This window comes from Reyranella aquatilis, assembly GCF_020880995.1.
GTDB classification, from domain to species: domain Bacteria; phylum Pseudomonadota; class Alphaproteobacteria; order Reyranellales; family Reyranellaceae; genus Reyranella; species Reyranella aquatilis.
The window spans coordinates 1-57,671 of record NZ_JAJISD010000007.1 but is presented as its reverse complement, the minus strand read 5'-3'; the positions used below and the strand labels follow the sequence as shown (position 1 = coordinate 57,671).

Annotated in this window: 48 protein-coding genes and 5 pseudogenes (1 of these 53 running past the window's edge); 41 read left to right on the top strand and 12 right to left on the bottom strand. The window is 61.4% G+C overall.

All coding sequences use genetic code 11. The features are described 5' to 3' along the window. A protein-coding gene (locus tag LJ725_RS16580; protein WP_230551755.1) for an efflux RND transporter periplasmic adaptor subunit crosses the window boundary here: on the bottom strand, positions 1 to 764 show its 5' portion. The gene continues 499 nt to the left of window position 1, outside the view; 764 of the gene's 1,263 nt are visible here — the first part of the coding sequence; it begins with the start codon at positions 762 to 764; its stop codon lies off the left edge, out of view. 727 nt (positions 765 to 1,491) lie between these two features. Here LJ725_RS16580 and LJ725_RS16575 point away from each other — a divergent pair. Beyond that, the gene (locus LJ725_RS16575) at positions 1,492 to 4,554 is read left to right on the top strand and encodes a heavy metal translocating P-type ATPase (RefSeq protein WP_230551754.1); all 3,063 of its coding nucleotides are present in this window, start codon (positions 1,492 to 1,494) and stop codon (positions 4,552 to 4,554) included. A gap of 281 nt (positions 4,555 to 4,835) precedes the next feature. On the opposite strand, the gene LJ725_RS29350 is transcribed toward LJ725_RS16575, so the two are convergent. After that, positions 4,836 to 5,003, bottom strand: a complete 168-nt coding sequence (locus tag LJ725_RS29350; RefSeq protein WP_408015747.1) for a signal peptidase II — start codon at positions 5,001 to 5,003, stop codon at positions 4,836 to 4,838. A gap of 429 nt (positions 5,004 to 5,432) precedes the next feature. Here LJ725_RS29350 and LJ725_RS16570 point away from each other — a divergent pair, with 429 nt between their 5' ends. After that, a complete protein-coding gene (locus LJ725_RS16570; protein ID WP_230551753.1) occupies positions 5,433 to 5,828 on the top strand; it encodes a MerR family transcriptional regulator in 396 nt (131 codons plus the stop codon). A gap of 16 nt (positions 5,829 to 5,844) precedes the next feature. Here the strand turns inward: LJ725_RS16570 and LJ725_RS16565 are convergent, their stop codons facing one another. After that, positions 5,845 to 7,218 (bottom strand): TRAP transporter large permease, encoded by a 1,374-nt coding sequence (locus LJ725_RS16565; protein ID WP_230551752.1) that lies wholly within the window; start codon positions 7,216 to 7,218, stop codon positions 5,845 to 5,847. A gap of 1 nt (position 7,219) precedes the next feature. Beyond that, entirely contained in the window at positions 7,220 to 7,774 is a 555-nt protein-coding gene (locus LJ725_RS16560) for a TRAP transporter small permease subunit (protein WP_230551751.1), read from the bottom strand. Positions 7,775 to 8,448: 674 nt separating this feature from the next. Here LJ725_RS16560 and LJ725_RS16555 point away from each other — a divergent pair. The 20 genes and pseudogenes from LJ725_RS16555 to LJ725_RS16465 all read left to right on the top strand — a co-directional run bounded on the left by LJ725_RS16555 (position 8,449) and on the right by LJ725_RS16465 (position 28,968). After that, positions 8,449 to 9,738, top strand: a complete 1,290-nt coding sequence (locus LJ725_RS16555) for a TolC family protein (protein WP_230551750.1) — start codon at positions 8,449 to 8,451, stop codon at positions 9,736 to 9,738. Beyond that, positions 9,735 to 10,715 (top strand): divalent metal ion exporter adaptor subunit IhpB, encoded by a 981-nt coding sequence (ihpB, locus tag LJ725_RS16550; protein ID WP_329958372.1) that lies wholly within the window; start codon positions 9,735 to 9,737, stop codon positions 10,713 to 10,715. The genes LJ725_RS16555 and ihpB overlap by 4 nt, the downstream gene beginning before the upstream one ends. Positions 10,716 to 10,730: 15 nt before the next feature. Beyond that, positions 10,731 to 13,928, top strand: a complete 3,198-nt coding sequence (locus LJ725_RS16545; protein WP_230551749.1) for an efflux RND transporter permease subunit — start codon at positions 10,731 to 10,733, stop codon at positions 13,926 to 13,928. Further along, complete coding sequence (locus LJ725_RS16540; RefSeq protein WP_230551748.1) at positions 13,925 to 14,296, top strand: hypothetical protein; 372 nt, start codon at positions 13,925 to 13,927, stop codon at positions 14,294 to 14,296. Before LJ725_RS16545 ends, LJ725_RS16540 begins: the two co-directional genes overlap by 4 nt. Before the next feature lie 106 nt (positions 14,297 to 14,402). Further along, a complete protein-coding gene (locus LJ725_RS16535) occupies positions 14,403 to 15,710 on the top strand; it encodes an adenylate/guanylate cyclase domain-containing protein (protein ID WP_230551747.1) in 1,308 nt (435 codons plus the stop codon). Then, positions 15,707 to 16,075, top strand: coding sequence for a hypothetical protein (locus LJ725_RS16530; RefSeq protein ID WP_230551746.1), 369 nt, complete (start codon positions 15,707 to 15,709; stop codon positions 16,073 to 16,075). The genes LJ725_RS16535 and LJ725_RS16530 overlap by 4 nt, the downstream gene beginning before the upstream one ends. A gap of 9 nt (positions 16,076 to 16,084) precedes the next feature. Continuing rightward, entirely contained in the window at positions 16,085 to 18,130 is a 2,046-nt protein-coding gene (locus LJ725_RS16525; protein WP_230551745.1) for a heavy metal translocating P-type ATPase, read from the top strand. Next, positions 18,127 to 18,573, top strand: a complete 447-nt coding sequence (locus LJ725_RS16520) for a helix-turn-helix domain-containing protein (RefSeq protein ID WP_329958371.1) — start codon at positions 18,127 to 18,129, stop codon at positions 18,571 to 18,573. Before LJ725_RS16525 ends, LJ725_RS16520 begins: the two co-directional genes overlap by 4 nt. A 474-nt stretch (positions 18,574 to 19,047) precedes the next feature. Then, positions 19,048 to 19,338: a MerR family DNA-binding transcriptional regulator gene (locus tag LJ725_RS29345; protein WP_408015754.1), complete on the top strand. Its 291-nt coding sequence runs from the start codon at positions 19,048 to 19,050 to the stop codon at positions 19,336 to 19,338. Continuing rightward, positions 19,335 to 19,412 carry a hypothetical protein gene (locus LJ725_RS29340; RefSeq protein WP_408015753.1) on the top strand — a complete coding sequence of 26 codons (78 nt, stop codon included), beginning with the start codon at positions 19,335 to 19,337 and terminating at the stop codon, positions 19,410 to 19,412. Before LJ725_RS29345 ends, LJ725_RS29340 begins: the two co-directional genes overlap by 4 nt. 251 nt (positions 19,413 to 19,663) lie before the next feature. Continuing rightward, positions 19,664 to 21,613, top strand: coding sequence for a cytochrome c/FTR1 family iron permease (locus LJ725_RS16510; RefSeq protein WP_230551743.1), 1,950 nt, complete (start codon positions 19,664 to 19,666; stop codon positions 21,611 to 21,613). Positions 21,614 to 21,697: 84 nt separating this feature from the next. Continuing rightward, entirely contained in the window at positions 21,698 to 22,546 is an 849-nt protein-coding gene (locus LJ725_RS16505) for a cation transporter (protein ID WP_230551742.1), read from the top strand. Next, complete coding sequence (lspA, locus tag LJ725_RS16500) at positions 22,543 to 23,001, top strand: signal peptidase II (protein ID WP_230551741.1); 459 nt, start codon at positions 22,543 to 22,545, stop codon at positions 22,999 to 23,001. Before LJ725_RS16505 ends, lspA begins: the two co-directional genes overlap by 4 nt. 457 nt (positions 23,002 to 23,458) lie before the next feature. Continuing rightward, positions 23,459 to 23,896, top strand: a pseudogene (locus LJ725_RS16495) (conjugal transfer protein TrbE); the annotation flags it as partial. Beyond that, entirely contained in the window at positions 23,893 to 24,630 is a 738-nt protein-coding gene (gene trbJ / locus LJ725_RS16490) for a P-type conjugative transfer protein TrbJ (RefSeq protein WP_230551740.1), read from the top strand. The pseudogene LJ725_RS16495 and the gene trbJ, both read left to right, overlap by 4 nt. 40 nt (positions 24,631 to 24,670) lie before the next feature. Further along, positions 24,671 to 25,924, top strand: a complete 1,254-nt coding sequence (trbL, locus tag LJ725_RS16485) for a P-type conjugative transfer protein TrbL (RefSeq protein WP_230551739.1) — start codon at positions 24,671 to 24,673, stop codon at positions 25,922 to 25,924. Then, positions 25,924 to 26,608, top strand: a pseudogene (gene trbF, locus LJ725_RS16480) (conjugal transfer protein TrbF). The gene trbL and the pseudogene trbF overlap by 1 nt, the downstream one beginning before the upstream one ends. An 11-nt stretch (positions 26,609 to 26,619) precedes the next feature. Then, on the top strand, positions 26,620 to 27,546 hold the full coding sequence (gene trbG, locus LJ725_RS16475) for a P-type conjugative transfer protein TrbG (protein WP_230551738.1): 927 nt from the start codon (positions 26,620 to 26,622) through the stop codon (positions 27,544 to 27,546). A 2-nt stretch (positions 27,547 to 27,548) separates the two neighbouring features. Next, the gene (locus LJ725_RS16470) at positions 27,549 to 28,715 is read left to right on the top strand and encodes a TrbI/VirB10 family protein (RefSeq protein ID WP_230551737.1); all 1,167 of its coding nucleotides are present in this window, start codon (positions 27,549 to 27,551) and stop codon (positions 28,713 to 28,715) included. 10 nt (positions 28,716 to 28,725) lie between these two features. Beyond that, positions 28,726 to 28,968 carry a DUF2274 domain-containing protein gene (locus LJ725_RS16465; protein ID WP_230551736.1) on the top strand — a complete coding sequence of 81 codons (243 nt, stop codon included), beginning with the start codon at positions 28,726 to 28,728 and terminating at the stop codon, positions 28,966 to 28,968. On the opposite strand, the gene LJ725_RS16460 is transcribed toward LJ725_RS16465, so the two are convergent. The 4 genes and pseudogenes from LJ725_RS16460 to LJ725_RS16450 all read right to left on the bottom strand — a co-directional run bounded on the left by LJ725_RS16460 (position 28,965) and on the right by LJ725_RS16450 (position 33,754). Next, positions 28,965 to 29,678 carry a LysR family substrate-binding domain-containing protein gene (locus LJ725_RS16460; protein ID WP_230551735.1) on the bottom strand — a complete coding sequence of 238 codons (714 nt, stop codon included), beginning with the start codon at positions 29,676 to 29,678 and terminating at the stop codon, positions 28,965 to 28,967. The two genes, LJ725_RS16465 and LJ725_RS16460, sit on opposite strands and share 4 nt — an antisense overlap. A gap of 18 nt (positions 29,679 to 29,696) precedes the next feature. Beyond that, positions 29,697 to 29,873 (bottom strand): annotated as a pseudogene (locus tag LJ725_RS29335) (LysR family transcriptional regulator); the annotation flags it as partial. Positions 29,874 to 30,111: 238 nt separating this feature from the next. Then, on the bottom strand, positions 30,112 to 31,392 hold the full coding sequence (locus LJ725_RS16455; RefSeq protein ID WP_230551734.1) for an adenylate/guanylate cyclase domain-containing protein: 1,281 nt from the start codon (positions 31,390 to 31,392) through the stop codon (positions 30,112 to 30,114). 10 nt (positions 31,393 to 31,402) lie between these two features. Continuing rightward, positions 31,403 to 33,754 carry a heavy metal translocating P-type ATPase gene (locus LJ725_RS16450; RefSeq protein WP_408015746.1) on the bottom strand — a complete coding sequence of 784 codons (2,352 nt, stop codon included), beginning with the start codon at positions 33,752 to 33,754 and terminating at the stop codon, positions 31,403 to 31,405. Between the two features lie 39 nt (positions 33,755 to 33,793). On the opposite strand from LJ725_RS16450, the gene LJ725_RS16445 reads away from it, so the two are divergent. The 16 genes from LJ725_RS16445 to LJ725_RS16370 all read left to right on the top strand — a co-directional run bounded on the left by LJ725_RS16445 (position 33,794) and on the right by LJ725_RS16370 (position 50,783). After that, the gene (locus LJ725_RS16445) at positions 33,794 to 34,069 is read left to right on the top strand and encodes a metal-sensitive transcriptional regulator (RefSeq protein ID WP_230551733.1); all 276 of its coding nucleotides are present in this window, start codon (positions 33,794 to 33,796) and stop codon (positions 34,067 to 34,069) included. Positions 34,070 to 34,698: 629 nt separating this feature from the next. Next, on the top strand, positions 34,699 to 34,923 hold the full coding sequence (locus LJ725_RS16440) for a hypothetical protein (RefSeq protein WP_230551732.1): 225 nt from the start codon (positions 34,699 to 34,701) through the stop codon (positions 34,921 to 34,923). Then, on the top strand, positions 34,920 to 36,356 hold the full coding sequence (locus LJ725_RS16435; protein ID WP_230551731.1) for a TolC family protein: 1,437 nt from the start codon (positions 34,920 to 34,922) through the stop codon (positions 36,354 to 36,356). The genes LJ725_RS16440 and LJ725_RS16435 overlap by 4 nt, the downstream gene beginning before the upstream one ends. Before the next feature lie 14 nt (positions 36,357 to 36,370). Further along, complete coding sequence (locus LJ725_RS16430; RefSeq protein ID WP_230551730.1) at positions 36,371 to 37,762, top strand: multicopper oxidase family protein; 1,392 nt, start codon at positions 36,371 to 36,373, stop codon at positions 37,760 to 37,762. Between the two features lie 19 nt (positions 37,763 to 37,781). Then, entirely contained in the window at positions 37,782 to 38,273 is a 492-nt protein-coding gene (locus LJ725_RS16425) for a cupredoxin domain-containing protein (RefSeq protein WP_230551729.1), read from the top strand. 25 nt (positions 38,274 to 38,298) lie between these two features. After that, positions 38,299 to 38,586 (top strand): copper-binding protein, encoded by a 288-nt coding sequence (locus LJ725_RS16420; protein WP_230551728.1) that lies wholly within the window; start codon positions 38,299 to 38,301, stop codon positions 38,584 to 38,586. A 296-nt stretch (positions 38,587 to 38,882) separates the two neighbouring features. Continuing rightward, a complete protein-coding gene (locus LJ725_RS16415; protein WP_230551727.1) occupies positions 38,883 to 39,365 on the top strand; it encodes a c-type cytochrome in 483 nt (160 codons plus the stop codon). A gap of 555 nt (positions 39,366 to 39,920) precedes the next feature. Then, entirely contained in the window at positions 39,921 to 40,322 is a 402-nt protein-coding gene (locus LJ725_RS16410; RefSeq protein ID WP_230551726.1) for a FixH family protein, read from the top strand. Next, a complete protein-coding gene (locus LJ725_RS16405; protein WP_230551725.1) occupies positions 40,319 to 41,701 on the top strand; it encodes an efflux RND transporter periplasmic adaptor subunit in 1,383 nt (460 codons plus the stop codon). The genes LJ725_RS16410 and LJ725_RS16405 overlap by 4 nt, the downstream gene beginning before the upstream one ends. Then, positions 41,698 to 44,811 (top strand): efflux RND transporter permease subunit, encoded by a 3,114-nt coding sequence (locus LJ725_RS16400; RefSeq protein ID WP_230551724.1) that lies wholly within the window; start codon positions 41,698 to 41,700, stop codon positions 44,809 to 44,811. Before LJ725_RS16405 ends, LJ725_RS16400 begins: the two co-directional genes overlap by 4 nt. 1,072 nt (positions 44,812 to 45,883) lie before the next feature. Further along, a complete protein-coding gene (locus tag LJ725_RS16395) occupies positions 45,884 to 46,108 on the top strand; it encodes a DUF2933 domain-containing protein (RefSeq protein WP_230551723.1) in 225 nt (74 codons plus the stop codon). Beyond that, entirely contained in the window at positions 46,065 to 46,373 is a 309-nt protein-coding gene (locus LJ725_RS16390; RefSeq protein WP_230552056.1) for a cupredoxin domain-containing protein, read from the top strand. The genes LJ725_RS16395 and LJ725_RS16390 overlap by 44 nt, the downstream gene beginning before the upstream one ends. Further along, positions 46,370 to 46,942: a copper-binding protein gene (locus LJ725_RS29210; protein ID WP_329958369.1), complete on the top strand. Its 573-nt coding sequence runs from the start codon at positions 46,370 to 46,372 to the stop codon at positions 46,940 to 46,942. Before LJ725_RS16390 ends, LJ725_RS29210 begins: the two co-directional genes overlap by 4 nt. Then, positions 46,942 to 48,723 (top strand): copper resistance system multicopper oxidase, encoded by a 1,782-nt coding sequence (locus LJ725_RS16380; protein WP_230551722.1) that lies wholly within the window; start codon positions 46,942 to 46,944, stop codon positions 48,721 to 48,723. The genes LJ725_RS29210 and LJ725_RS16380 overlap by 1 nt, the downstream gene beginning before the upstream one ends. Beyond that, on the top strand, positions 48,720 to 49,466 hold the full coding sequence (locus LJ725_RS16375; protein WP_230551721.1) for a copper resistance protein B: 747 nt from the start codon (positions 48,720 to 48,722) through the stop codon (positions 49,464 to 49,466). Before LJ725_RS16380 ends, LJ725_RS16375 begins: the two co-directional genes overlap by 4 nt. A 537-nt stretch (positions 49,467 to 50,003) precedes the next feature. Then, the gene (locus LJ725_RS16370; RefSeq protein WP_230551720.1) at positions 50,004 to 50,783 is read left to right on the top strand and encodes a Spy/CpxP family protein refolding chaperone; all 780 of its coding nucleotides are present in this window, start codon (positions 50,004 to 50,006) and stop codon (positions 50,781 to 50,783) included. 1,129 nt (positions 50,784 to 51,912) lie between these two features. Here the strand turns inward: LJ725_RS16370 and LJ725_RS16365 are convergent. The 3 genes from LJ725_RS16365 to LJ725_RS16355 all read right to left on the bottom strand — a co-directional run bounded on the left by LJ725_RS16365 (position 51,913) and on the right by LJ725_RS16355 (position 55,593). Further along, complete coding sequence (locus LJ725_RS16365) at positions 51,913 to 52,569, bottom strand: iron reductase (RefSeq protein WP_230551719.1); 657 nt, start codon at positions 52,567 to 52,569, stop codon at positions 51,913 to 51,915. Between the two features lie 26 nt (positions 52,570 to 52,595). Continuing rightward, entirely contained in the window at positions 52,596 to 54,461 is a 1,866-nt protein-coding gene (locus tag LJ725_RS16360) for a 2Fe-2S iron-sulfur cluster-binding protein (protein WP_230551718.1), read from the bottom strand. Positions 54,462 to 54,720: 259 nt separating this feature from the next. Further along, positions 54,721 to 55,593 carry a DMT family transporter gene (locus LJ725_RS16355; RefSeq protein WP_230551717.1) on the bottom strand — a complete coding sequence of 291 codons (873 nt, stop codon included), beginning with the start codon at positions 55,591 to 55,593 and terminating at the stop codon, positions 54,721 to 54,723. 466 nt (positions 55,594 to 56,059) lie between these two features. Between LJ725_RS16355 and LJ725_RS16350 the strand changes: the two genes are divergently transcribed. The 3 genes and pseudogenes from LJ725_RS16350 to LJ725_RS16340 all read left to right on the top strand — a co-directional run. Beyond that, a complete protein-coding gene (locus tag LJ725_RS16350) occupies positions 56,060 to 56,311 on the top strand; it encodes a hypothetical protein (protein ID WP_230551716.1) in 252 nt (83 codons plus the stop codon). 138 nt (positions 56,312 to 56,449) lie between these two features. Further along, complete coding sequence (locus tag LJ725_RS16345) at positions 56,450 to 57,340, top strand: LOG family protein (protein ID WP_230551715.1); 891 nt, start codon at positions 56,450 to 56,452, stop codon at positions 57,338 to 57,340. A 19-nt stretch (positions 57,341 to 57,359) separates the two neighbouring features. Continuing rightward, positions 57,360 to 57,539: pseudogene (locus tag LJ725_RS16340) on the top strand (MBL fold metallo-hydrolase); the annotation flags it as partial. 9 nt (positions 57,540 to 57,548) lie between these two features. Here the strand turns inward: LJ725_RS16340 and LJ725_RS16335 are convergent. Next, a pseudogene (locus LJ725_RS16335) lies at positions 57,549 to 57,671 on the bottom strand (IS5/IS1182 family transposase); the annotation flags it as partial.

Sequence of the window (57,671 nt, the reverse complement as noted above, 5' to 3'; positions counted from 1 at the left end):
ACGATGCGAAATAGCACCTCGCCAGGCTGGTAGCGCATCCCCTTGACCGCCATCTTCTCGACGACCGTGCCGGCTTCCGGCGCTGGTACGCCGATGATGCGTGACGCACGGTCGCCACGGCGCAGCTTCTCAAGCTCGGCCTCGGGATAGTCGAGATTGCGCAGGCGGCCCTCGGCGCCGCTCTGCGTGCCGCGCGACAGCATGAATTCTTGCTGCAAAACGTTGAGCTCGGGGCTGTAGACGTCAAACAGCGTCTGGCCGGCCTTCACGACGTCGCCGGTGGCGTTGACGTAAAGCTTCTCGATCCAACCGCCGAACTTCGGCGCGACCACGGCCTGGCGGCGCTCATCGTACTGCACTGAGGCGAAAGTGCGGATGGTCCGCGCCAGTTGCCGCTCCTCGACCAATTCGCTGCGAACGCCGAGCCGCTGCACACGATCGAGGCTCACCTTGACGATGTCGGAGGCCTGCGGTTCCTCTGCGTCGTCGCAAACCGGTATGTAGTCCATGTTCATCGAATCCTTTTTGGGCACCGGAGAGGTGTCGGGTGCGCCCATGGGATTGCGATAGAGCTTGGCCGGCTTGCCGTTACACGGGCCTGTGGGTGTATGCCCTGCAGCCTCGTCGGATGACATCGGGCTGGTTGAGCCACCGCCTTTCCACATCCACAATACGGCCGCGGCGCCTGCGGCCCCGCCCAGCAACAGCGCGATTAGTGCAATCGCCACGGCATGCGCCCGCTTCGAATGTGGTGTGCTCGACATGCGACTTTCCTTCCAACAACTTCGCGTGCATACGCGCGAGCAGCGCAATGCCATTGGGCATTCGCTTCGCTACAATAAACGCCGGGAAGTTAGGATCGCGGTGGGAAGGGATCGGGTGGCGGAGATCGGCCGTGCAAGGCGGCCAGCGGCGGGGAACTTACCGCTTCAGTAGTTGATACCTCGCCCAAGGAAAAATCCGCCACGCCGAGTGCGGGCGCCGAGGCCACGCAGGTCTGGACGCAACCGGCCATCGCTGGCTCGCACGGCGCCCCTTGGCAATCAGGGCAGTTATCACAAGGCTCGGATGCTGCCGTCTGTGCCGGTACGCTATTGAGCGAAGGTGCCGACCAAAAAGCGGCTGCGGGCAGACTTGCCGCGAGAACGGCAAAGCAGCCTAGCAGGCCAGCAAGGAGGCGCAGACGACGCATGGCTATCATAGTGTGCTAATGGGCCGAACCTGCCAACAGCGCAGTTGTCACGGTAGCGCTATGCAGAGACGCTGCATCGATGACGTGGCGCTCGGTCAAGACCATCAAGCCTTCCGTTCGAATAACACGACTTCTCACTTGGATCGTAGGTATTTAACGAGAGCCGCCGCGCCCAACAGAAGAACGACGAGGGCTAGTGGTGCCCACTTGCTTCTGTAGTGGCTACAGGAGTTATGATCTTCGAAAGAGCAAGAAGAAGCCGGGGGCCGAACTCGAATCGCGACACCACGGAGCCAAAGATGAAAGTTAATGACGCGACGATGAGCCGTTCAAGCTCACTGCGCTTTAAGGTCGACGGCTTGGATTGCCAGAACGAGGTTCGCGCGCTTCGCGCGGCAGTCGGGCCACTTGTTGGTGGTGACGACAAGCTATCCTTCAATACTCAAGCCGGTGTCATGGAGGTGATCTCCGAGAGCGTTCCGATGGTCGACGCCATTCAGCGGGCGGTTGCAACGATCGGCATGCAAGCGCGTCTCCTGGGAGAACTGCAGCAGCAACAGCCTGCACCTGCATTACTGTTCCGGATCGAGGGGCTCGACTGCAAGAATGAAGTCGCCACGCTCAAGCGTGAGGTTGGTCCGCTCGTTGGGAGCGAAGCTTGGCTATCGTTCGATACTGGGAAAGGGCTCATGACGGTCGCGCCGCAAAGGCAGGCGACAGTCGACGATATCGTCGGCCGCGTCGGCCCGACCGGCATGCGTGCTTCCTTTGTTGAGGACGGCACGGCCGAAGCAATGCTGTTACGCGTTCAGGGGCTCGACTGCAAAAACGATGTTGCCGAACTCACGCGTCAACTAGGTCCGCTCGTCGGTGAAGACAAGCTGGCTTTCGACACCGCGCAAGGCATGATGACCGTGGCTCCCCAGAGCCGGGCGGCACTCGACGCGATCCAGGAAGCTGTGGAGCGAACGGGTATGCGCGCCGAGCCCTGGTCGGCGCCGGCAGTTTCCCGCGGCGCGCCCGCGCCCGCCGCAGTACCGGTAGGTCCTGCATCCGGCGGGGCGGCAGAGGCGCTCAACTCGCCGCTTCCAACCCGCTTGGCCGGCCAAGTTGTGTTTCGCATTCACGGCATGGACTGCGCCGACGAGATCGCGGCGTTGAAGCGCGAGGTTGGGCCGCTGGTCGGCGAAGCCAAGCTCGCCTTTGATCTCCTCAACGGCCGCATGTCGATCGACATGACGCCGGATGCGGCACTCGAATCCCGAGTCGAGAAAGCTGTAGCGCGCGCTGGACTGCGTGCCGAGCCTTGGATTGAAGGCGGCACCAGCGAAGCCGCACAGGCCGAAGAGCGCCGCAAGCGTCTGCAGTCATGGCTGACGACCGCGAGCGGCGTGTTCACGGCACTGGGCTTTGCGATTCATGCCTGGCTGGGCGGTAGCATCATAGCGGCTTTCGAGGCGGGTGAACACGGCTCGGGGGCGACCCCGCTGCCCAGCGTGGCGCTGTACACACTCGCGGTACTCGGTGCGGCACGCTACGTCGCGCCCAAGGCTTGGCTCGCCGCCAAGCGGCTGCGTCCCGACATGAATCTGTTGATGATGGTTGCGGTCGCAGGTGCCATTGGCATCGGCGCTTGGTTTGAGGCAGCCACGGTATCGTTCTTCTTCGCGCTGGCGCTGGCGCTAGAAGCTTGGAGCCTGGGTCGCGCGCGCCGCGCGGTTGCTGCCCTCATGGAACTCGCGCCGCCCACAGCACGCCTCAAGCTCGAAGACGGCTCCGAGCACGATGTTCCGGCGGCTGAGGTCCGGGTTGGCATGCATATCATCGTCCGGCCAGGGGACAAGGTACCGCTCGACGGCCGGGTTGCCGCCGGCGAAAGCGAGGTCAATCAGGCGCCGATCACCGGTGAAAGCGTCCCCGTATTGAAGGCAGAGGGCGACGAGGTCTTTGCCGGCACCATAAACGGCGAGGGTGCCCTCGATATTGTGACAACCAAAGCGGCAAACAACACGACACTCGCCCAGATCATCCGGATGGTCGGGTCGGCTCAGAGCCGACGCGCCCCCAGTGAGCAGTGGGTGGAGAAGTTCGCGCGCATCTACACGCCCGTCGTGATGGCGCTTGCCATCGCTATCTTTTTGGCTCCGCCTTTGCTCCTGGGCGGTGCCTGGGACGTCTGGTTCTACCGTGCGTTAGTGCTTCTTGTGATCGCTTGCCCCTGCGCCCTCGTGATTTCAACGCCAGTGACGATCGTGGCTGCACTCGCCGGCGCGGCGAAACAGGGTGTCCTGGTGAAGGGTGGCACTCATCTCGAAACGCCCGCGCACCTCAAGGCCGTTGCCATGGACAAGACCGGCACGCTCACCGAAGGGCGGCCACAGGTCGTCGAGATCGTGCCGCTCGGCGGTCGCAACGAAACGGACATTCTTGGCTTGGCCGCGGCCTTGGAGGCGCGCAGCGGGCATCCAATCGCGCGCGCCATCCTGGCGAAAGCCGAGGAATTCAAGATCGCCGCCGAACCCGCCGAGGCCGTCCAAGCCATCGCCGGCCGAGGCGTCACCGGGCGAGTTGCCGGACGCGAGATATGGCTCGGCTCGCGCCGCTACCTTGCGGAGCGGGGCATCAGCTCGGATACAGTTCTGCAGCAAGCCGATGCACTTTCGAGCGCCGGTCGCACCATCGTCGGGGTTGGCGAGGGTCAGGAAGTCTGGGGCCTCGTTGCCGTTGCCGATGCCGTCAGGCCGGAAGCGAGGGACATCGTAACTGCGCTGCACCGAGCAGGCATCAAACACGTCGTGATGCTCACAGGCGACAATCGGGCGACGGCGGAAGCGATTGCGAAGCAGACGGGCATCGACGAGGTTCGAGCGGAACTTCTACCGGCGGACAAGGTGGTAGCCGTCGAGGATTTGGTGCGGCGCTACGGGACGGTTGCCATGGTCGGCGACGGGGTCAACGATGCTCCCGCGATGGGTCGTGCCAATCTCGGCATCGCCATGGGCGCCATGGGCAGCGACGCCGCCATCGAAACGGCCGATGTGGCGCTGATGTCGGACGATCTGTCCAAGCTTCCTTGGCTCGTGCGCCATTCGCGCGCAACTCTCACCGTAATCAGGCAGAACGTTGCGTTTTCCATTGCCGTGAAGCTTGTGTTCACAGCACTGACGGTGATTGGACTCGCATCGCTCTGGGGGGCCATCGCCGCCGACGTAGGCGCGTCACTTCTGGTCGTTCTCAACGGCCTGCGCCTGCTCAACCGTAATCAGACCAGCATTCAGCAGGGTGGCCCTTCCGGTGGGCTTGGCGTTCCGGCACAGCCGCATCAGGTACCGACGATGACCGGGACGGCGCACGCGCGCTGATCGCAGCTTGTGTCCACGCGAAAGACGGCAAGAGAAACCGAAAACGAGTTGGCGCCGGGTAACGTCGCCGAGATGCAGCTCGATCGGCAGGTAGGCCCCGCTGAAACATCGAAGCCGTGCCAGGCACAAGCGCCCAAGTACAGCAGGACAGCGACACGTCAGACTCCTGCCAGGTGCCTCGTAGATGCCGTTCACGACGCACGGGGTTCTGGCGGTTGCAAAAGGAACAACACCGCACCGCCAACGATTGCAACATCAGCGAAATTGAACGCTCGCTAGTGCTACTGTCCGACGTGCAAGTCGAGAAAGTCTGTGACGGCTCTACTTCGTATTCGATCGGCAGTATTGCCGAGCGCACCGCCGATAATCAGGCCAATTGCGCCGCCGCTCAGTTTCGTGCGGGTGTGCCAGAGCCACACGGATAGTAGCGTGACTGCCGGGAGCCCCAAGGAAGGAGAGTGTCCACCACGGCGGCCCCGTGAAAAGGCCAAAGCTCATGCCTCGATTGCGTGTGAGCACCACATTGAAGATCGGCAGCACCTCGACGCTTTCATGCGACCCGAAAAAAAGGCAATCGCGGCGGCCTTGCTCGCATGATCGACGATGTACGCCGTGATAGCGCACGCTGAGCCAATCCCTTGCGCGGACCACCTCATACGACGTGCTTGGTGCGTCTCAGATCGGCAGCGTGTCGGCAACGCTCGCCCATGCGGATTGCAGGAAAGCCATGACAATGGTGAAAACAGCATCGAGCAAGCCACGTCGGTGACTCGGTGCGTCATGGGAGAATCGGAGGGCGTTGTCGGGGGGTATTGTCCTTGATTCGCATGTCAAAAGTATAGATCCTGTAGCGACTACAGAAGCAAACGAGGTTAGCAATGATGTCCATCGGCACGCTTTCGAAGCAAAGCGGCGTGCACATTGAGACCATCCGCTACTACGAGCGGGCCGGCGTATTGCCGAAGGCACGCCGCGCGCCCAACGGCCGCCGCATATACGGCAAGGAGGATGCCGGCCGACTGGCCTTCGTCCGTCACGCGCGCGAGTTGGGGTTCGAACTTGTTTCCGTACGGGCTCTACTTGCCTTGCAAGAGAAGCCTGAACTGTCTTGCAAGGCGGCGTCGGACTTGGCCTCGGCCCAGCTTTCAGCCGTTGAGAGCCGGCTGAGCCGCCTTACCGTGCTGCGCGATGAACTAAGACGCATGGTGCGTGCCTGCAAGAATGGCCGCGTCGTTGATTGCCGCGTGATCGATGCACTCACCAACATGCGTTGATGCACGGTCGGTTGGCTCAGTTCTCGGCAGGTGGTGGAGGTAGTTCTATATTGATCGTTGCCGGGGCGGCGGCCGGTGCCGGAGTTCGCGTCACGATTTGCGGTACCGCAATGAGAAGCCCAACCATCATGATCTGCAGAACCAGAAACGGCACAGCTCCCCAATAGATCTGCGATGTAGGAACAGAGGACGGCGTTACGCTTCGAAGGTTATAGAGAGCGATCCCAAAGGGCGGATGCATGAAAGAAGTCTGAAGGTTGACGGCGAGCAGCACCGTGAACCACACCATATCGATGCCGAGATGGCGCGCAATCGGCGCGATCAACGGGAGCACGATGAAAGCGATCTCGAAAAAATCCAGAAAGAATGCCAGGAAGAATATCGCCACGTTGATGAATACGATGAAGCCCACTTGGCCTGCGGGCAAGAGCTTGAAGAGCGATTCGATCCAGAGGTGACCTTCAAGGCCACGGAACACCAACATGAAGAAGGACGCTCCGAGCAATAGAAAGATGATGCCGGAACAAAGTATGCCGGTGACATCCATTGCTTGGCGGAGATTGCGCCCGGTCAGCTTTCGCCCTGCCAGTCCCAGGAGCAATATGGCGATGACGCCAATGGCGCCGCCCTCGGTGGGCGTCGCCACGCCGAAATAGATCGCTGCCAGCACGGCAGACACGATACCCAACGGCAGTCCGGCCGCGCGGACAACCTCAAGGGTTACCTGCGACAGGGACTGAACAACCCTGTCGAAACTTGAAGGAGCGCGCTCGGGAGACAGGCGCGTGAGGAGGAAGATGTACGACAGATATAAGGCGACGAGCAGCGCCGCGGGCAAGAGCGCCCCTCGATAGATCTCGAGAAGCGACACTTCGAGCTGCTCTGCCAGAATGATGAGAACGAGGCTTGGCGGAATGACCTGGGCGAGCGTGCCGGCCGCGGCTACTATCCCGGTGGCAAGCTTCGGATCGTACTTTGCCCGCAGCATCACGGGCAGTGATATGAGCCCAATGGCAACCACCGACGCTGAGACAAAGCCTGTGATTGCAGAGAGGGCGGCACCAACAATAATCGTTGCGTAAGCCAGCCCGCCGGAAAGACGCCCGAATATGCGATTCAGGGCAGTGAACATTTCCTCAGCGATGCCGGTGCGCTCCAGCAGCATTCCCATAAAAATCAGGAGCGGCAGCGCCAACAGGTTGTCGTTGTTGAACGTTCCTTGAATGCGGAAGAGCATATTATTCAGGAAGGTAACGTTGAAGTGGCCTGTGGTGACGCCGATGATGCCGAATGCGCCCCCTACCGCCGCCAAGGAGAACGCAACCGGAAACCCGGCGAAGAGTGCCACTACCAGACAAAGGAACATCGCCGGCGCGAGGATGTCCGTCATGTCAACGGTCCTCGATCAGCCTTCGCCGGTGCATCGGTCGCGGCAAAATACCCCTGAGACAGGCAACACAGCGGACAGCTTCGGCGATACCCTGCAAAGCGAGCAGGAGAAAGCCGGCGGGGATGAAGCCCTTTATGATCCACGCCGGAATGTGGCTCGTGCTTTCGCGCGTCGCCCGGCTCTCGCCGGAAAGAAAGGCGATGACGAATTGCGGCAAGCTTACCCATACGAGCGCTGCGCATACCGGCAGAAGAACGAGACAAATTCCAATGAGATCGAGCCACGCTAGGCCTCGTTCGCCCAGCCGGTCAGCCAGGATGTCGATTCGCACATGCTCGTCTCGTTGAAAGGTATAGGCAGCCATCAACAAGACAACGGCGGCGAAAAACTGCCATTGAAGATCGAACGCCGACGCCCACGCCAGCGAGAGGAATTTGCGGCTCAGGGCGTTTGCTGTGATGAGAACGGCGTTCGCGAGCAACCCCCAACGCACGAACTCAGAAACGGTTCTATTCAAACCGTCGATCGCGTGCGCAAAGCGGAGCAATGTTCGCATTCGTCAGCCCATCAGTCTCACGGCAGTGCCCATCGTCCGTCCTGCGACCGATGGTGCATCCTGTACCAACTAAAGGATCAAGACGAATATGCTCCTTTCCAGTCAGTGCACGCTTCACGCACACTGCAACCCTAAGAGGGCGATACTATGATCGTTTGGACCCTCGCCTGTCTCACTGGGGCACAACGCCGCATCATTACTAAGGTGATTGTATAACCGCTTCGCGCTCGTAGATAAGTGAACGTGGTGACTACCATAGGGCATCCGCTGGCATTGGCACTTCGACGGAGTGTAAGCTTCGTCCGGATGTTCTGCGTGCTGGTCTTGGCACTCGCTAGTATCGTCCATGTTATCAGCGATTTTAGCGCGAATAGCGTCGGGATGAGCGCAGGGCAGGCCGTGGTTTCCAGCGCGCCAAACGATCTCGGGAACGAGGGCGGCCAGGCCGCTGAAGCCTGTCATATGTGCTCAGTGTCGCCTTATTTCACCGCAGCATTGGTGCTCTTCGCTGCCGACGCTTCTTTCGAAGTGCCCGAGGGACGCCTTGTGCAGGTGTCCGTTGCCTCTCCGCGCATAGCAGGGCGCCCCCCCAAGAACTGATCCCGCCGTGTTTCGATCGTCGTGCCGAAGTTTCCGGTGCGGCGTGCTGATAAACGCTTTTCTGGGATCAGATCATGTCAATCCGCGTAGTGGGAGCGTTGTGCGTAGCGCTGCTCGTTGTCACGCATGCAAACGGAGCTTTGTCGCAGGCGACGCCTGCGGCTGCGCAGCGCGTGCCGAACGGGGTGCTTACTCTTCGCCAGGCTTTGCAGCAGGCGGTGAACGCCAGCCCGCGCATCGACATAGCTGATCGCAACCTTGGCATGGCCGATGGTCGCCGCCGTCAGGCTGGCGCGATGCCCAATCCAACGATCGGCTTCGAGATCGACAATTTTGCCCCCGGCAATTCTGAGAATGTTGGCGGCGCGGAGACAACACTAATGCTCAGCCAGCTCATCGAGCTTGGCGGCAAGCGCGACGCGCGCGTGTCGGCGGCTCTCGGCGACGCCGATGCCATGCGATGGGAGAAGGACGCAACCCGTCTCGAACTCCTTTCGGAGACGACACTCGCCTTCGTAGAAGCCCTATCGGTGCAGCGCCGCATCCAGATTCTTGAACGGCAAGCTTCGACCCTGGAAAAGCTCGTGCCATTGATGCAACGCCGCGTCGAAGCCGGCGCATCCTCGCCGTCGGAAGTCACGCGAACCCAGACAGCGGTCGGTGTAACGCGCCTAGAACGTGATCGCGCGCGATTGGCCTTTGCCGTAGCTCGGAGGGATCTCACCGGGTTGATGGGCCGCGATCTGCCCGACTTCACGTCCGTTTCCGGAGACTTCACCCGCCTGGTCCGGCCGGCACCGCTCGAAGCCCTGATCAAGGCGATCGACGACAATCCGCAGCTCATGCGCTGGACGGCCATACGCGCTCAACGAGACGGAGAGCTGCTGGTCGCCCGTCTGAAGCCCATCCCAGACGTCACGGCCAGCGTGGGTTGGCGCTACTACTCCGACACCCAGCAGAGCGCCGTGCGGCTGGGCGTCTCGATGCCGTTTCCGGTGTTGGACAGGAATCGCGGCGGTATCCAGGAAGCTCAGGAAAATTCTCGAAAGGCCCACTCCGAACGGGCCTCGAACCGGCTGGCCCTGATCACCGTCGTGGCGAAAGCACACGACACCGCGAACAACCAGCTTGTCCAGCTCGACCTCATCCGCAAGACGATCCTGCCGGCGGCGCGGCAGACCTACGCGACCATCGAAGCGGGGTACGGACAGGGGCGCTTCACGGTTCTGGAGATTTTGGACGCATATCAGACCGTCGCTGATGCGGAACTAAAGGAACACGAAGCGCTGACGAGCTTCCATTCAGCCGTTGCCACAATCGAGGGTCTCACCGCGAGCCCCGTGAACGTTACGAGGGCACGATGATGAACATTATAAAAAAGGTACTTGGCTATCTGACGGTGGCAATCTTTTGCGCGGGCATCCTGGCCGCTGCCGGCTACTACGTCTTCGATGCGCGATTTACCAACCAGTCGAAGGCCGCTGGCGCCAAAGGTGGGCATGCTGAGAAGGAGGGCGACAGTCATGACGAGGGCGTGAAGTTGACAGACGCCCAGGTGGCTGCGGCGGGCATAGAGCTGCTTAAGGCGGGGCCCCATGAACTGCGCGATATTCTGCAACTGAACGGCACGGTGCAGCCAAATCAGGAAACGCTGGTGAAAGTGACCCCGCGCTTCCCCGGCGTGATCCGAAGCATGCGCAAGCGGCTGGGCGACATGGTCAAGAAAGACGATGTTCTCGCGACCGTCGAGAGCAACCAGAGCCTGACCGTCTATGAACTCAAGGCACCGATCAACGGTACCGTGATCGATCGGGATGGAACGCTAGGCGAGTTCGCGTCCGAAGCGCGGCCGATCTTCACCATTGCCGACCTTTCGACCATGTGGGTCGACTTCGCGGTGTTCCGGAAGGATTTCTTGAAGGTCCGGATCGGCAACGCCGTTTCCATCGATGTTGGCGACGGCGGTGCACCTATCGAAGCCAAGATCGACTATCTCTCGCCGATCGGCGCCAGCGATACTCAGTCGGCCATAGCGCGTGCAATCGTTCCGAACAGTGGACGGTTGCGCCCGGGCCTGTTCGTGGACGGAAAGGTCATCCTGTCAGCACGGCCAGTCGATGTAGCCGTCAGTACAAACGCCCTTCAAACACTTGAGGGCAAGAACGTCGTCTTTGTGCGCAACGGCGACTCGTTCGAGGCGAGAGAGATCGAACTGGGCAATCGAGATGCCGACTGGGCCGAAGTCATGTTCGGCCTCGTGGCAGGCGACATCTATGCAGCGAAGAACAGCTTCGTGATCAAGGCGGAGATCGGCAAGGCCGGCGCCGCTCACGAGCACTGACGCGAGAGATCCAACATGATCAACAAGATCCTCGAGTTCTCCATCCAGAACCGGTGGTTCGTGATTATGGCAGCCATCGCAGTTGGCGCGTTGGGTGCGTGGAACTTCACGCGCCTGCCGATCGATGCGGTTCCCGACATCACCAACGTTCAGGTGCAGGTCAACACTGTTGCGCCAGGTTACTCTCCGTTGGAGGTCGAGCAGCGCATTACTTTCCCATTGGAAACCGCAATGGGTGGCCTGCCGAAGCTCGAATACACGCGCTCGCTGTCGCGTTACGGCCTGAGCCAGGTCACTGTCGTGTTCAAGGACGGAACGGACATCTACTTCGCCCGCCAGCTCGTGAACGAGCGCATTCAGCAGGCGAAGGAGCAGCTTCCGCCCGGCACGGAGACCGCGATGGGACCCGTATCTACCGGTCTCGGCGAGATTTACATGTATGCGGTCGAGGCCAAGCCAGGAGCTAAGCGGCCCGACGGCGAACCATATTCAGCGACCGACCTGCGGACGATCCAAGACTGGATCATCAAGCCGCAGCTCCGCACGGTGCCGGGCATCGTCGAGGTCAATACGATCGGCGGATACGAGAAGCAATTCCACGTCCTGCCCGACCCGGCGAAGCTTATGGCTTATCGCCTCGCGTTCCGCGACGTGATGCAGGCGCTGGCGACACACAATGCCAATGTCGGCGCGGGATACATCGAACGCAACGGCGAGCAGTATCTGGTTCGCACGCCGGGGCAGGTGAACACGCTGCCGGAGATCCGCGACATCGTCATCGGGACGCGCGGCGGGGTGCCGATCCGGATTTCGGACGTGGCGGAGGTCAAGGAAGGGACTGACCTGCGGACCGGTGCAGCGACGCTCGATGGCAGGGAAACTGTAATCGGCACCACAATGTTGCTGATCGGCGAGAACAGCCGGACGGCTGCACAGCGCGTGAGCGCAAGGCTGGACGAGATTGCGCGCTCGCTGCCGGACGGCGTCGTCGCGCGAGCGATCTACGACCGGACCAAGCTCGTCGAAGCCACGGTCTGGACGGTCGAAAAGAACCTGCTGGAAGGCGCGCTGCTCGTTGTGGTTGTGCTGTTCCTGATCCTAGGCAATTTTCGCGCGGCCTTCGTCACGGCCTGCGTCATCCCGCTGTCGATGCTCTTCACCATCACAGGAATGGTCGAGAACCATATCAGCGCCAACCTGATGAGCTTGGGCGCCATCGACTTCGGCATCATCGTCGATGGGGCGGTGATCGTCGTAGAGAACTGCCTGCGCCTGCTTGCTGAAGAGCAACACAAGCGCGGCCGTTTGCTGACACGGAACGAGCGCTTCGCGACGATCCTTGCCGGTGCACAGGAGGTGATCAAGCCGAGCCTGTTCGGAACTGTGATCATCGGCGTCGTCTATTTGCCGATTCTCACGCTGACCGGCGTCGAAGGGAAGATGTTCACGCCCATGGCCCTCACAGTGCTAATGGCGCTTCTGGGCGCGGCCATACTGTCGATGACCTTGGTGCCCGCCGCGGTGGCACTGCTGGTTACCGGCAAGGTCTCCGAGAAGGAGAACTTCTTCATGCGCGGCGCACTTCGTCTTTATGCGCCGGCGCTCGAAGGCGCTATCCGGCTGCGCTACGTCGTGGTCGCGATGGCCTTTGTGCTGGTCGGTGTTGCAGGCGTGGCAGCCTCTCGGATGGGCGGGGAGTTCATTCCCTCGCTCGACGAGGGCGACATCGCCATGCATGCGATGCGCATTCCCGGCACCAGCCTGACACAGTCGGTACAGATGCAAGAAGCGCTTGAGAAGGCGATCCTGGAGTTTCCGGAGGTCAAGGAAGTAGCGGCCAAGATCGGTACGGCAGAGGTCGCCACCGATCCCATGCCGCCCAACGTCGCCGACAATTTCATAATGCTGAAGCCGCGTTCTGAATGGCCAGATCCCAACCGCTCCAAGGCCGACTTGGTGGCGGCCATCGAAAAGCGGGTCGAGCAGATCCCCGGCAATAACTACGAGTTCACCCAGCCTATCCAGATGCGCTTCAACGAGCTGATCTCCGGTGTCCGGAGCGATCTCGGCATCAAGATCTTCGGCGACGACCTCGATACGCTTCTGTCAATTGCCAGTAAGGTCCAGTCTGTCGTGCAGGCCGTACCCGGCGCGGCCGACGTGAAGACCGAACAGGTGAGCGGCTTGCCGATGCTCACTGTGAAGCCCAACCGTGCGGCTCTCGCGCGATACGGCATTACGCTGGCGGAACTGCAGGAAGTGGTGGAAATCGCCGTTGGCGGCCGAGAGGCGGGACTGATCTTCGAGGGCGACCGCCGCTTCGATATCGTGATCCGGCTACCAGAGAGAATGCGCGTTGACGTCGACGCCCTGGCGTCTCTGCCAATTCCCATTCCTGCGCAGGTGGCAGGAAAGGAGAATGGAGCGAAGGACAGTCGCGCGATCGTGCAGACGGGCCTAGGGGTGACGGCCCCGTATGTGCCGCTCTCTGCCGTGGCCTCTATCGAAATCGCGCCGGGTCCCAATCAGATCAGCCGAGAGAATGGCAAGCGCCGCATCGTTGTTTCGGCAAATGTACGCGACCGCGATCTTGGTTCCTTTGTCAGCGAGGTGCAGAGCCGCGTCGCCGCACAGGTCAAGCTACCATCGGGCTATTGGATCGGTTGGGGTGGTCAGTTCGAGCAGCTCGTCGGCGCTACAAAGCGCCTGGCGATCGTCGTGCCGGTCGCGCTGCTGCTGATCTTCGTCCTGCTCTGCATGAGCCTTGGTTCGCTCCGCGACGCGCTCCTGGTCTTCAGTGGTGTGCCGCTGGCCCTGACTGGCGGTGTGGCTGCGCTCGTGCTCAGGGATATTCCACTCTCGATCAGTGCTGGCATCGGCTTCATCGCATTGTCTGGCGTGGCAGTGTTGAACGGGCTCGTCATCATCTCCTTTATCCAGGGACTAAGAAGCCAGGGACGCTCGGTGGCAGAAGCCGTGCGCGAGGGAGCCATGAAGAGGCTCCGTCCCGTGCTTATGACTGCGCTGGTGGCGTCGCTGGGCTTCGTGCCCATGGCAATCGCGACCGGTGCAGGCGCCGAAGTGCAGAGGCCGCTTGCCACCGTCGTCATCGGCGGAATCATCTCGTCGACGATCCTGACGCTGGTCGTTCTACCGGCTCTGTACGCTCTGTTTCACCGAGACAAACCCGTTCAAAAAGAGGAGATGGCATGAAGAAGTTCTTGATTGCGGTGGCGTTGATGCTGTGGGCCGGCATGGCCGTCGCGCAGCACAATCACGCCGCCACCAAAGGTCCCAACGGCGGACCGGTCCATGACGTGGCCGGCGTGCATGCCGAGCTGGTCATGTCCGGCAACACGGTGACTATCAATTTGCTCGACGAAGCGAACAAGCCGACATCCGCCAAGGGTTTCAGCGGTTCCGTGCTTATTGTTTCAGGTTCCTCACGTGAAACCGTGCAGCTTGCCGTTTCCAGTGACAATTCGCTGAAGGGCGACGCCAAGGCCGCCATTCCGTCCGGTGCACAGGTAACGCTCGTGCTGAAGAACGCCGCCGGCAAATCCGGCCAGGCCAAATTCTAAGTGGATTAGGAGCGGCCGCCCTGCAGGGCGGCCGCGTCTTGCATCGTGTTTTGGAGCAGTTCCGCTGTCTTTGTCGGTGCCGTCTGCCCGGAATGTGTTCGTCAAAATGCTAGACCTTGCCTCAGAGGAACTCCTGACGAACGCTGAGCGGCGACGCTGGCAGCGTGAGCGTCGATCGGCTTGGCTGCGTCTGGTCGCGCTCGCGATCTTGGTCGTCAACCTCGGCCTTGCCGGTACGCAGGACAGTGAAATCGTCCACGCGAATGTCGTAGTCGCCTACGGCGCTCTGACGATCTTAGCCTTGGTCCTCGCGGAACTTCGTAGAGGTACGAAGTGGCTCTCTTGGCTCTACGTGGTGTTCGACGCCCTGCTGGTCGTCGTTTTGTTCCATGAGCACCTTTTCGCACCCGGCAAGGACCTTGATCACGCGCTAACAGCGCCATCACTCGCTATTGGATTTGTACTCTTAACACACGCCGCGATGCGCCTGCGGCCGATGCTCGTCTTTCTGTTTTCAGGGATCGTCATTCTTGGTTGGCTGGCACTGCTGACAGTCGCCGTCGAAGCTCATCTTGGCAAGGGCGCGCCTCATGCACGGGATTGGTCGGCATTCCTTACAGAGGCCGCTCTCGCAGCGGCGTTCGGCTTCGCAGCCTTGGTATGCGGTCTGCTCACTCACGATCACAATGTTCTCTTGAAGACGGCCGTCCTGGCCGAGCGGCGGCGCGCCAATCTCAGTCGCTTCTTCTCGCCGACCGTCCTCACGGAGCTGCAAGCAACAGGAACATCGTTGGCCCTTGGCCGCCGCGAAGTGGCGGTGATGTTCGTCGATTTGCGGGGGTTCACTAGCCTGAGCGAGTCTATCCCCTTGGAAATGCTGGCCAGGCTCCTAGCTGAATTCCGGGAACTCGTGACGCGCGAAGTGTTCGCGCATGGAGGAATGATCGACAAGTTCATAGGCGATGGTGTGATGGCGGCTTTTGGTCAACCGAAATCAACAGCGGACGACGCCGCGCGAGCTTTGGAATGTGCCGTCCATCTAAGAAGCATGTTGCACGATTGGGCCGCGATGCGGCGACGCCGGGGCGACGTGGACCCTCGCGCTGGCATCGGTCTTCATTTCGGTACCGCGATAGGCGGCGTTCTCCGTAGCGGATCGCATGATGAGTTCACCCTTGTCGGTGACGCGGTCAACGTTGCTCAGCGCCTGGAAAGACTGTGCAAGCCACTGGATGCGTCGATCGTTGTATCATTGGAGGTCGTTGAGGCAGGCAGGGGACAAGGCTTGGTCAACTGGCAGTACGAGAACGGGGTTGAAATCGAAGGGCGGAGCAAGCGAATGCGCATTGCTTACGTCTCCAACGAACAGGGGAGAGCGACGGGGGAATTAATTCAGCAAGGAGTCTGTCGATGAAAGCGCTTGTCTTGATTGCCGCGTTGGCCCTCTTCTCGAACGCCTCGTACGCCCAGCACGGCAGAGACATCGTCACTGGCCCTCATGATGGCAAGATGCAGGACATCGGCGGCGTTGAGGTAGAACTGCTGGTAGGAGAACGGGAAGTAACGCTGTGCCTATATGAGCGGAACGCGCCGATTGATGCCCGCAACTTCAAAGCTGTCGTCACCATTGTTTCGGGATCGAACCGGGAGCGGATCGAGCTTCGGCCAACCCCGACCGGCAGACTGACAGGTAGCAGTACATCGGCGCTGCGGCCGTATTCCGCTTTGTCGCTGGAATTGACACCGCCCAACGGCCCATCCGCCACTATTAAGTTCTAGGAAGACATCATGGTGGCCCAGTCCCCGACGAAGAAAACGCAGAAGCCGCATTCGCATTCTCATGCGAGCGATCGGCATGAAGAGAAGGGGAGCGACCACGCGCATTCACATGCGGGTTTCTTTGGTCAGTATGCCGAGCTGGTATTCTCGCTTGTCTGCGGCCTGCTGCTCGGTGTTGGCTTCGCTGCCGAACAGCTGGGTTGGGCACCTGAAGGGGTGTCGGTGGCGCTCTATGGTGCGGCATATCTAGCGGGCGGCTTCTACACGGTGCGTGAGGCCTTCGCCAACATCCGGCGTGGCAAGTTTGAAATCGACACGCTCATGCTGGTGGCGGCTGCAGGGGCGGCGATCCTTGGCGCATGGGCCGAGGGTGCATTGCTGCTGTTCTTGTTCAGTCTTGGCCATGCGCTCGAGCACTTCGCGATGGGACGCGCTACCCAGGCCATTGAAGCTCTCGCAAAGCTGGCCCCTCAGACAGCCGTCGTAACGCGCGAGGGGAAAGCGCAGGAAGTGCCAGTCGATCAGTTGATTGTCGGAGACGTCATCGTTGTACGGCCGAACGCACGCCTTCCTGCGGATGGCTTCGTGATCCAGGGACAATCGAGTGTCAATCAAGCACCTGTCACGGGCGAAAGCATTCCGGTCGACAAGCAGCCCGTCCCAGACGCTAACGCGGCTCGCACCCGGCCCGAAAGCGTTGCCTCTTCCTCGCGTGTCTTTGCTGGAACTATAAACGGTTCTGGCGCTCTTGAAATCGAGGTCACACGTAAAGCTGGGGACACCGTCTTGGCGAGGGTCGTCAAAATGGTGAGTGAGGCCGAGTCCCGAAAATCACCGACACAGCGCTTCACAGACAGATTCCAGAAGTTCTTTGTTCCGGCCGTCCTTATTCTGGCCGTGGTACTTCTTGGAGCCGGGCTGATCGTCGACGAGCCCTTTGCAGCAAGCTTTTACAGGTCGATGGCAGTTCTGGTCGCCGCCAGTCCCTGCGCGCTGGCCATCGCTACGCCCAGCGCCGTGCTCTCCGGGGTCGCACGTGCTGCACAAGGTGGTGTGCTTATTAAGGGCGGAGCTCCGCTCGAAGCATTGGGGGCGGTCCGCGCCATTGCGTTTGACAAGACGGGCACTCTTACTGAGGGAAGTCCGCGCATCACCGATGTCGAACCACTGGGGGGTACTACTGCCGAGGAACTGCTGGCAGTAGCTGTGGCAGTCGAATCCGTCAGCGACCATCCCTTGGCGTTTGCAATCGTGCGCGATGGACGTCAACGCCTTGGTAATCGGAAACTGGACCCTGCCAGTGATCTTAAGAGCCTCACCGGTCGCGGGGTGCGAGCCAAGATCGGAACAGATCTCGTCTGGATCGGCAAGGCGGAGATGTTCGGTGCCGACGGCGTACCCTCAATCGGTCAGGAAGCTAAGTCTGCGATCTCATCGTTGCGCGCATCGGGGCGCACAACGATGGTTGTCAAAAAGGGGACTATGGACCTCGGCGTGATCGGGTTGATGGACTCACCTCGGGTGGCCGCACGCCAGGTGATTGCTCGTCTGCGCGAATTGGGCGTTGGTCGCATGGTGATGCTCTCCGGAGACAATCAAAAGGTAGCAGATGCGATCGCCAGAGAAGTTGGCCTTGATGACGCCCGCGGTGATCTCATGCCAGAGGACAAGGTCAAAATCATTGGAGGACTTAAGGAAGAAGCACGTCTAATTGCGATGGTCGGCGACGGTGTGAATGACGCTCCGGCTATGGCTTCTTCGACCGTTGGCATTGCGATGGGCGCCGCAGGTTCCGATGTGGCACTGGAGACCGCAGACGTTGCATTGATGGCAGACCGTCTGGAACATCTACCATTCGTCGTCGGTCTTAGCCGGTATACCCGCTCGATCATCCTGCAAAACTTATACGTCAGCCTTGGAGTGGTGGCATTGCTGGTGCCAGCGACAATTTTCGGCCTGGGAATAGGGCCGGCGGTCGCGGTCCACGAAGGATCGACGCTGCTTGTCGTCGTGAATGCGCTGAGAATTCTGGCGTACCGGGAGGATCTCCCGTGAAGAAGGGGGGGCGTCCCGAGCCCGGGTCGTCAGAAACACCGGTCGTCAAGGTTGGCGTCAGGGACCCTCTAGATGTGCATGTGGGGCAGCAGCTCCGTCGGCGGCGCCTCGCCTTGAAAATCCGTTTGAAGAAGTTCAGCAAGGACGCTGGCGTAAGCCAAAAGCAGATCCAGAGATACGAGAGTGGTGAGAACAGGACAATTGCCCGGCGCCTGTTTGACTTCGCTCGTTTGCTTAAGGTTTCTCCCGAATACTTCTTCGAGGGATATGGAGAGCCTTCAAGCAAAAGCACTTACAGGCGCGCGTCACATGAGGAGGCTGCGTTTGCCATGGGACATGCCTCTCGGGAGTCGCTGGCACTCCTGCGCGCGTTCCAAAAAGTGGAGTCCCAGGCTGTTCGCCAGGAGGTCCTCCGCATGATCTTGGACCTTGAGGGCATGTAGATGCCTCAGCCTGCGGGACGGTAGATTTCACACAAGACTTGGTGCTGGAGAACAACATGAGAAAGTCGATATGCTGTATTTTGCTCCTCTCTTTGGTGGGGTGCGCCGGCACGGTGCCGGCATCAGGGAGCACCTCTGACGGAGAACAGTTCACGGGAAGCTTTAGCAAGCGGTCTGATGGGATAGCAGGCGTGGTGAAGCTTAATAGTGACAGGGGCACCGCCTGCGAAGGTCGGTGGCATCTAGACGAGGAGTATACGGGCTCTGCTGTCATGACCTGTAGTGATGGTCGAACCGGCACAGTTGAGCTCTCGGTGCAGCCGGCAAGCGGCACAATGCAGGGGATGCTGGGCGGTACACCCTTCAAGGGAATTTTTCAAGATCCAGTGCGCTAGACCACGAGGTAGACGTTCCTTGCGGGCGATATTTGTCTAATCGCAAAACGCCTCTCGGTAGTCTCAGCCTTCACAATTCATCCAATCCGATATCCTGCACTCTGTAGTCACTACAGAAGCATGCGCTCATGTTCTCCATTGGAGAACTTTCAAACAAACCGACGTAAATTTCGAGACCATTCGCTACTATGAGCGCATTAAGCTCGTGCCCGCACCGTCTCGGACTGAGAGCGGACGTCGGCTTTACAACGATAAAGATGTCCTACGATTGACGTTTCTGCGGCACGCACGGACCTCGGCTTTTAAATCGTCGTCATCAAACGGCTATTGGCGTTGCAAGAGAAGCCGGAAGCATCCTGCAAGGACGTGACCAGAATCGCGAGCGATCAACTCGAAGCAGTTGAGAGCCGAATTAAGCGCCTTGTAAGCTGCGGAAAGAACTGACTCGCTGGTTGCCGATTGCTGCAACAACAAGGTTGCGACGTGCCGCACTATTGAGGTTCCGACTGAATCCCATAGGCCTCGCCGTCTGGCAAAAAGGCCCGGTGCGCGATGGGTATCTCTGTCGGGCAGCAAGAAGGGATACGCGCTCAACGCTAAAGACAGAGGCGCGTCGGCCGCAAAACTAGGCTTGCTCCTGCAGTCGCTACAGGTCGTATAAAGCGAGTGTTTCTGAATTGCATGGACAATTAAAAATGCCTTCGCTGCGATCGGTCTTGGCCTGCGGATATCATTCTTCTTTGGCGCGCTCCGCGATGATGGCGCTTCTCGCCGCGGTCTTAATGTCAAGCCAAGTCCGTGCGCAGGATAGGGATGTTCAGACGATCTGGCGCCTGCTGGATTACATCGCTGTCGATTACACAGGTGCTGTCACCGATGGCCAGGTCGTAAGCCAGGCTGAATATGACGAAATGGTAGAATTCTCCGGGCAAGTCGAGACACGGCTTGGCAGTCTGCCGGACAAGGACGCAAAAGCGGTCCTACTCAGCCTGAGCCGTAGGTTGCGTACTACAATTGAGGGCAAGGCATCTGCAGAGACTGTCGGCACCGAAGCGCGCGCGCTCGCAACCGCCTTGCTTTCCGCCTATCCGGTTCCACTTGCACCCGCAACGCCTCCAAACCTCACGCGAGCATCCGCGCTCTACGGCGAGCATTGCGCTTCTTGTCATGGCGCAAGAGGAGATGGGCGCGGCCCGCTCGCCGCCAATCTTGATCCTCCACCCATCGCGTTTACCGATATCGAACGAGCGCGGCAGCGCTCACTATTTGCGCTTTATCAGGTCATCACGCTCGGTCTCGAGGGCACCTCGATGGCCAGCTTTGATAGTCTGTCGGACGAGGATCGCTGGGGTTTGGCGTTCTATGTCGGCAGCATTGGGTTTCCCTCGAGCCAGGCCAAGCTGGGCGAGAGCATCTGGCGAAGCGATCCAACGGTTCGTCAGCGCATCTCCGACATGACTGCACTGGTCGGCATCGCGCCCGATGCCGCAGCCGCACACAGTGAACAGGCAGACGCCCTGATGGCGTATTTGCGACGGAATCCCGCGGTCGCAGCTGTCGGCGAAGGCAGGCTCACCCTGACGCGCGAGCGCCTGGATGCGAGCCTCAAGGCCTATGCCGACGGAGATCGTGAGGCGGCTGCCGATCTCGCATTGTCAGCCTATCTGGACGGCTTCGAACCCCTTGAGCCCGTGCTCGCGGCGCGTGCGCCCGACCTGGTCGCCGAAATAGAGACGGGTATGATCCAGTTGCGATCGGCAATCGCTAGCGCCAAGTCACTGACCGACGTAACCGCCAGCCAGCAACATATTGTAGAATTGCTCAACAAAGCGGACACCGCGCTCGCTTCTCAATCTGCCAGCGAGCTTTCCAGTTTCCTTGGGGCCTTTGGTATTCTCCTCCGAGAAGGCCTCGAGGCACTCTTGGTCGTCGTGGCTATGGTGGCTTTTCTGCAAAAAACTGATCGAAGAGCGGCTCTGCGCTATGTGCATGCGGGCTGGATAACCGCACTCGCAGCCGGGGGAGCAACCTGGTTCGTCGCGACTTACTTAATCAGCATAAGCGGCGCATCGCGGGAACTGACGGAAGGGTTCGGTTCACTCTTTGCCGCGTTAATTCTCGTAACAGTCGGCATTTGGATGCACGGCAAAAGCAATGCAGAAGTATGGCAGCGCTACATTCGAGAAAAGATGACCACGGCCCTATCGCGTCGATCCGGATGGTTCCTCTTTCTCTTGGCTTTCATCGTTGTCTATCGCGAGGTGTTCGAAACTATCCTCTTCTATACGGCGTTGTGGGCGCAAGGAAATGAGTTGGCGCTTTTCGGGGGGGCCTTCTGCGCAATGATCCTTTTGACAATCATTGCTTGGATCATGCTTCGCTACAGCGCGCGGCTCCCGATCAGCACATTCTTCGCTGTGAGCTCCATTCTTGTCGCAGTGCTTGCCGTCGTTCTTGCCGGAAAAGGCGCAACTGGCCTGCAAGAGGCGGGCCTAATCAATGTGACGCTCGTTCCGGGCGTGCCGCGCGTACCTATTCTTGGGATATTTCCGACGCAGGAATCTCTCTTGGCCCAACTTCTGGCGACGATGCTTCTGTGCGCGGGGCTTTGGCTCAATAAACATCGACGAGTCTCGGTCAAGTAATGAGCAGTCTAACGCGCGTATTGATCCTGTAGTCACTACAGCATGTACGCTGGTCGTCGAGATTCGATACTTCGGAGCCAGATCATGAGTACGAGCGCGATGACTGACGTGCAATACCGTATCACGGGTATGGATTGTTCGGCGTGCGCGGCCAAAATCGAGGCCGCCACGCGCGACGTTGCTGGCGTGACATCCGTGAAGGTGTCGATCGCATCTCAGCTGATGACGCCGGCGGTTGCCAATACGCCCGTCCTGCCGAATGTTGAGCGTACCGTGACAGACCTCGGTTACCAGTTATCCAGGGTCGACGAAGCGGATTCGGATGGCAGTCGGTCGACGCATCTGCAATCCGGCTACAAGCGGGCTTTGTGGACCGTGATTCTGCTTAACGCAGGTTACGGTGCGATCGAAATCGTGGGCGGTTTCATTGCCGGATCACAGGCCGTGAAGGCCGACGCTCTCGATTTCATTGGTGACGGTCTGATCTCGTTTCTGGGCCTGATAGCCATCGCCTGGGGGCTTGCGGCGCGCGCCCGCGCAGCACTACTGCAGGGCGTGTTTCTGGCTGTGCTGGGCATCGCTGTTCTCGCCAACACCGTCTATCGCGTTTTCATTGTCAGCCAACCGGAGGCTGAACTTATGGGGCTTTTTGGCGCGATCGCACTTGTCGTGAACATCGCTGCCGCCGCTGTGCTCATGCCGCATCGGAAGGGCGATGCCAATGTTCGCGCCGTGTGGTTGTTTTCTCGCAACGATGCCATCGGTAATGCAGCGGTTGTCGCCGCGGCCGCTCTTGTGTGGTGGACGCATTCCCCGTGGCCGGATCTGATCGTAGCGATCGTAATCGCTGGTCTTTTCTTGCATTCCGCCTGGTCGATTATTCGCGACGCCACTTCCGACCTGGCCCACGCCCGCAAAGGGCCGCCGCAATGACTCTCTTCCGTTTGGGTCTCATCTATGCCTGCGCTGCGCTACTCATCGATCAGGTGACCAAGTCGTTGGTGCGCATATTTGCGCATCAACTGGAAGCGCCTTGGGCCGTGCTGCCATTCTTCAATATTGTTCTCGGGCATAACACGGGCGTCAGCTTCGGCTTGCTGAAGGGCGTTCCATCCTGGTCACTTATCGTGCTGGCAATAGTTGTTGTTGCTGTGCTGGGTTCCATGCTGTGGCGTAGTGAGACCAAGGGTTCCGCGATGGGCTTGGGACTCGTTATCGGTGGTGCCGTGGGCAATGTGTTGGATCGCATTGCGCATGGCGCAGTTACCGATTGGCTCGATTTTCACGCAATGGGGTTTCACTGGCCTGCATTCAATCTTGCGGATTTTGCGATATTTTGCGGCGTGACGCTTATATTGCTGGGTGCGCGTAGGAGCCAACCAGCATGAGATTGGTAGAGCAAGTAAGACTCGCTACATTTGCATATGCTCTGCGGTGCCGGGTACCAAGCATTACTCGATGCCGGTCCGCATCTGCGCGCTTCCTGCTGGTCGTTGCTATTTCCCCGGTTTAACCACGGTGATGACGGGGAGTGATCTCTCCTCTACGCCCTCGGCGATTTCTAGGTGGGGCGAATCCACCGGGCGCTTAGGTGCCCGCTGCAATCGAGTACCGCGAATGTTCGAATGGCTGCTAAGCGCTGGGTACATTGGTGGGTACATCAAAAGTCGCACTTACCAAAAAATTGCGTTACTTCAAATGTTTAGAAGCAATGTCGATTCCGTCTCGGGGCACCATTTTCCATCCAGCCTAGTTCTTTGTCGTCCGCGCTCGTTCGCCGGCCCCTCAGAACGCTCGTAAAATCAAGCTTTGAGCGTATATTGGCGCTCGGCGCCGTTCGCCGCCGTCCGCAAGAAGAACGCTTCCGTCGTCTTCGCGACCCAGTCGCTCTCGGACATCGACGGCTCTGCCATCGCGCCGGCCATCATCGAGAGCTGTCCGACCCGTCTCTTCCTGCCGAACGAGCGGGCGATCGAGCCGCAGATCACCGAGATCTATCGCCGCTTCGGTCTCAATGACCGTCAGATCGAGATCCTCGCCCGGGCGACGCCCAAGCGTGACTACTACTGCCAGTCGCGTCGCGGCAATCGCTTGTTTGAGCTCGGCCTCGGCGAGGTAACGCTAGCCCTCACGGCGGCGTCGTCGAAGTCCGACCATGCCCTGATCGAACGCGTTCTGGGTGAGCACGGCCGTAAGGCTTTCCTTGCCGGCTGGCTTCAGGCGCGCGGCGTGCCGTGGGCTGCCGATCTCATCCCCGACCTCAGCACAGGAGAATCGTCATGATTTCTATCCGTCGTTGCAGCGTTACGCTTGTAGCCATCCTCGCTCTCTCCGGCGGTGCGTTGCCGGCCTGGGCGCAGATGCACGTGTTCGATCCCAGCAATTATTCGCAGAACCTGCTGACCGCGGCGCGCACGCTCGAGCAGGTCAACAATCAGATCCTGTCGCTGCAGAACGAAGCGCAGATGCTGATCAACCAGGCCCGCAATCTCGCGAGCCTGCCGTACTCTTCGCTACAACAGCTTCAGCAGTCTATCGGGCGGACCCGTCAACTGCTCAGCCAGGCCCAGAACATTGCCTACGATGTCCAGCAGATCGATCGGGCCTTCTCGACGACCTATGCGCCGGCGTCGGCGAATCAGTCGGCCCAATCGCTGATCGCCAATGCGCAGACGCGTTGGCAGAATTCCGTCGCGGGCCTGCAGGATGCGCTGCGCGTTCAGGCGACGGTGGTCGGCAATCTCGACACCAACCGCTCAGAAATGTCCGCCTTGATCGATGCCAGCCAGGGCGCGGCCGGGGCACTGGAGGCGGCGCAGGCCGGTAACCAGCTCGTGGCTCTCCAGGCGCAGCAGCTTGCCGATCTCACGGCGACGGTCGCTGCGCAGGGGAGGGCCCAGAGCCTCGAGGCGGCCGCGCGCGTGGCCGCTCAGGACCAGGCGAGGGAGCAGCTTCGCCGCTTCCTCGCGCCCAACACGGGCTATCAGCCGTCCACCGTCCGCATGTTCCATGAATAAGCCCGCCGCCACGTGGGCAAGAGGAACGGAGTGAAGGCCGATGGGCGGCACAGGCGTTATCGACCGGTTCCTCGGAGTCTTTACCAGCTACATCGACAGCGGCTTCGGATTGCTGGGCAGCGAAGTGGGCTTCCTGGCCGCCACCCTGGCCGCCATCGACCTGACACTGGCCGCACTGTTCTGGGCGTGGGGCCGGGACGAGGATGTCATCGCCCGGCTCGTCAAGAAGACCCTGTTCATCGGCGTCTTCGCCTATCTCATCGGTAACTGGAACAGCCTCGCCCGCATCGTGTTCGAGAGCTTCGCCGGCCTTGGCCTGAAGGCCTCCGGCACCGGCCTGTCGGCGGCGGATTTTCTGCGACCGGGGCGGGTCGCCCAGGTCGGTCTCGATGCCGGACGGCCGCTCCTGGAGTCGGTTTCGGGACTGATGGGCTACATCAGCTTCTTCGAGAACTTCATCCAGATCGTGGTGCTGCTGTTCGCCTGGATCGTGGTGCTGCTCGCCTTCTTCATCCTGGCCGTTCAGCTCTTCATCACCCTGATCGAATTCAAGCTGACGACGCTGGCCGGCTTCGTGTTGATCCCCTTCGGGCTCTTCAGCAAGACCGCCTTTCTGGCCGAGCGCGTTCTGGGCAACGTTGTGTCCTCCGGCGTGAAGGTGCTGGTGCTGGCGGTCATCGTCGGGATCGGCTCGACGCTCTTCTCTCAGTTCACCTCGGGCACCGGTGCCCAGCCCTCCATCGAGGATGCCATGGCGCTGGTGCTGGCCTCCCTGGCCCTGCTGGGCCTCGGCATCTTCGGGCCCGGCATCGCCAATGGCATCGTCTCGGGCGGACCTCAGCTAGGGGCCGGCGCGGCGGTGGGCACCGGGTTGGCTGCCGGTGGGCTTGCCGCCGCAGGCGGAGCCCTCGCGACCGGCGGTGCAAGCGCGCTGGCCGGTGCCACGGGCGCCGCCGCCCGGGGCTCTGCCGCCCTGGCAGGTGGTGCTGCGACTGCCTATCGCGCCGGTGGTCTCTCGGGTGTGACCGGGGCAGGTGCATCCGCCGCAGCCAGCCCGCTCCGCCGGGCGGCCGAAGGCGTTTCGAGCAGCTTTGCAGCCGGCGGGCGTGCCGCTGCCGGAGGTGCCGAGACGGGCGCTGCTGCTGCATCGGCGGACACACCGCCCGCTTGGGCGCGGCGCATGAGGCGGAGCCAGGCCGCCAGTCACGGCGCTTCCGCCGCCACGCACGCCATCCGTTCCGGTGATCACGGTGGTGGCGGCTCCTCCATCGATCTCTCTGAAGGGAACCATTGATGTTCAAGCGTTCGTCCGTCCGTTACGGCCACGCTCCCGTGCCGGAAACGCCCTACCAGAAAGCTGCGCAGGTCTGGGACGACCGGATCGGTTCCTCCCGCGTGCAGGCCAGGAACTGGCGCCTGATGGCGTTCGGTTGCCTGGCGCTGGCCGCCGGTCTTGCCGGTGGGCTCGCCTGGCAAGCGGCGCGGGGGACGATCACGCCCTGGGTCGTCGAGGTCGACAGGCTTGGCCAGGCGCAGGCGATCGCGCCGGCCGACGCCTCCTATCGGCCGACCGATCCGCAGATCGCCTTTCATCTTTTCACGCTTCATCGAAGATGTGCGCGGGCTGCCATCCGACGCGGTCGTGCTGCGCCAGGGCTGGCTGCGGGCATACGAGTTCACGACCGATCGTGGCGCTGCGGCCTTGAACGACTATGCCCGCCGCGCCGATCCTTTCGCGAGACTTGGCAAGATGCAGATCTCCGTCGAGGTCTCGAGCGTCATCAGGGCGTCGCCGGAGAGTTTCCGGGTGGCCTGGACCGAGCGTCGCTACGAAAGCGGCCAGCTCGCCGCCACCGAGCGCTGGACCGCCATCCTCACCATCGCAATCGAAACGCCACGCGACGCCGATCGTCTGCGCAAGAATCCGCTGGGTGTCTTCGTCAACGCCATCAACTGGTCGAAGGAGCTCGCACAATGAGGTACCACCGCATGCGGCCAGCCATTTTCGTCTCCCTGCTGGCGGTTACGGGATGTGCGTCCACGAAGCCGCCGCAGATCAGTTACGACGAGAGCGTGCCGCCGCTACCGGTGTCCTCGGCACTCGCCGAGGATCCACCGCCGCGGCCTCTGCACATCCCACCGGTCTGGACGCCGGCGCGCGGAGGACCGGGCGATGCAAGGGATCCGGTGGCGCGCGTTGATGCTGCCAACGGCGCCGCGCGGGTGGAGCCGCGCCGCGAGGGCTACTTCAACGCCGTGCAGGTGTTTCCGTATAGCCCGGGAGCCCTCTATCAGGTCTACGTAGCCCCGGGACGGGTCACCGACATTGCCCTGGAGCCTGGTGAGCAACTCACCGGCTCAGGCCCGGTGGCCGCCGGTGACACGGTACGCTGGATCATTGGCGATACGGAGAGCGGCAACGGCGATACGCGTCGCGTGCACATCCTGGTCAAGCCAACCCGACCTGCCATTGAGACCAACCTTGTGGTCAACACCGACCGGCGCACGTACCTCATCGAGCTGCGGGCCAACGAGCGACCCTATATGCCCTCGGTCGCCTGGTTCTACCCCGAGAGCCGAGGCAAGAGCCTTCGCGCCCTGCCCCCGGTGGCGGTCCTCCCGGAAATAGCCCAGCGCCGGTACCGATACTCGATCGAGGGCGACAAGCCGCCCTGGCGGCCGATCAACGCCTACGACGATGGGCGCAAGGTCTATGTCGAGTTCTCGCCCGGCATCGTACAGGGCGAGATGCCGCCTCTCTTCGTCGTCGGCGAGGACGGCAAGCCGGAGCTCGTCAACTCCCGTGCACATGGCAACGTCCTGATCGTCGATCGCCTGTTTGCCGCGGGCGAATTGCGACTTGGCGGCGAGAGCCAGCAGATCGTCCGGATCGTCCGCACAGACGGAAGACCCTAGCGATGACCGATCCTCATCTGAATTCCAGCAACTCGACGGTCACTCAACCCTTTAGGCTGCGGTCGGAGGGCCCGCGCGTCACCCGTCTGTCGCGCACTGTGCTGATTGGCGGGACGGCGGTGGGCCTGATTCTGGTCTGCGGCGCCGTGCTGTGGGCTTTACAGGGCGACCGGCTGCGTGGCGTCGCGCCGCAGGAACTCTACACCACTGACCGGTCTCGCGTCGCCGACGGCCTGGCGGCGCTGCCGCGCGATTACACCGGCATCCTTCGGGATGTTCCCCCACTCGGGCCGCCGCTGCCGGGCGACCTGGGCCGGCCGATCTTGGCAGCCCAAGGTCAGCCCGCGCCCTTGTCGCCCGATCCCGAGCAACAGCGCCGGGCTCAGGAGGCGGAAGCCGCCCGCGTCAGCCGCCTGTTCGCGCCCGGCAATCGCCAGACACAGCCTGGTGCCGCAAGTATTCCCGCGTCTCAGCCATCACTGTCGGCAGCGACGTCGTCGACCGATGAAGCTGCGATCCAGAACGGACAGGACCGCAAGCTCGCGTTCATGAATGCGCCGGTCGATCGGAAGACGACGAGTGCCGATCGTCTGGCGCGGCCCGCTTCGCCGTTTGTGCTGCAGGCTGGCGCCGTCATTCCCGCGGCATTGATCACCGGCTTACGGTCCGACCTGCCGGGGCAGATTACCGCCCAAGTGACCGAGAACGTCTATGACACGCCGACGGGTGGAGCGTTGCTGATTCCTCAGGGGGCACGGCTGATCGGCGTCTACGACAGCCAGGTTAGCTTCGGGCAATCCCGTCTTCTTCTGGTCTGGACGCGGCTGCTTCTCCCGAACGGCTATTCGATCGTGCTCGAACGACAACCCGGGGCGGATGCCAGCGGCCAAGCTGGTCTGGAAGACGGTGTCGACCACCACAGGGGATCCTTGTTCAAGGCGGCGCTTCTTTCCACCATTCTGGCGGTCGGCACCGAACTCGGCTCGGATCAGAACGATAGCGATATCGTCCGTGCCCTGCGCCGTGGTGCGGGCGACACGCTGAACCAGGCTGGACAGCAAGTGGTGCGGCGCAACCTCAACATCCAGCCCACTCTGACTATCCGGCCGGGCCATCCGGTGCGGGTCATCGTGACGCGCGATCTCGTGCTGCAGCCTTACCGAGGATAGGAGAAACCCGATGTCCAAACTCAAGCTCGGCGCCATCTTGGACGAGAAGCCCGTGAAGTTGACGGTCGACTTGCCGGCGGCCATCCACCGGGATCTCGTCGTCTATGCTGAGGCGCTTGGCCGTGAAACGAGTCAGACGATCGACCCAGCGAAACTCGTGGGGCCAATGCTGGGCCGGTTCATGTCTGCCGATCGAGCCTTTGCCAAGGCGCGGCGGACGGCGAAGGGTTCGGCGAGGAGCAGCGACGCCTAGCTCAGTGTGGTGGGGTGATGAGTCTGTCGGAGCGTTTCCACGAAGCGGGCGAGAGCCGGGTTTCGGTTGTGCTCTTCCCAGCATGCGGTGAAAGTGATGTGGCTGGGGCCTGACGAATCGCGAATTTCGCGAAAGCGGACGCCGGGATAGGAAAGACTGGTCCACGATTCGCAGTGAACGCTGACATGAAGCCCAGCCTCGATCATTCCCAGGACATTCTCATTGCTGGCATCCCAGGTTTCTATCTTTGGGGCGTCGCCGGGCGCTGCGAGCTTTTTGAGGATAAGGTTGCGCAGGTCCAGACCCGGATCCCATTGGCTGAGAAGAAAGATCTCGTCTTTAAGGTCGCTCCAATCGATGACCTCACTGTTCGAAAGCGGATGGCGCGAAGACAGTGCCGCCACTATGCGCTCCGACCACAGCGACATCGAAGGTCCATTATGTTGGCGCGCTTCTCCGGCGATGATTGCCACATCTACGTCGCCTGTTCCGAGGGCCGCTGCTAGCTGAGCAGGAGATCGCTCGGTAACCTGAATCCCGATATGGGGGAATGACTTGATGTGATCTGCTAGAATCGTACGCACCTTGCTTGTCGAAACGGCCGTCCCGAAGCCCGCTTTGAGCACACCTGCTTCACCACGGTCGGCCAACTGTGAGGCCGTGACCATATGGTCTATTTCGGCGAAGAGGCGACGGGAAGCTTGCGACATGCTCGCGCCAGCGGGTGTAGGACGTACACCCCCACTCGAGCGCTCAAACAGAGAAACACCAAGTTGTCCTTCGAGGTGACGGATCCGGCGACTAAGTGCGGATTGCTTAATGTTGAGGGCTGTTGCCGCTTGCCGAAAGCTCCCGTGCTCAGCGGCCGCGATAACGCTCCGCAACGAACTCAGATCGAGATTCATAACCGGACTGTCTGCTGTGATGGATAGAGTGGCCAGTCCCTTTGATAGTTGATGAAAGTTGGTTTGCTGGTTTCCGCCAGCATACATTTCCGCAATCTTTCGGACGCAGGTTTGCCACGTGTGACGGGTAGCGGTCAGGCTTCAACCGCTGTCCGCGTCGAGAGTTCTTCTTTAGTAGAGAGGTCGCACGCATCACGGATTCACCGAGGGCCGCGTGAAGGGCTTTAACCGATAGAGACTACTTACTGACTGAAGGATGCGGTCTCGAAAGGTAGGCAAGTCTCAGCTTGCCCCGTCTGCCATTGATTTCGACCGCATCTTTCCAGAGCCAATCGGCGCTTGAGCGAAAATGTGGAGCGTCGTCCAAAACGTTTTCCGAGATCACCAGCACTGCGTTCAGCGGCCGGCAGAGCCGCTCCAGACGTTCCGCGACATTTACCGTATCCCCAAATACTGTGAATTCGGCGTGTCGACCGCTTTCCAGGACGCCGCCGACCACGGGTCCGGCATGTAAGCCAATTCCGGCCTCGACCGCAGTCTTGCCGTGTCTTACCCGCTCGTAGCTCCACCGCGCGAGCAGCGTGGTGAGCTTCAGGCTGCACGCAATCGCCCGTGCCGCATCGTCCTCACCGGTTCGCGGGTGTCCGAATACCGCCATGACGCCATCTCCGATGAACTTGTCGACTGTACCGCCGTGCTCGAAGATGGCTTCTGTCACTAATTGACGATATTCCGAGAGCACTTCGGCGAGGGCTTCAGGTTCTGAAGCTTCGCTGAGGAGAGTGAATGAACGAAGATCTACGAACATCACGAGCGCGTGCCGACGGGCAAGGGTGAGATTGGTGAAGTCATCCTGGAGTTCTGCGACGACACCCGGGGAGAAGAAACGCGCCAGCATCTGGCGCCGCCGTTCGCTTCCCACCGCTTCGGCAAGCACCACATTGTGCTCCTTTATCAGCAGATAGCAGACGAACGCTGCGAATGTGAACGCGGCGGCGAGCGCCCCTTCGGCGCCCAATATCGGCCACTCACTTCCCGCCTTGGGATGCAGACGGGCATGTACGGCGAGTGTGATGGCGAGCAACATCAGCCATCCGGTAAGCACGATGGCCGAGAACAGGACAACGAGCCCCGGTCTCAGACGCAGGGCCGCATGCGTCAACAGAAGGAAGCCGACGGCCAGTGAAGGAGCCGTCAGGCTGTGATCGAATGCCTCACCTGGTGCGAAGAGGTGTGCGTGAAATAGGGCCACCACAAGAAAGGCGTCGATGACGACGAAAGCGATCGTCGCCCCGGCCGGACCAGTCCGCTTCAGAGCGAGAAGCAAGGCCACCATCGTGGCCAAGCCATAGCCGCCGATCACCTGACCGTGCACAAGAACGCTCTCGCCATGCTGGCTTGCTAGGAGATTTAGCACCAGCACGGCGAACACCAAGAGCCTCAGGCAGGCCGATCGCAGCTCGCGGCGCCATCGGCGCTCGTTCGTCGAAAGGCCGGCTTCGTTCGTCGTGGCCAGCATTTTCTGTCCGTCAGAGCCGGAAGGCTCTCAGGCGCAGGGCATTGGCAATCACGCTGAACGAAGACAGCGCCATTGCTGCCGCAGCGATGATGGGCGACAGGAGGATGCCGAAAGTGGGATAAAGCACGCCTGCGGCGATCGGGACGCCCGCGGCGTTGTACACGAACGCGAAAAAAAGGTTCTGGCGAATGTTGCGCATCGTCGCTTCGGAGAGCCGTCGAGCCCGCACGATACCCATCAGGTCTCCTTTGAGCAGCGTGACGCCAGCACTCTCGATCGCGACGTCAGTGCCGGTCCCCATCGCGATACCGACATCGGCGGCCGCCAGCGCGGGTGCGTCGTTGACACCGTCTCCGGCCATGGCGACGACGCGGCCTTGCGTTCGCAACTTCTCGATGACGGCGCTCTTCTGCTCGGGAAGCACATCTGCCTCTACCTCGGCAATGCCGAGCCGTCGCGCGACGGCTTCCGCCGTGGTGCGATTGTCTCCGGTCAGCATGACGACTCGTATCTTTTCCGCAGCTAGGGCACGGATTGCCTCGGGCGTCGTGGCCTTGACCGGGTCGGCAATAGCGAAGACCGCAGCCGGAGCGCCGTCGATGGCCATGAAGATTGCCGTCGCCCCCTCGTGTCGCAAGCGCTCAGCGTCGGCCTGCAGGCTGTCGGGATTGACTCCGAGTTCCTTCAGGAAATTGGCATTGCCGAGCACGAGCCTGCGACCGTCAACCGTAGCGGCAATTCCCTTGCCGGTGGGCGAGTCGAACTCACTCACGTCGGACAAGGCAATCTTGCGGGCGGCAGCTTCGTTCACGATCGCCAGGGCGAGGGGATGTTCACTGGCTTTCTCGGCGCTCGCTGCCAGGCCCAGCACGGTCGCTTCCGCGAAGTCCTTTGCCGGGACGATCGCCACGACCTTCGGCTTGCCCTCGGTCAACGTTCCCGTCTTGTCCACGACCAGCGTGTCGATGCGCTCCATCCGCTCAAGTGCCTCGGCATTCTTGATGAGGACGCCGGCCTGCGCCCCGCGACCGACGCCCACCATGATTGACATAGGAGTGGCGAGGCCGAGGGCACAAGGGCAGGCGATGATCAATACGGCTACGGCGGCCACCAGTCCGAAGGAGAACCGTGGTTCTGGTCCGAATATCGACCACGCGGCGAAGGCCGCGATCGAAACGGCGATGACTATGGGTACGAAATAGCCGGAAACACGGTCGGCTAGCCGCTGAATCGGCGCACGGCTTCGCTGCGCTTCAGCCACCATCTGGACGATGCGGGCCAGCATCGTGTCGCGACCGACCTTGTCGGCCCTCATGACAAGCGAGCCCGTCGAATTGAGCGTGCCGGCGATCAGGCTCGCGCCGACTTCCTTGGTGACGGGCATCGATTCGCCGGTCACCATCGACTCATCGATCGCCGACCTGCCGATCAAGACTTCGCCATCGACCGGAATCTTCTCGCCTGGACGAATGCGAAGGCGGTTCCCGACGACGATCGAGTCGAGCGTCACGGTCTCATCGGTCTCATCTTCTTTGACGCGTTGCGCCGTCTTGGGAGCAAGGTCTAGCAGGGCTCTTATAGCGCCGGAAGTTTGCGCACGCGCCCTCAGTTCGAGAACCTGCCCCAGCAGGACCAGGACCGTTATGACGGCCGCGGCCTCGAAGTACACAGCCACCGATCCGTCCGAACCGCGGAACGCCGCAGGAAAGACCTGCGGAGCGAGCACCGCCAAAACGCTGTAGATCCAAGCCACACCGGTGCCGATGGCGATCAGGGTGAACATGTTGAGGTTGCGGGTGATGAGGGACTGCCAGCCCCGGACGAAGAAGGGCCAGCCGGCCCACAGCACGACCGGCGTCGCCAGCACAAGCTGGATCCAGTTGGACCACTTCTGACCCAGCAGCATGTGCAGCGAGGTGAGATGTCCTCCCATCTCAAGCGCGACCACAGGCAGGCTCAGCACCAGCCCGGCCCACATCCGTCGCGACATGTCAATCAGCTCGTGGTTGGGACCATCATCAAGTGACACCTCAGCAGGTTCGAGGGCCATGCCGCAAATCGGGCAGCTGCCGGGCCCGACCTGCCGGATCTCCGGGTGCATCGGGCAGGTGAAGATCGTTCCGGGCTCAACGGGCTCGGCCTGCGCCGGGTGCTGAGGCTTCAGGTAGCGTGCCGGCTCTGCAGTGAACTTCTGAAGGCACTTTGGATTGCAAAAATAATAAGCATGGCCATCGTGCACTGTCTTGTGCTTCGCCGTCTCGATCTTCAACTTCATGCCACAGACAGGATCCGTCGCGATATCTTGGCTGACGTGATGGTGTTGGTGGCGGGTGGTCCCGCCGTTGCAGCAATCGTGTTTCATAATTTGACGTATATACCGTACGGGGGTATAGTGCAAGTCATGAATGAGAAATTGAAGAAGTCACAACTAGCCCGCCTTGGCCGCATTGAAGGCCAGGTCCGCGGGATCGCTCGCATGATCGAGGAAGAGCGCTACTGCATCGATGTATTGACCCAGATCCGCGCCGTGCGCGCCGCCTTGAACAAGGTTGAGCAGGAAACGCTCGGGGATCACCTTGAACACTGCGTCGCTCGTGCATTTCACGCCGGTTCGGAGAAGGACCGAAAGGCCAAGATCGAAGAGATCCTTGATGTCCTCGACAGCCGCCGCAGCTGATCGTCCGATTCAGCCGATTGACAACCCGCCAGCTCCTGCTCATTTATGTCGCAATGATCGCCGCTCTACACCTGAGGAAGTTCGCACAGGCACTACTGCTTGCGCTTGCGGCATGGGTGCTTACCGCAGGCGTTGCATCAGCTCATGGTGGTCACGTGGGCTCGGACGCTCGACCCGCAGCCGAAGCGGTTGCGCCGACGACCGATGTCCGCCGCGAAGGACCCGCTGCCAGTGCAGCTGGCTTCGAGGAGAAGACCGAGGCCGTCGCCGGCCATGATGAAGGCTCGTGCCCGACCGGGGCTCCCGCAAAGCATTCCGGAAACTGCTGCAACATTGCCTGTCATGCGTCAATGCCAGCATCAGCGTTCGACCTTTGGGTCGGTATTTTCGCGGCATCTGCGCCTGTTCCCGGCCTGAGCGACATGCTCGAGGGCCGCTCCGGCGATCGTTCGGAACGCCCCCCCAGACTCGTCTGACCGCGTTCGCGCCACAGGCGCGTGTCCGGTCGTGAGCCCGTAGCCGGCTCGACAGCTCCAGACACCTGACTTGCGCGAACGCCAGAGCTCGCTGCCGACCGGCGGCGGGGCTCGATCCGTCACGTTTACGTCAATTCCGTTTGGATCGTCGTCATGAAATTCCTGATTCCAGCCGTGCTCGCGCTTGGAACGGCCGCTTGTGCTGCCCCGCCGTTGCCCGAGCTGTCTCCCACCGATGCCTCCAATCCCGAGGCGCCCACCATTCCTACGCCCTATCAGCCGTCGATGTCCGGCACGGTCAACCATGTTCCCGTGGGCCTGAAGCCCTGGCGTGAGCTCAATGATCGCGTTGCGCCTGGCGCGGGGCGGTCACCATGAACGTCATTGCGAGAACCGCCGCCGTTGCCGTCCTGGGTTTGCTGGCGGCAGGTTGTGCGAAGTTTACTAGCGACGGCGGCATGGCGCCGGTCACCGATGGCGTACGCAAGGAGATCGGGGGCGACGCGGTCAAGCTTTCGACGCCTGAAGATGTTCGTCGCGCGCGTGAGCGCGTGCAGACCTTGTTGGCCGAACCACTGACAGAGGACTCAGCGGTTCAAGTGGCGCTCCTGAACAACCGTGGACTGCAAGCCGCCTACAACGACCTTGGCATTTCCGAAGCAGAATTTATCCAGGCCAGCCTGCCGCCCAATCCGGCGATCACGGTTGGACGCACCTTCGGCACGGGCGGCTTCGTGGAGTTCGGCTTCCAACTCGTCGGTAATCTGCTGGCCTTCGCGACCCTGCCGCGCAAGACAGAGATCGCCAAGCGGGAGTTCGAGGAGGCACGCTATCGCGCGGTTGCGACTACGCTCAGCCTGACCGTCGACGTGCGACGGGCTTACATCAAGGCAATCGCCGCCCAGCAGCGCCTCGCCCTGCTCGAACAGGCCCGGCAAACCGCGGACGCTTCGGCACAAATGATGAAGCAGCTCGGCGAGACGGGCGCCGCCAACAAGCTCGACCAGGCGCGCGTCGCCGCATTCTATGCCGACCTCAGTGCCCAGGTTGCTCAGGCGCGGTTGAGCGTCACCAGCGCGCGCGAGGCACTGAATCGCATGCTGGGCGTGTGGGGAAGCGACCTCAGTTACAAGTTGCCCACGCGACTGCCCGCCCTTCCCGCGGCTGCCGACGCGCTAGGGGACGTCGAAGTCGAAGCGATGAAGCGGCGCGTCGATCTCATCATCCTTCGCTACGAGATCGTGACTCTCTCGAAATCGGCGAGTTTCGTGAACGCCACGCGTTACCTGTCATTTCTCGAGCTCGGTCTCGGTTATCGCAATGAGGTCGAGACAAACGATGCTGGCGAGCAGACCTCGAAGAACCGCTACGGACTTGAGCTCGGCATCGCTATTCCGATCTTCGACACCGGTGAAGCCCGCGTCGTGACTGCGCGAGAAATCTACATGCGTGCCGTCAACAGGTTGGTGGAGCGGTCGGTGAACGCCCGCTCGGAAGCGCGGGTCGCCTACTCGACCTACCGTGCGACGTATGACATCGCCCGGTTCTACCAGTCTCGGATACTGCCGCTGCGCCGCCAGATCTCGAACGAGGTCCTGCTGCGTTACAACGGAATGCTCGTCGACGTCTTCGAGGTTCTGATCGAGGAACGCGAGCGCATAAACGCCAATATCGCCTCGCTCGATGCTTTGCGTGACTACCACCTGGCCGTGGCCGATTTGCAGGCCGCCTTGATCGTGGGCGGCACCGTTCCGCCGTCGGGCGTAATCAACACGACCCCGCCACCCGAAACCCTCCCTCTCGGACTCTAGGAAAGGAGAACGACATGAGCATCTCCCGACGCGATCTCGTGGGAGCCTCCGGGCTCGCACTCCTCGGCGCCACCGCGGTCAGCGGTCGCGTCCAGGCACAGTCGATTCCCGAGGCGCCGACCACCACGACCAACACCATGCAGCCGCCCCTCTATCCCACGAGCGGTCCTGACTATCAGCCCGTCGTCACGCTGAACGGCTGGACGCTGCCATGGCGGCAGAACGGTGACTGGAAAGAGTTCCATCTCGTCGCGGAGCCTGTCGAGCGCGAGATGGCGCCGGGAATGATAGCCAGACTGTGGGGCTACAACGGTCAGAGCCCAGGTCCCACGATCGAGGCGGTCGAAGGTGACAAGGTCCGGATCTTCGTGACCAACAAGTTGCCGGAGCACACGACGATTCATTGGCACGGACAGCTTCTGCCTTCCGGCATGGATGGTGTCGGTGGTCTCAACCAGCCGCATATCAAGCCGGGCCAGACCTTCGTCTACGAATACCAGCTCAAGAAGAGCGGGACCTTCATGTACCACCCTCACGCCGACGAAATGGTGCAGATGGCGATGGGCATGATGGGCTTCTTCGTCGTTCATCCGCGCGACCCGAAGTTGCATCGCGTCGATCGCGACTTTGTCTTTCTTCTCGCGTCCTATGACATCGACCCCGGCAACTACATACCCAAGGTCGCGGAGATGACCGCCTTCAACATGTGGACCTGGAACAGCCGCGTGTTCCCGGGCATCGACCCGCTGGTCGTGGCGAAGGGCGACAAGGTGCGCGTGCGGGTGGGCAATCTCACCATGACCAACCATCCGATACACATGCACGGCTATGACTTCGAGGTGACCTGCACGGACGGCGGCTGGGTGCGGCCCGAGGCGCGCTGGCCGGAGGTCACGATCGACATCCCGGTGGGCGCGATGCGTGCCTACGAGTTCGACGCGATCTATCCCGGCGACTGGGCGATCCACTGTCACAAGTCGCACCATACGATGAATGCGATGGGGCACGACCTCCGCACCTTCATCGGGGTCGACAAGAAGCAGTTCGCCAAGCAGATGAAGCGGCTGGTGCCGGACTACATGCCGATGGGGAGCGCCGGCATGGCCGACATGGGCGAGATGGAGATGCAGCTCCCCGACAACACGCTGCCGATGATGACCGGCTTCGCGCAGTTCGGCGCCGTCGAGATGGGCGGCATGTTCTCAGTCGTGAAGGTCCGCGAGGGCCTGCAATCGGGCGACTACAAGGACCCTGGCTGGTACCAGAATCCGCCCGGCACCGTCGCCTGGGAATGGAAGGGGCCGAAACCCGAAGCCACTCGTGCCGTCACGCCTACGCCAGTCGCGAAGCCCGGCAGCGCTCCGGTGCGCGTCATCAAGCCGTCCTCACACGGCTCCCACAAGTAGTTCAGCTCAGGAGGCAAATATGAAAGCTCGGACGTTCTTCATTTCTTCGATCACCGCAGTCCTGCTCGCCGGAACAGCCATCGCCGCGCCCGGACACAAGCCAGGCGAAGGACATTCGCATGCGGATGACACGCCCTACGGCAAGCCGGGTGATCCTAAGAAGCCAGCGCGCATCGTTCAGATCGTCTTCCGCGAGGACGATGGAAAGATGTTGTTCCTGCCCGACAAACTCAAGTTCAAGAAGGGGGAGCAAGTCCGCTTCCAGCTTCGCAACAACGGCGCCATCGACCACGAGTTCGTCGTCGGAACGGTCGAGGAGAACCTGAAGCACATGAAGGACATGGAGAAAAACCCGGACATGGAGCACGACGATCCGAATGCGAAACGTTTGAAGCCCAAGGCGACCGGGGAGATCCTCTGGCAGTTTACCAAGGCGGGCACTTTCGACTTCTCTTGCCTCATTCCCGGACACCGCCAGGCCGGCATGTTCGGCACCATCGTCGTCGAGTGAGCCAACGCAACTGAAGGAGCATCAGATGTTCAGGAATATCATCACAATCGTACTGACTGCGATCCTGTTCTCGGTTCCGGCATGGGCCGATGGCAACATGGTGAAGGCTGAGGTCGTCAAGGTGGACAAGGGCGCAGGTAAGGTCACGCTGAAGCACGGCCCCATCAAGAACCTCGATATGGACGCCATGACCATGGTCTTTCGCGTCGCCGACCCCGCGATGCTCGACAAGGTGAAGGAAGGCGACCGTATCGAGATCGAGGCGGCCCGGGTGAATGGCGCCATCACCGTCACCAAGATCGGCAAACACTGACGGTGGCCGGATGAAACGGGTGATGGCGGGTGCCGTCGCCTGCGTGGCCGCTCTCGGCGGCATCGGTGGGTCGTCGGCAATCGCCGACGACCGCGAGTTGCAGGCGATTCTCGTAAAGCAGGGCTGCGTAGCTGGCAGCATCAGGCAGACGGAGCTGTCGCCGCTGGTCAGCGCCTACGACGTTTCGTGCCGAGGGTCCGGCCGGATCCTTACCATCGTGTGCGTGGACGGCGATTGTCGCCTGCAGCCGGCACTACGCCAGGACCGGGAGGGACCGGGCACAGCAGGATCGGTAGATGGGTAAGCGGTTGTTTGTCACATCGCGCCGCGGGTGGCGCGGGCTTGGAGTGGTCGCTGCGCTGCTTGGCATCGTCTTTACGGCAAGTGCTTTGGTGCTGCTCCGAGAGCGACCTGTCCGGATCGACCCGGGCGATCCCAACCAGGTGGCGCTCGGCAAGCGGCTTTACGCTACAGCGTGCGCGAGTTGCCATGGCGTATCGCTCGAGGGCCAACCGGATTGGCAAAGGCGCCTGCCTAGTGGGCGGCTGCCGGCGCCTCCGCATGACGCGAGCGGGCACACTTGGCATCATCCCGATGACTATCTCGTACGGGTTACCCAACTTGGCCCCGCCGCCTATCCTGATGGGTATCAGACTGACATGCCGGGCTTTCACGACGCACTCACGGTTGGCGAGATCGCTGCAATCCTGGCCTACATCAAGAGCACTTGGCCGGCGGACATCAGGGCGCGGCAAAACCGCCTGAATGTCACCCGCTGAGCGGAGGCAGGCCCGCTGCAACCGAGCTGAACCTCATGTTTCGGCGCAGAAGGGCTTTTTCCCGCCAATCTTCAGATGCTAGAGTCGGCTCGTGGTTACCTTCAGAGCCCTCGCTCGCTTCCTTTCGGCCGTCGCCATGTGTGCGTTGCTGGGCGCGCCATTCGCGCGTGACGCTGCGGCCGGGGTCGATCCGCAGACTTTAGTCACGTCGTCGGTTGAGATGAAGGTTGTCAGCGAAATGGGCGAGATGCATTGCTGTCCGGAGATGACGTCCGAGCGCGACTGTTCAAAGACCTGCGTGTTGATGGCAGTGTGCGCGACGCCTCTGATGCATATGGCGGCGACCGCGCTTCGGGCGGCATCGCATGTGTTGTTCTCGCGAGCGCACCCGCCGGCCATGCACCCGTTGGCAGGCCGGGAAGATCTCCCGGCGCCGAGACCTCCCAACTCCCACGTCTGAAGCCCGGCTTCTCGCCGGTCGTCACGCGGTGAAGACACCGCGTCTCGCTTCAGCGCCACTGCGGTGATCCGCGGCGGCGATTCCGGAGTTGCAACATGACTAGTGCTCTCAGATTGGCCGCTTTCGCGGCTCTTGCCGCCGTGCCTCTCTCGCTCATTGCGCCTGCTATGGCTGACGTGCGCGACTACGAGTTTCAGCTCGTTCACGATCAACTTCCCCACAACGAGGCGACTGAAGTGAGCGTTCGGCTGGTCAAGAAGTCGACCGGCGCGCCTGTCCCCGATGCGGTCATCTTCGCCAGTCGAATCGATATGGCGCCGGCTGGCATGCCGACCATGCGGGCGTCGCTGGCCGCGGCGCCGTCTGCGGACGCTGGCGTCTACCGCTTCTCGACCCAGCTGGAAATGGAGGGGGCTTGGCAATTATCTCTCGCCGCGAAGGTCCAGGGCGAAGAGGGCACCGTGGTAGGCCGGCTGATTCTGAAGGTGCTGCCTTGACTCGGCGATGGCGCGTTGCCCTGGCCGCTGGCGCGATCGCCATCGCCGGAGCCGGCGGATACTTCGTACGGGATCTTGGACTTCTCGAGAAATACCTCACAGGAGGGATAACGGCCTCGCCCGTTGAAGCCGTTCTCTATTATCGAGATCCCGACAACAGGCCGTTCTACTCGGCCACGCCCACGACCACGCCTGATGGTTGGCCTTACCGCGCGGTCACCGTCTCCGAAGAGCCTCGCCTTGTCGAGGTGACACAGGATCAGAAGCTACGCGAGACTTCGACCCGGCGTATTGTGCATTACCGGCATCCCATGGGTCTTCCCGATGTGTCGCCCACGCCGAAGAAGGACTCGATGGGCATGGATTACATCGCGGTCTACGAGGGCGAAGAGGATGAGTCGGGCACTGTTCGCCTTGGTCCTGCTCGAATCCAGCGCACCGGCGTGGTGACAGAAGTGGTGGCCGAGCGCGTACTGGCTCAGAAGATCCGTGCGCCGGGCACCATCCAGCTCGACGAACGCCGCATCTCCGTGATCTCCCTGCGTACCGAGGCCTTCATTGAATCGGTCGAGAACATCACGACGGGTTCGGAAGTCCGCCGGCATCAGCCGCTCATGCGTCTCTACAGCCCGGTGATCAGCGGAGCCGCCGCGGAATATGCCGCCGTCGCAGCCGGAGGCCGCGAAGCGGGGAGGGGGTCGCGCCAGAAGCTCGCCAATATGCTCGTGCCGGAAGATGTGATCGCGGAGATAGAAAGCTCGAGGCGTGTACCGCTTTCCCTGGCATGGACGGCGCCCCGCGATGGCGTCGTCCTCGAACGCAACGTGGTCGAGGGGATGCGCATCAATCCTGGAGACGTTCTCTTCCGGATCGCCGATCACTCCATCGTCTGGGCGCTGGTCGATGTGCCGGAGTCGCAGCTCGCGCGGTTGGCCCCGGGACAGCGTGCCAGCGTCCAGGCGCGGGCCTTCCCGGGGCGCGCGTTCGCAGGGACGGTCGACGTCGTCTATCCCAAACTCGACGCCGCTACGCGGAGCGCCCGGGTGCGAGTTGAGCTCCCCAACCCGGGCTTCGCTCTACGACCCGACATGTACATCCTCGCCGAGATCGATACCGGCGACGGCAGGCCGCGCGCCTCGGTTCCGGAGAGCGCCGTCATCGACAGCGGCGATCGTCAGCTGGTCGTCCTTGACAGAGGCGAGGGAAGGTTCGAACAGCGAACTGTCCGTACGGGCGTTCGCAGCGGGACCTACGTCGAGGTGCTTGAGGGCGTTGTGCCCGGCGATCTGGTTGTGACATCCGCCAATTTCCTGATTGACGCCGAAAGCAACCTCAAAGCGGCCCTGAAGGCCCTCGTCAAAGACGAACTCGCGCCATGATCGCCCGGCTCATTGCGGCCTCGGCCCGCAACCTCGTCCTGGTGCTGGTCGCCGCGGCGTTCGCCGTGGCGACAGGCGCCTATGCGGTCACCCGCATGCCCCTCGATGCCATTCCCGATCTCTCGGACACGCAGGTCATCGTCTACACCGAGTATGGTGGCCAGGCCCCACAGGTCGTCGAGGACCAGGTCACCTTCCCGCTAACCAGCGCCATGCTGAACGTGCCGCGGGCGCGGGTGGTGCGAGGCTTCTCCTACTTCGGCGTGAGCTTCGTTTACGTCATCTTCGAGGACGGCACCGACATCTACTGGGCCCGCTCGCGGGTGCTCGAATACCTGAACGGCGCTTCGCGTCGCTTGCCGGCGGGCGTGACGCCGGTGCTGGGTCCCGACGCTACAGGGGTCGGTTGGGTCTACCAGTACGCTGTCGTCGCCGCTCAGCGCTCGCTGGCCGAGCTTCGTTCGCTGCAGGACTGGTCGCTGCGCTTTGGCCTCGCCCGCGCCGAGGGTGTCGCGGAAGTGGCAGGCGTGGGCGGCTTCGTGAAGCAATACCATGTCGTGGTTGACCCTCATCGCCTGCGCAGTCTCGGCCTCAGCCTCGCCGCCGTGAGGGACGCTGTCCGGGCGAGCAACATTGATGTCGGCGGCCGAACGGTCGAGCTGTCGGAGTTCGAGTTCGTCGTCCGCGGCCGCGGTTATCTGAAGGGCGTTCTGGATCTCCGCGCGGTCGCGCTGAAGAGTGTCAACGGTACGCCGGTCCTGCTCGCCGACGTGGCGCGCGTCGAGATCGGCCCTGACGAACGGCGCGGGATTGCGGAGCTGAATGGCGACGGCGAGGTCGCGAGCGGCATCGTGTTGCAGCGCTACGGTGCGAACGCGCTCAATGTCATCGACCAGGTGAAGGCTCGCCTCGCTGAGATGAAGGCAGGGTTGCCGGAAGGGGTCTCCATTGTCCCGGTATACGACAGGTCGCGGCTGATCCTTTCGGCGATCGGCACGCTGCGTGCCACGCTGATCGAGGAGGGCCTTATCGTAGCCCTCGTTTGCTTTGTCTTCCTTCTCCATGTCCGAAGCGCCCTCGTGGCCATTCTCATGCTGCCGGTCGGCGTGCTTTTGGCCTTCGTCGCAATGCGCCTGCTGGGGATCGGCTCCAACATCATGAGCCTCGGCGGCATAGCGATCGCCATCGGCGCCATGGTCGACGCGGCCATCGTCATGATCGAGAACGCCCACAAGCACTTGGAGCGCAGCCCGGCCAGCAAGCCCCGCGCCGAGGTCCTGGTCGAAGCGGCTTCCGAGGTCGGCCCCGCCCTGTTCTTCAGCCTTCTCATAATCACGGTGAGTTTCCTTCCCATCTTTGCGCTGGAGGCTCAGGAAGGGCGACTGTTCGGCCCTCTTGCCTTCACCAAGACCTTCGCCATGGGCGCTGCGGCACTTCTGTCGGTGACCCTGGTGCCTGCGCTGATGGTTCTCTTCGTTCGCGGGCGGATCGTTCCCGAACATCGGAACCCGGTGAACCGATTTCTCATATGGGTCTATCGTCCTGTCATCCGGGCCGTTCTGCGCGCCAAGCTGCCGACGATTGCGCTCGCCTTGATCATGGTGGCAGTCACCCTCTGGCCGGCTCGGCAGCTCGGAACCGAGTTCATGCCGGCGCTCGACGAAGGGACGTTGCTCTACATGCCGACCACCTTGCCGGGGCTTTCCGTAACGAAGGCAGCCGAGCTACTGCAGACGCAAGATCGGATCATCAAGTCGTTCCCCGAGGTTGACTCGGTCTATGGCAAGGCCGGCCGCGCACAGACTGCGACAGATCCGGCGCCGACCGAAATGTTCGAGACCATCATAAACCTGAAGCCCAGGAGCGAGTGGCGTCCCGGTCTTACGATGGAAGGTCTGATGGCCAAGATGGATCGGTCCTTGCAGTTTCCGGGGGTCTCGAACGCCTGGACGATGCCGATCAAGGCCCGGACGGACATGCTTTCGACCGGTATCAGGACGCCAGTCGGCGTGAAGGTCTTGGGCACCGATCTTCGGGAGATCGAACGGCTGTCGCGGGAGGTCGAGCAGGTCCTGCGCAACGTTCCGGGAACGTCGAGCGCCTATGCTGAGCGCATCATGGGCGGCTACTACCTCGAGATCGCACCGGATCGCGCCGAGATGGCACGGCACGGCCTGATGCTGGGTGATGTTCAGGAGGTGATCGCGACAGCCCTCGGCGCCGAGACGATAACGACGATGATCGAGGGACGGGAACGCTATGGCGTGACCATGCGCTACCCCCGCGACCTTCGCGACAGCCCTCGGGCGATCGCGCAGGACGTGCTGGTCTCCTTGCCCGGCGGGGCGACCGTCCCGCTCGGCGAGGTGGCGAAGGTCGAGCTTAGCCGCGGTCCCACGACCATCCGGACGGAAAACGGACAGCTTGCCGGCTACGTCTTCGTCGATATCCGCGACATCGACCTCGGGAGCTATGTTGCTGCCGCCCGCAAGGCAGTTGCCGCCGGGGTCGTGTTCCCGCCCGGCTACTACGTGACCTGGAGCGGCCAGTTCGAGTACCTCGAGCGCGCCGAAGCCAGGCTGGCGGTCGTGGTGCCTGTCACCCTCCTGATCATCTTCCTGCTGCTGTACCTCAACTTCCGGCGCCTCACCGAGACGCTGATCGTCATGCTCTCGCTTCCGTTCGCCCTGATCGGCGGCGTCTGGCTCGTCTGGGCCATGTCCTTCAACCTCTCGGTCGCGGTCGCCGTCGGCTTTATCGCACTCGCCGGCGTTGCCGCGGAAACGGGAGTGGTCATGTTGATCTACCTCGATCACGCGCTCGCTGATGTCCGCGCTCGATGCGCGAACGCAAATGTGCTGTTCACGCGCGAGCATCTTCACGAGGCGATCATGACCGGAGCGGTGGATCGCGTACGCCCTAAGATGATGACGGTCGTGGCGATCATGGCTGGGCTGCTGCCCATCGTGTGGAGCACCGGTACGGGTTCGGAGGTCATGAACCGCATTGCCGTGCCCATGGTCGGCGGAATGATTTCGTCTACCGTCCTTACCCTGCTGGTAATCCCGGCTCTCTATGCTCTGATTAAGGGGCGATCATTGCAGAACTAGACTAGCAGGCTGTCGAAGAAGTTGCGATGGATGGTCTATCGTCGCCCTTGTCGGTGCAGAATTCGCCTTCCGGGGAACGATCGGACGTTCTAAAGGAAAGCCCTTTGATTCCGCGACATCAATGTGGCGAATCTATCAAGAGCTATCGACTGCTGAGAATATATAGCTGGTGCTGCTTATCTGGCGAGTTTCAGAAGTTTTTCACCGAAAGCCAATTCAAAATGGCTTAAGGAAATTTCCTTAAGCCATCCTGAGCAACTTAGCGCCCGCTGTACTATTCGCTAGGTTTATTAATCCGGGAGTTAGGTCTTGGTTGCTGGGGGATGCAAGCTTCCGTGGGGACCAATGCGGCATTGCGAACCAGTCGCGCTGGCATCGTCTATGATGCCATCAGTCCCTACAGTGAAGATAATCATACATCTTTGAGCCTGAAAGATGACCTGTGATTTTGGGCCCGTAACAGCCTGATTTGTAATCAGGTAGCCAAGCGCATGACCTCCATCGGCCATAGCGTCGTCATGGTGCGGCTTGCCCCAGGATTGAATGAGATGCTGGGAGCTGTGTCCCACCCAGTCTTTCACGTTCAAATCCTGAACACGCCCGGACGACATGGGCCCACACCCTCCGGCGAGTGCAACAGCCAAGAGCGCGGCGGTAGACCGAAGCTTCATTTTGGTTCTCCCCAGTGGTTCAGCTACAAACAGCCACTAAGCACATTGCGTGCCAAACCAGCGCGTGCTGTGGCTCTCAGCCGAACAACTGTAGTCGGACAATCTCCCGAGGTGCTTTGATCCACGTCAACGGCCCGCCCATTCTGTTACTTGCATTAATGGCGCTGGTCCCTTCTCTTGGAATTCTCTTCGTTGCGATCTATCGCCTAGTGAATGCCTCAAGGCAGCGCAAACCAATTGGTGATGCTCACTCGCACAAGCGCATCATGTTCCGGCACTGATGGACTTTAAGTATTCGTTTGTCGAGCCGGGATCGCGAGCTCTTGATCCAGGTCAATGCCGCCTCAGGCTCGTCGCGCTACAAACCTCTATACAATTCAATCTGAGGAGGGAGGGGCGGTATGCTCGGAGATCGATTTCGGTTGCATCGCACTCCCTTGGGGTGGGGGGTGTCGCTTGTGGCGGCCGGCATAGGTGCATACCTTTTGATTCAGCACACAGGACACGTGCTGAGTGCGATACCATTCCTGATCCTGTTGGCCTGTCCGCTCATGCATTTGCTCGGTCACGGTAGACACCATCATGCGCCGCAGGAAGGCGACTCGAACAAAAGAGATCTTACTTAGAAAATTTTACACCATGCAGCCCGATTGCGTGGCCAAAGCAAGTGCGTGGCAAGATAGAGGTGCAAAAGAAGCCGGGCGGCAGCACTCCCATTCCGGGCCGATGATGAACCACGTCAGCAGCATCACTGTCGCTCCCGGAAAGACCGCCATCTTCGTCTGGACCTGCGAGGGCACCACCAACCTGGAGTTCGCTTGTGACATTCCGGGCCATTGCGAAGAAGCACGCGCGGCCCGGTCACTTCTGTTCGATAGGAGAAGCATATGACGTTCAATCTGCAACTGCTCCGCGTCGCTCTCCGCATGCAGCCCGGGATTGCCGCGTTCCTCGTGCTCTCGGCCTGTGTCACCTCGGATGCCCGCACGGTCACCTCGGCGGCTCCTGTCGAGGCGGCAGCGGCTGCGGATCTCGGCGGTTCGGGAAGAGTGTCAGGCACCAGCGGAATGGCTGGCGAAGGCGAAGGCTACGCCACGGCACAACCTGCCAAGGCACCCGTACTTGCGCTGAACAGTTCGATGCCGGTGGCCACGGGCGCGATGGACAACGGCCAGATGGATCATTCGGCTCATGGTCGCCAGCAAATGGCGCAGGCGACGCCGGCCGCCGTCCAGGGTCGTGGGGTGGTGAAGTCCATCGACAGTGCCAGGCGCAAGGTGAACATCAGCCACGAAGCCATTCCTGCGATTGGGTGGCCTCCGATGACGATGGACTTCGACGTGGCGCAGTCGGTGAACCTCGGCGCCCTTAAGCCCGAGATGGACATCGACTTCACGATGCGGCAGGGCGGCAGCGGCATGTACGTAATCCAGACCATTATCTCGCATGGAAGGCACTGATGGTCACCCGTAGACAATTCGTCCAGGGACTTACGGCCTCGGCCGCGCTGGCAGGGATGCCGCTGGGCGCCGCCTTGGCGGGAGGTGCCCCGCAGGTGCTCACCGGCACCGACTTCAAGCTCGAACTCGCCCCCATGCCGGTCAACATCACGGGTCGGCCGCGCACGGCTACCGCCATCAACGGCACGATCCCAGGTCCGATTCTGCGTTGGCGCGAGGGTGACACAGTGACATTGGCGGTTACCAACCGGTTGCCCTTCACAAGTTCCATCCACTGGCACGGCATTCGCCTGCCGACCGGCATGGACGGCGTGCCCGGCCTCAGCTTCAAGGGCATCGCGGCCGGCGAGACGTTCACCTATCGCTTCCGCGTGCCCCAGTCTGGCACCTACTGGTACCACGCGCATGGTCCCGAGGAGCAAACGGGCGTGTACGGATCCATCGTGATCGATCCCAAAGGCGGCTTTGCCCAACGGTTCGACCGCGATTACGTGGTCGTTCTCTCCGACTGGAGCGACGAGACTCCGACCCAGATCATCAGTAACCTCAAATTCCAGAGCGACTACTACAACTACGGGCGCCGCACCGTCGGTACGTTCGTAGACGATACCAAGCGGGAAGGGCTGGGCCCGACGGTCTCAGACCGCCTGTTGTGGGGCAACATGCGCATGGCGCCCACTGACATCCTCGACGTCACGGGCGCCACCTACACTTACCTTTTGAATGGAGCGCCTCCTGCCGCGAACTGGACGGCCCTGTTCAAACCCGGTGAGCGGGTACGGCTGCGCTTCATCGATGCCGGTACGATGAGCATCTTCGATATTCGCATCCCGGGTCTGCCGATGACGGTGATCCAGACCGACGGAAACGACATCATCCCGGTCACGGCCGACGAGTTCCGCATCGGCCCGGGCGAAACCTACGATGTCATCGTGGAACCGCGCGACGCTCGTGCCTACACGATCTTCGTGCAGTCGCAAGACCGGAGCGGCTTCGCCCGCGGAACGCTGGCGCCACGGGCCGGGATGGCCGCGGAGATCCCGCCGATGGACCCGCGGCCGCTGCGCACGATGGCGGACATGGGCATGCAACATGGTCCCGGAGGGCATGGCTCGGCATCGACGTCGGCAACTGGTAACGACCCGCACGCCGGTAATGGCGGCGCGGCGCAGTCGGCGCCGGACCCTCATGCAGGCCACGCTATGCCCGGATCTGGCCCGGCCGCAATGACAGGCTCGATCGCCGTGGTCGGCATGACACCCGAGCAGGCAGCTGCCCGGCTGAGCGGCAACGTCGCCGTCGACAACATCGCGATGGCGCCGATGAACCGGCTTGGAGAAGCCGGGGGTGGCCTGGATGGCAATGGACGCCGTGTGCTCAGATACACGGACCTGCGCCGTCCCATACCGGCGAACGACCCTAGGCCGCCGACCAAGGAGATCATTGTCCACCTGACCGGCAATATGGAGCGGTTCATGTGGAGTATCGATGGCATCAAGTTCTCACAGGCGGCGCCGATCGTCCTTCAGCGCAACGAGCGCGTCCGCTTCACAATCATCAACGACACCATGATGGATCACCCCATGCACCTGCATGGGGTCTGGAGTGAACTTGAAAACGGGCAGGGCGAGCACCGGCCGTATAAGCACACCATTCTCGTGAAGCCCGGAGAACGGCTGAGCTACCTCGTTACCGCCGATGAGCCCGGCCGGTGGGCGTTTCACTGTCACCTGCTGTACCACATGGAGCTCGGCATGATGCGGGAGGTCCGGATCCTATGAAAACCCACGCTCTCGCCCTTGGGACAATGCTCGCCGTGGCGGGCCTGTCGACTCCAGCCGGCGCGCAGGCGTCAGCCACGCAACCCGCCGCGCATGATAAGCCGCACTTGCTCGATCAGTCCGTCTACTTCCACGGGATCTTCAACCAGCTGGAAGGGCGGTTCGGAGAGACCAGCAGCTTCCGTTGGAGCGGTGAGTCCTGGGTGGGCACAGACGAGAACAAAATCTGGCTACGTACCGAAGGCCGCGTGGAGGGCGGTCAGGTCGACGATGGCATCCAGGAGTTGTTCTACGCCCGGTCAATCAGCACCTACTTCAATGCCCTCGTAGGCGCGCGCTACGACCTTGACTCCCAGCCGGGACGTGGCTGGGGTGCCATCGGTATCGAGGGATTGGCGCCGCAGTTCTTCCGGGTTGGCGTTACAGGGTATGTCAGCGGAGATGGCCATCTCGGTGCCAAGCTGGAGGGAAGCTACGACTTCCTGTTTACCCAGCGACTCATATTGCAGCCCCAGTTCGAGATGAACTTCTACACCAAGGACGATCCAACGCGAGGGATCGGGGCGGGGCTCTCTGAACTCGATGTCGGTTTGCGGCTCCGCTACGAAATCACGCGCCAGTTCGCCCCTTACATCGGTGTCACCTACCTCGGCAAGTTCGGGAATACCGCCAATTATGTTCTGCAGTCCGGTGGGAACCCGAACGAGGTTCGATTTGTGACGGGCGTCCGAGCATGGTTCTAGAGAGCCCCGTCATGGTTCGAGCGAAACCCTCTCAGCTCAGGAGACAGAACCTGAGCTGGGCAAAGACCTTCCTGGTAGTGGGTTTTACCCGACAGCAAGTCGGTGACCAGGTAAAGTGGCCGACCTCAAGCCCGTCGAGACAGGACGTACGCTCCTCGCTAAAGAGTCCGCTTCCTACCATGGCGCCAATCGAAGGTCAGCTCAACTGGCGCTTCCGAAGGGCCAACGGCCGGATGCCAGTCCCCTCCGGTGCTGTTCAGCATCACGAGGTACGGGCTGGCAGCAGGCCCGAGCGGTTACGTGACCGACAAACCGGCGTTCGCCGACCCGCTAAGCGATCACGAGACCGCCGCGATCTCTGTCTACATCAAAAGCACTTGGCCGAAGGACAACCAGGCACGCCAGATGGAGGCATCGAATCGAAGGCACTCCGCGACCCGTCCCGACCCTTCGAAGGGTCGCGAAGTTCAGAGAACGGCCATATTCGGGCATTGATCGGTTGTTACAGCGTCAAATGCTTAACTAGGGAGACTATCGATGACTAAGTTGACCCATTTGTTGCTCGGTACGACGACGATTGGCGTGATGCTCTGGGGCATCTCGTCCGTTGGGGCGCAATCGCTTGATGACATTCAGCTCGCCCAGATGATGCATGGAGACAAGATGCAGTCCCAGGGCGCGCCTGCACAGGCGCCGGGCGTCCCTGCGCAGACGATGCCGGGCATGCCGATGCCGGGAACGCAGGGCCAAGGAATGCAAGGTCAGGGGATGGGCGACCACGGCATGAAGCCGCCGCAGTCGTCCATGCCCGGAATGCAGGGTTCGGTCGGCCAAGGACAATCGGGCGGCATGGGTTCCGGGGGTATGCAGATGATGGGATGCGGCATGATGGGCAGTGGATCCAATGCCGGGATGCCGGGCCAAGCTGGCGGCATGATGAACATGCAAGGCGGGTCGCCCATGATGCAGATGATGCGAGTGCGGAGCGGGGACATGCCCACGGACCGGATCGAGGGGCGCATCGCCTATCTTCACGCCGAACTTCGCATTACTGAGGCTCAGATGGCGGCGTGGAAGGAGGTTGCGGCCGCTTTGCGCGCCAATGCGAAGCGCCTGACGGAGGCGAAGCCCGACGAGGGCCAAAGGGCCAATGCATCGATGCTGGAACGCGCCGATGCGCAGGAGCGCCTGCTGGTGGTAAGGCTGGAAACCATTCGCGCGCTCAAGATTGCCACGGCGAAGCTCTACCCGATGCTTGATGAAGCGCAAAAGAGGAGCGCGGAGGAGCTGATGGCACCCTATCTCGGTATAAGCTAGCGGTTAGTACCCGGGAAAGTCCCGACATTTCGTTAGGGCGCATGGCGACCGCACTACAGACGGCCGCCATGCATCTATCGCTTGGACGAAAGCTGGAACATCTTCCGCATGCACTGGAACATCTTCCGCGTGCATTTCTATTTGAAGGGCTATAGCACCTTGAAGTTCGGCGGCTTGCTTCGCCAGACTCGACATTGCGGGCAGAGGCGACAGCGTTTCAACTTTCTCGTTCACCGAATCGGTGCTCGTCGGACTGGGCCGCTTCGCTCGTGTCTTCCGCAGTCCAATGCTCTGTCCCAAGGCCCGCACGGGCCACAGCCTTTTCGTGGGCCTATGCCGTCCGCACGCGCCTATGCACCCGCCGGTAACTAAGAACTAGGCGGCGGGTCTGCAACTTAGTGGTGCTTGTACCAGCCAACGCCCCGAATATCGTTCCAGGCATCGGTCTGGTGGCATAGATAGCACTGCTCTACACGAGCATGCTCTTGTCTAGCTACGCGCGTCGAGACCATGTGAAAGTGGCCCCTGTAGTGGCTTGGCGGCGCTTGGTGACATTGCGCGCAGTCCGTGGAGGCAGGAGACGGGTGTTTGAAGCCGGCGACCTTCCACGTTGTGTCGAGATGGCAGGCCGCGCACTCGCGCCCGAAGAAGTCACGATGCGGGCTGCGGTTGCTGTGGCAGGCGAAGCAATCGAGACTGGCCCTTCGGCTCTCGTCCGTCTCACCGTACGCTAGCCATTGGACGGATGAAAGCCCGCGGTTGGCTCGTGCGATGTTGATAAGGGCTTGATGGTTCATACGTGTGGGGCGTGCTTCACCTTCGTGCTCTATGTGACAGGCCGAGCAGGACTGGATATCGGCGTGAAAAGACGTCGATTCTCGGGCAAGAGCCGCAGCGTTGGTGGCATGGCATGAGATGCATGCGGTCGCCTCGACGCCCCGTGTCGGTGAGTGGCACGCTTCGCAATTTTGGGAAAGAAAGGAGTGCCTGGACGAAAGCTCGCCTGGCTTCACGAGCGTCGTCCACCCCGAAATCGCGGAAGAGCCCTGCCGATAAACCGTACCCAAGGTCAGGGCCACTCCGGCCGTCGACGCGGCAATCAGCAACAGATACCCGAGCGCCCTCCAGTTCATGTGAGCCACCGCAGGCCGTAATAGATACCGCTGCCGATGTGCAGGACTAGAAGCGCGTAGAGAAGGATCGACGACACGATATGAATGCCGTTCCAACGCGAGGCGATCCGCTTCGCAGCGTCACGGGCCACGATAGAATATTCGACATCTGCGATCGCTTCGATCAGTTCCAAGGCCGGGACATCGCTCGCTGGTTCAGACGCCCTCGATTGCCTTCCTAGGCGATGAGCAAGCCGGTCGTAGGCGGAGCGAAGCGTTCCGAGCAATGCCTGTTGCCCGCGAAGACTGCCCCCGAGATACCCTAGGTAATAGCGACCAATGAAGCCCGTGATGATGACCACGAGAATATTGAGCACCAAGGCGATGCCGAGCACGCTCTGGTACTTGTGGCCCGAGTGGAGGATGGCAAGGATCGCAGCTGCCAGACCCCCATAGATGTGAAGGGCCAGCAGGCGGCCGAGAGAAATCGTCGAAGTGATCTTTGCCTTCATCCAGCCGATGTGCTTCACGGCGGGGTACAAGAGGACGACCACCATGAGCACGGCCGCGGCGATGCCAAGCACGCCGCCGGAGAGGCTGCCGGCAAAGCGGGGCGATACATGGAGGAGATACCCAGGCGCCAGAAGCATGAGCGCTGTCGCCAGCGCCAACACGGCAAGCTTTTCCCTATCGCCCATTGTCAGGCGTCGACCGTAACGTCGCCCAGCGAGCGGGCTTGGCACGCGAGAATGAGTCCGGCAGCGTTGTCTTCATCGCTCAGGGCGTCCTGTACCTCCATCGATACTGCGCCTGCCAGCAGCTTTGTTTTGCAAATGCCGCACGTCCCACCACGGCAGGAATAATCGATCGGCACTCCGATCGACTCAGCGACCTCAAGAACTGTTTTCTCCGGCGACAAGGGGGCAGACTTGCCAGACCTGGCGAAAGAAATGGTCGCTGTCGCTGGGCCCGCGACACCGCCCGGCGGAGAAGTGGCTGCAGCGCCAGAATCGCCCTCATCGGTCGACTGGATCAGAGATGCGACGGCGGCCGGCGGCTCGGGTGCCGGTGTCGGTCTCGGCGGAGGTGCCAATCCGACCGCCGGACCAAAAGCTTCAGTCTTTATCTGCGCGGCCGGGACACCAAGCTCAGCCAAGACGCGGCGCATGGCGTCCATCATCGTCGGTGGACCGCAAAGATGAACGCGGCGCTTCTCGATCGCGGGGACGGCATGCGCGATCGACTCCTTCGTGATCTGGCCTTCCAGGCCCATCCAGGCGCTGCCCTCCGATCGGGCGGCAACGGCTGCCACCACATGCAGGCGCGGGTACCGCCGCTGTAGGTATTCCAGCTCTTCACGAAAGATCAGTTCATCGGTGTTTCGAGCCGCGAAGACTAGGAAGATGTCGCCTGGCCACGACGTGTCCGTGAGGTAGCGGATCACGCACATCATCGGGGTTATGCCGACGCCGCCCGCTATGAGGACGATACTGTCGGCCCCACCACCATCGAAAACGAAGACGCCGGAGGGGCCACGCACATCCAGCAGGGTACCGACGGTGACACTGTCGTGGAGGTGCCTGGACATCTCGCCATCGTCCTCGCGCTTGACCGTCACTTCCACGTAAGCGGTGCGGGTGGGGGGCGATGCGATCGTATACGACCGCCGCACGACCCGATCTCCAACGTTGCAGGACAGCGTCAGGAACTGACCTGGCTGGAAGGCGAAGGGCAGTAGGCCACCGTTCGGCTCGACCAGCCGAAACGTCTTTACGTGAGGTGTCTCTCGCACGATGGAGGCCACCCGCATCGAACCGGCCCACGGCGTGCCGGGGCGTGCTCGTGGTTGCACGAGCGGGGCATTGACTGAGTCGGCCGATCTCGGCGGCAGAATTGCCAAGCTTGGAACGCCGTGGCTGGACGGTGTCTTTGGGGGGGCGGACGGCGCCTGCAACAGGCGGTTGACTAGGGCAGCCGCCCTCCGGTGCCGACCGATGCCCAGCACCAGCATAGTCAGCGCAAAGGTCGCTACGACGGCCATCGAAATTACGTGGAACCCAGATAGGCCAAACGGTCCCGGTCGTTCCTCGGCATTGCCGGGGCTAACGACGTTCATTTGCTCGCGAAACCACGTCAATGCGATCTGACGAGGGGGCCTCGCTTCGGCAAGCGCTCTCAAGGCGGCCGTGCCGCTTTGCAGCTCCCCCACTGCGATGCGCTCCCGGGCCGCAGCGACCGCCATGGCTGCCGTGTCATTGTCCCGAATTGCGCGTTGGTATTCCTCCTGTGCCTTCGACATCGCCTTCGTGGCGTGGTCAATACGGCTATGGGCTTCGGCCTCGATTTTGGCCAGCACCGCCGGCGTCATCGCCGGCAGCTCCATGAGTTGCGGATACAATTGCTTTCGGGGCATCCCCATCATGCAACCCGACATGCCCGAGTCGCCACTTGCACAGTTCGAGGGTTGGGCGCCCGGCGTTGTTGGCAGCTCGCCCTGAAGGGGCGACGACGGCGCCTGCGAGGCGTCCGGATGATGTCCGGCGTGGGGATCCGGCACTTGCGCCATCGCAGCATTGATCGCACCGGCAGCGACCAGACTAAAAAGTACATGGCTTAGCGCGCGCAATCCCCCCCGGGGGTGTCGATGAAATGCTTGTCTCGTTCCTTCCCCAGTCACTCGTTTCCTCCGGAGACACGGAAGAGCTGGCCGTAGGGCGCCACTTTCACTGCATATACGGGTGCGGGGTATAATACAAGCTTTGCTAAAGGGGCAGGGGTGGTCGAGATCGGCGCGAGCCGCCAAGCAACGTGCCCATGGGGAACATTCATTTAGTATAACGTGATCGTGGCCCGTGCTCGACAAAGACAACACCGACTGTCGTCAGGACCAGGCCCGCAGCTGTTGCGAATGAAATCGATTCGCTGAAAAACATGACTCCGAGGACAACAGCGATGAACGGACTCAGAAAGGTGAATGCGTTGGCCTGGCTGAGCGGCACCGTTTCGAGAATGCTGAACCATAGGCTCCGCGCAAGTGCGCTGCCGAGGAGTGCCAAGCCAAGCAAGGCGGCAACGAACTTGGGCGTCCAATCGATAGCTGTCGAGTGCCCTTCAATCGCAGTAGCAATTCCCAGAGGAATTGAACCGATCAACAACTGGGCCGCAGTGCCAACCAACGGGTCGACTTTGGCGCCCAATGACTTCGTGAGAATGTTGCCAGCGGCAACCCCAAGCGTGGCAACCGCAAGATACACCAGCCCCGCGGCAAAGGCGATCGTCCCGCCGGCACTCAGTTGGGGAATGCTTACGACGACGACTCCTGAAAACGCCACGACTAGTCCGAAGAGTTGCAATGGCGCCAATCGTTCCCGAAGGAAGAAGAAGGCCAATATGGCTGCGACGAAAGGCTGCGTGTGGCTTATGATCGTTGCCATGCCTGGGGCCACGAACTCGGAGGCATGGAACATTCCGGCAAAGCCGAGGCTGGTAGTGCCAAGGCCAATGCCGCCTAGCCGAAGCCACACCCCAGCGCCACGTGGTATGGGCCGCTTCAAGACGAGTACCAGTAGCCCTAATGCGCAGCCGGCAATGAGCGCCCGCAAGAACGCAAACGTAAGGTGGGGCGCGCTCTGCAGTCCCAAGGTAATGAGCGGATAGCACAGCGCATCAAGAAAGACGAATAGAACGAGCGCGGCCAAGTATTGCGGGCTGCCGCCTTTTGCCGAGCTGGGACCAGCGGTGGAGAAACAACCAGCGAGGAATCTTACCATTCCGAGTATGCACCCATCATATCGGGGCCGCCGTGCTCGCAAACGCTATGAGGTGCCGTCGCTGCTTGGGCGCCATCCCGGTTGGCTGGTTAGACTGTAGGTCTACGGCCTCGTCGCGGCTGTGCCGAAGACACAGCAAAATGTACCAGCCAGGAGAGGTATCTCCAATTCAAACTGTGGAAGCCCACTACGAAGCTTTCGTCCACGGCAGCTCACGTACGGCATGCAGCGAGAGACCTGAGGAAAATTGAAGCCGGAATGAGCTAAGGCGTCGATCGGCATCTATCTCTCTGAATGTTGTCGGGATTGATCTACATCAAGAGGTACGCATACCCTGTAGTGGTATAGGCTTAAAGCCGTATGAAGCGGCATTAATGATCGAACGGAGGACAAAATGACTATCAGCAGGTCTGCATTTTTACGCTTCTTCACAGCTGGTGCATTTGCTGCTTATGCCGCTGCGGCTTCTGCTCAGACGACGAACGATTCCAATAAGTCCCAGCACATTGGTGGTGGAACTCAGCCGGGTCCGGGCACGCACGGCCACTCCTCGTCGCCCAAAGCGGGTGAGACGAAGGAAATCCAGCAGCAGCAACACAACATGCCCGCCACCCCGCCGCACTCCAGCAGTCCCCCGAAGAAGTAGTGACTGGCGGAGCCGAATTGCTGTGCGTTAATACGCAAGGCTGAGCGGCTCTCGTTGTGGAGCGGGGGGGGGGTGGCGTCCCCCCCCCCCCCCCCCCCCCGCTCTACTTGTTGGACAGCCCCCTAGAGGAGGCTCGAGTTGGAAACCAATAACCAGCCTCAGCGCCAGTCGCGCAGTTTCTTGCTGGCGGTCGAGGATCAGGACTTCCTGCTTTCCGACGAGATGAGATCGCTCCGTTTTGGAATGGAGTATGCCAAGGCGGAACTAGCGTTGCGGAAAGCTTGCATTTGTTCGACAGTCGTAGTCTTCGGCAGTGCCCGAGCGAGATCTCCAGAGGAGATCGAACTCCTCGTGTCGGCAGGCAAGCTGACCGGGAAGCACGGGGACGCGCAAGCCATTACTCGATACGCTGCTTTCTACGAGACGGCGCGGGAATTTGGCAGAATTGTATCTCTGCACGGTGGCGCCCTCAATGCGCCGAAGGGCTGCGGTGAGAACGTCATCGCGACAGGAGGCGGTCCGGGCATAATGGAGGCCGCCAATCGGGGTGCCGCGGAGGCAGGGGCCCCAAGCATAGGGTTCAATATCACGTTGCCGGGGGAACAACAGCCCAACGCCTATTCGACACCTGCACTGACGTTTCGCTTTCGTTACTTCGCGATGCGCAAGATGCACTTGGCCATGCGAGCGAATGCACTGGCGGTTTTCCCAGGCGGATTCGGCACGCTGGACGAACTTTTCGAAATCCTGACCCTGTTGCAAACCAAGAAGGCGCCCCCTTTGCCGGTTGTGCTGTTTGGCCGGGATTACTGGCGCAAGGTGGTGAACTTCGAGGCGCTGGCTGAGGAAGGCATGGTGGCGCCAGCCGACTTGGAGCTCTTTAGCCTAGTGGACGAGCCTATGGAGGCTTGGGAAGCGCTATGCCGTCATGGCCTGACCGCTCACCCGGCGAGCGCCAGGCGAAGCAGTCATATTTGCTGCGACGCGCACTCGCACGATGCGGAAGCCGCTGGCCCGGGCGACGATTAACTCAACAGGAAGGTAGCGCATGGAGTTGAGCTTCTTCGGTGCAACGCAAACTGTCACCGGATCCAAAGCACTCTTGCAAACCCAAGGCGGCCGGCTTTTGGTTGACTGCGGCCTCTTCCAAGGCGGGAAGGAACTCAAGGATAGAAATCGATCGCGCCTGCCGTTCGATCCAGCTTCGATCGATGCGGTGCTGTTGACGCATGCCCATCTAGGCTGCGGACTCATAATGCCTGAGCCAAAGCCTAACGGCAGCGAGCTTTGCCATGGCAAGGTAGTTCAAGGCGATGCGGTCGAAGCGTGTGCAGATGTGCCTGAACTGCTTGAGTTTTCC

Excerpts from the sequence above, each read along its gene's own strand:
- LJ725_RS16440 (WP_230551732.1), top strand. The coding sequence starts at position 34,699 with ATGAAATTCCTGATTCCAGCCGTGCTCGCGCTTGGAACGGCCGCTTGT.
- LJ725_RS16505 (WP_230551742.1), top strand. The coding sequence starts at position 21,698 with ATGAGTACGAGCGCGATGACTGACGTGCAATACCGTATCACGGGTATG.
- LJ725_RS16540 (WP_230551748.1), top strand. The coding sequence starts at position 13,925 with ATGAAGAAGTTCTTGATTGCGGTGGCGTTGATGCTGTGGGCCGGCATG.
- trbG (WP_230551738.1), top strand. The coding sequence starts at position 26,620 with ATGCGGCCAGCCATTTTCGTCTCCCTGCTGGCGGTTACGGGATGTGCG.
- lspA (WP_230551741.1), top strand. The coding sequence starts at position 22,543 with ATGACTCTCTTCCGTTTGGGTCTCATCTATGCCTGCGCTGCGCTACTC.
- LJ725_RS29210 (WP_329958369.1), top strand. The coding sequence starts at position 46,370 with ATGACGTTCAATCTGCAACTGCTCCGCGTCGCTCTCCGCATGCAGCCC.
- LJ725_RS16545 (WP_230551749.1), top strand. The coding sequence starts at position 10,731 with ATGATCAACAAGATCCTCGAGTTCTCCATCCAGAACCGGTGGTTCGTG.
- LJ725_RS16425 (WP_230551729.1), top strand. The coding sequence starts at position 37,782 with ATGAAAGCTCGGACGTTCTTCATTTCTTCGATCACCGCAGTCCTGCTC.
- trbL (WP_230551739.1), top strand. The coding sequence starts at position 24,671 with ATGGGCGGCACAGGCGTTATCGACCGGTTCCTCGGAGTCTTTACCAGC.
- LJ725_RS16370 (WP_230551720.1), top strand. The coding sequence starts at position 50,004 with ATGACTAAGTTGACCCATTTGTTGCTCGGTACGACGACGATTGGCGTG.
- ihpB (WP_329958372.1), top strand. The coding sequence starts at position 9,735 with ATGATGAACATTATAAAAAAGGTACTTGGCTATCTGACGGTGGCAATC.
- LJ725_RS16565 (WP_230551752.1), bottom strand. The coding sequence starts at position 7,218 with ATGACGGACATCCTCGCGCCGGCGATGTTCCTTTGTCTGGTAGTGGCA.
- LJ725_RS16380 (WP_230551722.1), top strand. The coding sequence starts at position 46,942 with ATGGTCACCCGTAGACAATTCGTCCAGGGACTTACGGCCTCGGCCGCG.
- LJ725_RS16360 (WP_230551718.1), bottom strand. The coding sequence starts at position 54,461 with ATGGCGCAAGTGCCGGATCCCCACGCCGGACATCATCCGGACGCCTCG.
- LJ725_RS16420 (WP_230551728.1), top strand. The coding sequence starts at position 38,299 with ATGTTCAGGAATATCATCACAATCGTACTGACTGCGATCCTGTTCTCG.
- LJ725_RS16560 (WP_230551751.1), bottom strand. The coding sequence starts at position 7,774 with ATGCGAACATTGCTCCGCTTTGCGCACGCGATCGACGGTTTGAATAGA.
- LJ725_RS16410 (WP_230551726.1), top strand. The coding sequence starts at position 39,921 with ATGACTAGTGCTCTCAGATTGGCCGCTTTCGCGGCTCTTGCCGCCGTG.
- LJ725_RS16450 (WP_408015746.1), bottom strand. The coding sequence starts at position 33,754 with ATGAAACACGATTGCTGCAACGGCGGGACCACCCGCCACCAACACCAT.
- LJ725_RS16530 (WP_230551746.1), top strand. The coding sequence starts at position 15,707 with ATGAAAGCGCTTGTCTTGATTGCCGCGTTGGCCCTCTTCTCGAACGCC.
- LJ725_RS16535 (WP_230551747.1), top strand. The coding sequence starts at position 14,403 with ATGCTAGACCTTGCCTCAGAGGAACTCCTGACGAACGCTGAGCGGCGA.
- LJ725_RS16525 (WP_230551745.1), top strand. The coding sequence starts at position 16,085 with ATGGTGGCCCAGTCCCCGACGAAGAAAACGCAGAAGCCGCATTCGCAT.
- LJ725_RS16460 (WP_230551735.1), bottom strand. The coding sequence starts at position 29,678 with ATGTCGCAAGCTTCCCGTCGCCTCTTCGCCGAAATAGACCATATGGTC.
- LJ725_RS16570 (WP_230551753.1), top strand. The coding sequence starts at position 5,433 with ATGATGTCCATCGGCACGCTTTCGAAGCAAAGCGGCGTGCACATTGAG.
- LJ725_RS16395 (WP_230551723.1), top strand. The coding sequence starts at position 45,884 with ATGCTCGGAGATCGATTTCGGTTGCATCGCACTCCCTTGGGGTGGGGG.
- LJ725_RS16445 (WP_230551733.1), top strand. The coding sequence starts at position 33,794 with ATGAATGAGAAATTGAAGAAGTCACAACTAGCCCGCCTTGGCCGCATT.
- LJ725_RS16455 (WP_230551734.1), bottom strand. The coding sequence starts at position 31,392 with ATGCTGGCCACGACGAACGAAGCCGGCCTTTCGACGAACGAGCGCCGA.
- LJ725_RS16375 (WP_230551721.1), top strand. The coding sequence starts at position 48,720 with ATGAAAACCCACGCTCTCGCCCTTGGGACAATGCTCGCCGTGGCGGGC.
- trbJ (WP_230551740.1), top strand. The coding sequence starts at position 23,893 with ATGATTTCTATCCGTCGTTGCAGCGTTACGCTTGTAGCCATCCTCGCT.
- LJ725_RS16430 (WP_230551730.1), top strand. The coding sequence starts at position 36,371 with ATGAGCATCTCCCGACGCGATCTCGTGGGAGCCTCCGGGCTCGCACTC.
- LJ725_RS16350 (WP_230551716.1), top strand. The coding sequence starts at position 56,060 with ATGACTATCAGCAGGTCTGCATTTTTACGCTTCTTCACAGCTGGTGCA.
- LJ725_RS16575 (WP_230551754.1), top strand. The coding sequence starts at position 1,492 with ATGAAAGTTAATGACGCGACGATGAGCCGTTCAAGCTCACTGCGCTTT.
- LJ725_RS16400 (WP_230551724.1), top strand. The coding sequence starts at position 41,698 with ATGATCGCCCGGCTCATTGCGGCCTCGGCCCGCAACCTCGTCCTGGTG.
- LJ725_RS16415 (WP_230551727.1), top strand. The coding sequence starts at position 38,883 with ATGGGTAAGCGGTTGTTTGTCACATCGCGCCGCGGGTGGCGCGGGCTT.
- LJ725_RS16470 (WP_230551737.1), top strand. The coding sequence starts at position 27,549 with ATGACCGATCCTCATCTGAATTCCAGCAACTCGACGGTCACTCAACCC.
- LJ725_RS16465 (WP_230551736.1), top strand. The coding sequence starts at position 28,726 with ATGTCCAAACTCAAGCTCGGCGCCATCTTGGACGAGAAGCCCGTGAAG.
- LJ725_RS16435 (WP_230551731.1), top strand. The coding sequence starts at position 34,920 with ATGAACGTCATTGCGAGAACCGCCGCCGTTGCCGTCCTGGGTTTGCTG.
- LJ725_RS16510 (WP_230551743.1), top strand. The coding sequence starts at position 19,664 with ATGCCTTCGCTGCGATCGGTCTTGGCCTGCGGATATCATTCTTCTTTG.
- LJ725_RS16390 (WP_230552056.1), top strand. The coding sequence starts at position 46,065 with ATGCGCCGCAGGAAGGCGACTCGAACAAAAGAGATCTTACTTAGAAAA.
- LJ725_RS16555 (WP_230551750.1), top strand. The coding sequence starts at position 8,449 with ATGTCAATCCGCGTAGTGGGAGCGTTGTGCGTAGCGCTGCTCGTTGTC.